Annotated in this window: 58 protein-coding genes, 3 tRNA genes and 2 pseudogenes (2 of these 63 cut by a window edge); 7 read left to right on the forward strand and 56 right to left on the reverse strand. The window is 45.1% G+C overall.

The window, feature by feature from the left end; translation table 11 throughout:
* The 15 genes from M3629_RS13155 to M3629_RS13220 form a co-directional block, all read right to left on the reverse strand.
* Positions 1 to 611: the 5' portion of a hypothetical protein gene (locus M3629_RS13155; protein WP_251506961.1), read on the reverse strand. 91 nt of this gene lie to the left of the window's left edge; the window shows 611 of its 702 coding nt (coding positions 1-611); its start codon is at positions 609 to 611; its stop codon lies beyond the left edge, outside the window.
* Positions 612 to 635: 24 nt separating this feature from the next.
* The gene (locus M3629_RS13160; RefSeq protein WP_251506964.1) at positions 636 to 1,073 is read right to left on the reverse strand and encodes a hypothetical protein; all 438 of its coding nucleotides are present in this window, start codon (positions 1,071 to 1,073) and stop codon (positions 636 to 638) included.
* 53 nt (positions 1,074 to 1,126) lie between these two features.
* The gene (locus tag M3629_RS13165) at positions 1,127 to 1,540 is read right to left on the reverse strand and encodes a DUF4279 domain-containing protein (protein WP_251506969.1); all 414 of its coding nucleotides are present in this window, start codon (positions 1,538 to 1,540) and stop codon (positions 1,127 to 1,129) included.
* Positions 1,541 to 2,111: 571 nt separating this feature from the next.
* A complete protein-coding gene (locus M3629_RS28835) occupies positions 2,112 to 2,240 on the reverse strand; it encodes a hypothetical protein (protein WP_435368220.1) in 129 nt (42 codons plus the stop codon).
* Between the two features lie 244 nt (positions 2,241 to 2,484).
* Positions 2,485 to 2,889 (reverse strand): hypothetical protein, encoded by a 405-nt coding sequence (locus M3629_RS13175; RefSeq protein WP_251506973.1) that lies wholly within the window; start codon positions 2,887 to 2,889, stop codon positions 2,485 to 2,487.
* A gap of 76 nt (positions 2,890 to 2,965) precedes the next feature.
* Positions 2,966 to 3,091, reverse strand: coding sequence for a polymorphic toxin-type HINT domain-containing protein (locus M3629_RS28665; protein WP_353056747.1), 126 nt, complete (start codon positions 3,089 to 3,091; stop codon positions 2,966 to 2,968).
* A 139-nt stretch (positions 3,092 to 3,230) separates the two neighbouring features.
* Positions 3,231 to 3,455: a hypothetical protein gene (locus M3629_RS13180; RefSeq protein ID WP_251506977.1), complete on the reverse strand. Its 225-nt coding sequence runs from the start codon at positions 3,453 to 3,455 to the stop codon at positions 3,231 to 3,233.
* Between the two features lie 62 nt (positions 3,456 to 3,517).
* On the reverse strand, positions 3,518 to 3,859 hold the full coding sequence (locus M3629_RS13185) for a hypothetical protein (RefSeq protein WP_251506981.1): 342 nt from the start codon (positions 3,857 to 3,859) through the stop codon (positions 3,518 to 3,520).
* 166 nt (positions 3,860 to 4,025) lie between these two features.
* Positions 4,026 to 4,361 carry a hypothetical protein gene (locus M3629_RS13190; protein ID WP_251506985.1) on the reverse strand — a complete coding sequence of 112 codons (336 nt, stop codon included), beginning with the start codon at positions 4,359 to 4,361 and terminating at the stop codon, positions 4,026 to 4,028.
* 33 nt (positions 4,362 to 4,394) lie between these two features.
* Complete coding sequence (locus M3629_RS13195; RefSeq protein WP_251506989.1) at positions 4,395 to 4,715, reverse strand: hypothetical protein; 321 nt, start codon at positions 4,713 to 4,715, stop codon at positions 4,395 to 4,397.
* Positions 4,716 to 4,932: 217 nt separating this feature from the next.
* Positions 4,933 to 5,385: a copper amine oxidase N-terminal domain-containing protein gene (locus M3629_RS13200; RefSeq protein ID WP_251506992.1), complete on the reverse strand. Its 453-nt coding sequence runs from the start codon at positions 5,383 to 5,385 to the stop codon at positions 4,933 to 4,935.
* 392 nt (positions 5,386 to 5,777) lie between these two features.
* Positions 5,778 to 7,493 carry an ABC transporter ATP-binding protein gene (locus M3629_RS13205; protein ID WP_154983167.1) on the reverse strand — a complete coding sequence of 572 codons (1,716 nt, stop codon included), beginning with the start codon at positions 7,491 to 7,493 and terminating at the stop codon, positions 5,778 to 5,780.
* A 53-nt stretch (positions 7,494 to 7,546) separates the two neighbouring features.
* Positions 7,547 to 8,578 carry a FecCD family ABC transporter permease gene (locus M3629_RS13210; RefSeq protein WP_154888231.1) on the reverse strand — a complete coding sequence of 344 codons (1,032 nt, stop codon included), beginning with the start codon at positions 8,576 to 8,578 and terminating at the stop codon, positions 7,547 to 7,549.
* 1 nt (position 8,579) lies between these two features.
* A complete protein-coding gene (locus tag M3629_RS13215) occupies positions 8,580 to 9,635 on the reverse strand; it encodes a FecCD family ABC transporter permease (protein WP_251506996.1) in 1,056 nt (351 codons plus the stop codon).
* A 292-nt stretch (positions 9,636 to 9,927) separates the two neighbouring features.
* Entirely contained in the window at positions 9,928 to 10,665 is a 738-nt protein-coding gene (locus M3629_RS13220) for a glycerophosphodiester phosphodiesterase (protein ID WP_251507000.1), read from the reverse strand.
* Between the two features lie 227 nt (positions 10,666 to 10,892).
* Here M3629_RS13220 and M3629_RS13225 point away from each other — a divergent pair, with 227 nt between their 5' ends.
* Entirely contained in the window at positions 10,893 to 11,243 is a 351-nt protein-coding gene (locus tag M3629_RS13225; protein WP_251507004.1) for a hypothetical protein, read from the forward strand.
* 172 nt (positions 11,244 to 11,415) lie between these two features.
* Here M3629_RS13225 and M3629_RS28400 read toward each other — a convergent pair whose 3' ends face one another.
* The 5 genes from M3629_RS28400 to M3629_RS13245 all read right to left on the reverse strand — a co-directional run bounded on the left by M3629_RS28400 (position 11,416) and on the right by M3629_RS13245 (position 15,165).
* Positions 11,416 to 11,544 (reverse strand): hypothetical protein, encoded by a 129-nt coding sequence (locus M3629_RS28400; RefSeq protein ID WP_260510917.1) that lies wholly within the window; start codon positions 11,542 to 11,544, stop codon positions 11,416 to 11,418.
* A gap of 123 nt (positions 11,545 to 11,667) precedes the next feature.
* A complete protein-coding gene (locus M3629_RS13230; RefSeq protein WP_251507009.1) occupies positions 11,668 to 12,252 on the reverse strand; it encodes a TIGR00730 family Rossman fold protein in 585 nt (194 codons plus the stop codon).
* Positions 12,253 to 12,510: 258 nt separating this feature from the next.
* The gene (locus M3629_RS13235; protein WP_251507013.1) at positions 12,511 to 12,930 is read right to left on the reverse strand and encodes a hypothetical protein; all 420 of its coding nucleotides are present in this window, start codon (positions 12,928 to 12,930) and stop codon (positions 12,511 to 12,513) included.
* Positions 12,931 to 12,950: 20 nt separating this feature from the next.
* Positions 12,951 to 13,652 (reverse strand): uracil-DNA glycosylase, encoded by a 702-nt coding sequence (ung, locus tag M3629_RS13240; protein WP_285888696.1) that lies wholly within the window; start codon positions 13,650 to 13,652, stop codon positions 12,951 to 12,953.
* A gap of 241 nt (positions 13,653 to 13,893) precedes the next feature.
* A complete protein-coding gene (locus M3629_RS13245; RefSeq protein ID WP_285888697.1) occupies positions 13,894 to 15,165 on the reverse strand; it encodes a MalY/PatB family protein in 1,272 nt (423 codons plus the stop codon).
* 263 nt (positions 15,166 to 15,428) lie between these two features.
* On the opposite strand from M3629_RS13245, the gene M3629_RS13250 reads away from it, so the two are divergent.
* Positions 15,429 to 16,136: a helix-turn-helix domain-containing protein gene (locus M3629_RS13250; protein WP_090923711.1), complete on the forward strand. Its 708-nt coding sequence runs from the start codon at positions 15,429 to 15,431 to the stop codon at positions 16,134 to 16,136.
* 150 nt (positions 16,137 to 16,286) lie between these two features.
* Here M3629_RS13250 and M3629_RS13255 read toward each other — a convergent pair whose 3' ends face one another.
* From M3629_RS13255 to M3629_RS28840, 3 genes and pseudogenes are all read right to left on the reverse strand, one after another.
* Positions 16,287 to 19,208 carry an insulinase family protein gene (locus M3629_RS13255; RefSeq protein ID WP_251507021.1) on the reverse strand — a complete coding sequence of 974 codons (2,922 nt, stop codon included), beginning with the start codon at positions 19,206 to 19,208 and terminating at the stop codon, positions 16,287 to 16,289.
* A 224-nt stretch (positions 19,209 to 19,432) separates the two neighbouring features.
* A pseudogene (locus tag M3629_RS13260) lies at positions 19,433 to 19,786 on the reverse strand (Kelch repeat-containing protein); the annotation flags it as partial.
* Positions 19,787 to 19,834: 48 nt separating this feature from the next.
* Positions 19,835 to 20,023 (reverse strand): annotated as a pseudogene (locus tag M3629_RS28840) (Kelch repeat-containing protein); the annotation flags it as partial.
* 146 nt (positions 20,024 to 20,169) lie between these two features.
* Here M3629_RS28840 and M3629_RS13265 point away from each other — a divergent pair.
* Positions 20,170 to 20,637, forward strand: a complete 468-nt coding sequence (locus tag M3629_RS13265; protein WP_251507024.1) for a hypothetical protein — start codon at positions 20,170 to 20,172, stop codon at positions 20,635 to 20,637.
* A 736-nt stretch (positions 20,638 to 21,373) separates the two neighbouring features.
* On the opposite strand, the gene M3629_RS13270 is transcribed toward M3629_RS13265, so the two are convergent.
* From M3629_RS13270 to M3629_RS13285, 4 genes are all read right to left on the reverse strand, one after another.
* Positions 21,374 to 21,715, reverse strand: a complete 342-nt coding sequence (locus tag M3629_RS13270) for a hypothetical protein (protein WP_251507027.1) — start codon at positions 21,713 to 21,715, stop codon at positions 21,374 to 21,376.
* A 15-nt stretch (positions 21,716 to 21,730) separates the two neighbouring features.
* A complete protein-coding gene (locus M3629_RS13275) occupies positions 21,731 to 22,882 on the reverse strand; it encodes a tail fiber protein (protein ID WP_251507032.1) in 1,152 nt (383 codons plus the stop codon).
* A 457-nt stretch (positions 22,883 to 23,339) separates the two neighbouring features.
* Positions 23,340 to 23,425: transfer RNA gene (locus tag M3629_RS13280), tRNA-Leu, on the reverse strand.
* A gap of 226 nt (positions 23,426 to 23,651) precedes the next feature.
* Positions 23,652 to 24,101 (reverse strand): general stress protein, encoded by a 450-nt coding sequence (locus M3629_RS13285; protein ID WP_154888174.1) that lies wholly within the window; start codon positions 24,099 to 24,101, stop codon positions 23,652 to 23,654.
* Between the two features lie 214 nt (positions 24,102 to 24,315).
* Between M3629_RS13285 and M3629_RS13290 the strand changes: the two genes are divergently transcribed.
* Complete coding sequence (locus M3629_RS13290) at positions 24,316 to 24,540, forward strand: hypothetical protein (RefSeq protein WP_251507035.1); 225 nt, start codon at positions 24,316 to 24,318, stop codon at positions 24,538 to 24,540.
* 175 nt (positions 24,541 to 24,715) lie between these two features.
* Here the strand turns inward: M3629_RS13290 and M3629_RS13295 are convergent, their stop codons facing one another.
* Complete coding sequence (locus tag M3629_RS13295; protein WP_251507039.1) at positions 24,716 to 25,198, reverse strand: NucA/NucB deoxyribonuclease domain-containing protein; 483 nt, start codon at positions 25,196 to 25,198, stop codon at positions 24,716 to 24,718.
* 132 nt (positions 25,199 to 25,330) lie between these two features.
* Complete coding sequence (locus tag M3629_RS13300) at positions 25,331 to 26,479, reverse strand: sensor histidine kinase (protein ID WP_251507042.1); 1,149 nt, start codon at positions 26,477 to 26,479, stop codon at positions 25,331 to 25,333.
* A gap of 276 nt (positions 26,480 to 26,755) precedes the next feature.
* Here M3629_RS13300 and M3629_RS13305 point away from each other — a divergent pair, with 276 nt between their 5' ends.
* Both M3629_RS13305 and M3629_RS13310 read left to right on the forward strand, forming a co-directional pair.
* Entirely contained in the window at positions 26,756 to 26,944 is a 189-nt protein-coding gene (locus M3629_RS13305; RefSeq protein ID WP_123062851.1) for a DUF6199 family natural product biosynthesis protein, read from the forward strand.
* 153 nt (positions 26,945 to 27,097) lie between these two features.
* Entirely contained in the window at positions 27,098 to 27,712 is a 615-nt protein-coding gene (locus M3629_RS13310) for a hypothetical protein (RefSeq protein WP_251507045.1), read from the forward strand.
* 120 nt (positions 27,713 to 27,832) lie between these two features.
* Here the strand turns inward: M3629_RS13310 and M3629_RS13315 are convergent, their stop codons facing one another.
* From M3629_RS13315 to pyrR, 20 genes are all read right to left on the reverse strand, one after another.
* A complete protein-coding gene (locus M3629_RS13315; protein WP_251507048.1) occupies positions 27,833 to 28,162 on the reverse strand; it encodes a DUF1904 family protein in 330 nt (109 codons plus the stop codon).
* A 158-nt stretch (positions 28,163 to 28,320) separates the two neighbouring features.
* On the reverse strand, positions 28,321 to 28,443 hold the full coding sequence (locus M3629_RS13320; RefSeq protein WP_090923721.1) for a sporulation protein YjcZ: 123 nt from the start codon (positions 28,441 to 28,443) through the stop codon (positions 28,321 to 28,323).
* Positions 28,444 to 28,663: 220 nt separating this feature from the next.
* Complete coding sequence (locus M3629_RS13325; RefSeq protein WP_251507050.1) at positions 28,664 to 28,843, reverse strand: hypothetical protein; 180 nt, start codon at positions 28,841 to 28,843, stop codon at positions 28,664 to 28,666.
* A gap of 96 nt (positions 28,844 to 28,939) precedes the next feature.
* The gene (locus M3629_RS13330; RefSeq protein WP_251507437.1) at positions 28,940 to 30,541 is read right to left on the reverse strand and encodes a tetratricopeptide repeat protein; all 1,602 of its coding nucleotides are present in this window, start codon (positions 30,539 to 30,541) and stop codon (positions 28,940 to 28,942) included.
* A 278-nt stretch (positions 30,542 to 30,819) separates the two neighbouring features.
* Positions 30,820 to 31,245, reverse strand: coding sequence for a hypothetical protein (locus M3629_RS13335; RefSeq protein WP_251507052.1), 426 nt, complete (start codon positions 31,243 to 31,245; stop codon positions 30,820 to 30,822).
* Positions 31,246 to 31,445: 200 nt separating this feature from the next.
* Positions 31,446 to 31,519 (reverse strand) — tRNA-Ile (locus M3629_RS13340).
* 59 nt (positions 31,520 to 31,578) lie between these two features.
* Positions 31,579 to 31,652, reverse strand: a tRNA-Met gene (locus M3629_RS13345).
* Between the two features lie 69 nt (positions 31,653 to 31,721).
* Positions 31,722 to 31,886, reverse strand: a complete 165-nt coding sequence (locus M3629_RS13350) for a hypothetical protein (protein WP_167375813.1) — start codon at positions 31,884 to 31,886, stop codon at positions 31,722 to 31,724.
* A gap of 120 nt (positions 31,887 to 32,006) precedes the next feature.
* On the reverse strand, positions 32,007 to 33,458 hold the full coding sequence (locus tag M3629_RS13355) for an ABC transporter substrate-binding protein (protein WP_251507055.1): 1,452 nt from the start codon (positions 33,456 to 33,458) through the stop codon (positions 32,007 to 32,009).
* A 21-nt stretch (positions 33,459 to 33,479) separates the two neighbouring features.
* The gene (locus tag M3629_RS13360) at positions 33,480 to 34,343 is read right to left on the reverse strand and encodes an ABC transporter ATP-binding protein (RefSeq protein WP_090923725.1); all 864 of its coding nucleotides are present in this window, start codon (positions 34,341 to 34,343) and stop codon (positions 33,480 to 33,482) included.
* Positions 34,344 to 34,345: 2 nt separating this feature from the next.
* A complete protein-coding gene (locus M3629_RS13365) occupies positions 34,346 to 37,255 on the reverse strand; it encodes an ABC transporter permease (protein WP_251507057.1) in 2,910 nt (969 codons plus the stop codon).
* The gene (locus M3629_RS13370) at positions 37,255 to 38,370 is read right to left on the reverse strand and encodes an efflux RND transporter periplasmic adaptor subunit (protein ID WP_251507059.1); all 1,116 of its coding nucleotides are present in this window, start codon (positions 38,368 to 38,370) and stop codon (positions 37,255 to 37,257) included. The genes M3629_RS13365 and M3629_RS13370 overlap by 1 nt, the downstream gene beginning before the upstream one ends.
* Positions 38,333 to 39,280, reverse strand: coding sequence for an ABC transporter ATP-binding protein (locus M3629_RS13375; protein ID WP_251507061.1), 948 nt, complete (start codon positions 39,278 to 39,280; stop codon positions 38,333 to 38,335). Before M3629_RS13375 ends, M3629_RS13370 begins: the two co-directional genes overlap by 38 nt.
* A gap of 273 nt (positions 39,281 to 39,553) precedes the next feature.
* Positions 39,554 to 40,195: an orotate phosphoribosyltransferase gene (gene pyrE, locus M3629_RS13380; RefSeq protein WP_251507063.1), complete on the reverse strand. Its 642-nt coding sequence runs from the start codon at positions 40,193 to 40,195 to the stop codon at positions 39,554 to 39,556.
* A complete protein-coding gene (gene pyrF / locus M3629_RS13385) occupies positions 40,192 to 40,932 on the reverse strand; it encodes an orotidine-5'-phosphate decarboxylase (RefSeq protein ID WP_285888701.1) in 741 nt (246 codons plus the stop codon). Before pyrF ends, pyrE begins: the two co-directional genes overlap by 4 nt.
* A 106-nt stretch (positions 40,933 to 41,038) precedes the next feature.
* The gene (carB, locus tag M3629_RS13390; RefSeq protein WP_251507065.1) at positions 41,039 to 44,254 is read right to left on the reverse strand and encodes a carbamoyl-phosphate synthase large subunit; all 3,216 of its coding nucleotides are present in this window, start codon (positions 44,252 to 44,254) and stop codon (positions 41,039 to 41,041) included.
* Between the two features lies 1 nt (position 44,255).
* Positions 44,256 to 45,398, reverse strand: coding sequence for a glutamine-hydrolyzing carbamoyl-phosphate synthase small subunit (gene carA / locus M3629_RS13395; RefSeq protein ID WP_251507067.1), 1,143 nt, complete (start codon positions 45,396 to 45,398; stop codon positions 44,256 to 44,258).
* Positions 45,399 to 45,793: 395 nt separating this feature from the next.
* Positions 45,794 to 47,098: a dihydroorotase gene (locus M3629_RS13400; RefSeq protein WP_251507069.1), complete on the reverse strand. Its 1,305-nt coding sequence runs from the start codon at positions 47,096 to 47,098 to the stop codon at positions 45,794 to 45,796.
* Positions 47,099 to 47,225: 127 nt separating this feature from the next.
* On the reverse strand, positions 47,226 to 48,137 hold the full coding sequence (locus M3629_RS13405) for an aspartate carbamoyltransferase catalytic subunit (RefSeq protein WP_435368226.1): 912 nt from the start codon (positions 48,135 to 48,137) through the stop codon (positions 47,226 to 47,228).
* Positions 48,137 to 48,700, reverse strand: coding sequence for a bifunctional pyr operon transcriptional regulator/uracil phosphoribosyltransferase PyrR (gene pyrR / locus M3629_RS13410; protein ID WP_251507073.1), 564 nt, complete (start codon positions 48,698 to 48,700; stop codon positions 48,137 to 48,139). The genes M3629_RS13405 and pyrR overlap by 1 nt, the downstream gene beginning before the upstream one ends.
* Positions 48,701 to 49,386: 686 nt before the next feature.
* On the opposite strand from pyrR, the gene M3629_RS13415 reads away from it, so the two are divergent.
* Positions 49,387 to 52,062, forward strand: coding sequence for a YhgE/Pip domain-containing protein (locus tag M3629_RS13415; RefSeq protein ID WP_251507075.1), 2,676 nt, complete (start codon positions 49,387 to 49,389; stop codon positions 52,060 to 52,062).
* Positions 52,063 to 52,205: 143 nt separating this feature from the next.
* On the opposite strand, the gene M3629_RS13420 is transcribed toward M3629_RS13415, so the two are convergent.
* The 7 genes from M3629_RS13420 to M3629_RS13450 form a co-directional block, all read right to left on the reverse strand.
* Positions 52,206 to 53,513 (reverse strand): DUF6080 domain-containing protein, encoded by a 1,308-nt coding sequence (locus M3629_RS13420; protein WP_251507077.1) that lies wholly within the window; start codon positions 53,511 to 53,513, stop codon positions 52,206 to 52,208.
* A gap of 50 nt (positions 53,514 to 53,563) precedes the next feature.
* Positions 53,564 to 53,884: an EamA family transporter gene (locus M3629_RS13425; protein ID WP_251507078.1), complete on the reverse strand. Its 321-nt coding sequence runs from the start codon at positions 53,882 to 53,884 to the stop codon at positions 53,564 to 53,566.
* A complete protein-coding gene (locus tag M3629_RS13430) occupies positions 53,871 to 54,161 on the reverse strand; it encodes an EamA family transporter (RefSeq protein WP_090923793.1) in 291 nt (96 codons plus the stop codon). Before M3629_RS13430 ends, M3629_RS13425 begins: the two co-directional genes overlap by 14 nt.
* Positions 54,162 to 54,187: 26 nt before the next feature.
* A complete protein-coding gene (locus M3629_RS13435) occupies positions 54,188 to 54,820 on the reverse strand; it encodes an HAD family hydrolase (RefSeq protein ID WP_251507081.1) in 633 nt (210 codons plus the stop codon).
* 33 nt (positions 54,821 to 54,853) lie between these two features.
* A complete protein-coding gene (locus M3629_RS13440) occupies positions 54,854 to 55,762 on the reverse strand; it encodes a decaprenyl-phosphate phosphoribosyltransferase (RefSeq protein WP_251507083.1) in 909 nt (302 codons plus the stop codon).
* Positions 55,763 to 55,942: 180 nt separating this feature from the next.
* On the reverse strand, positions 55,943 to 57,196 hold the full coding sequence (locus M3629_RS13445) for an LL-diaminopimelate aminotransferase (protein ID WP_090923739.1): 1,254 nt from the start codon (positions 57,194 to 57,196) through the stop codon (positions 55,943 to 55,945).
* A 110-nt stretch (positions 57,197 to 57,306) separates the two neighbouring features.
* Positions 57,307 to 57,671, reverse strand: the final stretch of a protein-coding gene (locus tag M3629_RS13450; protein ID WP_251507441.1) for an RluA family pseudouridine synthase. It continues 538 nt past the right edge of the window; only the last 365 of its 903 coding nucleotides appear in the window; its start codon lies beyond the right edge, outside the window; its stop codon occupies positions 57,307 to 57,309.

The following is a 57,671-nucleotide window of genomic DNA, read 5'->3' on the forward strand; positions in this document are numbered from 1 at the left end:
CAACGCTTAAACGCAGCAATACCACCAATGTTATCCATTCTCGGCCCTTTTTCTGCGTCATATCTCCATTGCCCACCGAATTGATTCCTGATTATTTCGCCAAAACAATAACTAACATAATAAATTTCATCTTGCACAAGTCCTTTTATAACAAGTTGATCCAATATCTCAACGCTCTCCGAGCTATGTAGATTAAGTTTGTTATTGTTCACAAAATTTTCAATTGGATTTCTCCAGTTTCCCTCTAAATAATTGGGCGCAGGAGGTGGAGTGAATTCTGTGTTTTTAGCAAACCATGGTAACGCAAATTGTTCTATAATTTTTAGAAAATGTTTAAAAATGCTTCTTAGTTCTTCTTTATCTTGATACATGTACCACTCATTTACTTGATGCCTCTCAAGCTTAGTACTACTTACAGATTTCGAGCCTGTTTGAAACGTACACCGGATTGCATTGGGTTCCCAATTGCTTTTATCAATCTCAATATATTCTTGTACATATCCTTCTCTGGATCTAACAAAAACCCAAGGATTAGAAGAACCTTCAAACTCAAACGAAAGTTCTTTTAGGCCATCCTGCAACTCTTTTAATAGTATCTTAGTAAGATTCATAACTTTCCTCGTTTCTCCAAGTGATCACATTATAATTCTGTATGCATTTAAAACAACTCTTAAAAACCGTTCCATCCCACAATTATTGTCTGAGATACAATTCATTTCGCATAGCTGTATTCCTGTATTGATCAAAAAACAATACTCTATTTCTGCATCATCAAGCCCTTTAGCTTTCATCATCTTTCGAGAAGATTCGGAATTAGATTTTTGAATAAAAATAAAACAACTCTCGGCATCATTGATAAAAATATCACTGAAAAAGTCAAAAAACTTGTCCTCATGGGCTAGATTATGGCACTTAAAAGTAATTTTCTCTCTTGCTTCAGATTGCGAAAGTGAACGACAATATACATCTAAAAGGGCCACGCGGAGCCCATCCATCGGAGAAGCATTTTCAATATCAAGACGTGAATACTTGTCTACAATTTTTAAGACATCATCTGCAGTTGCCCTGATCACACTATTTTCCTCCATACACTGCCGTATTCAAACAAGTGGAGAGGAGAATTCGACTATTCATCCCCTGTAATCACTCCACCATAAGATAAGATATGTATCTCAAGCCCAAGTCCTAAACCAACCATTTTTTTCATCGTCACATGTGAAATCTCCAGCCCCATTTGACCATAATCTGATCTTAAATACCCGCTTATGTTTACTTCCTTGTATTGTTTAATCAAACTATTTATTTGTTTGCAGTTCTGGTTCAACTTATCCAATAAATTATTCAGAGCCTCCTCGGGCTCGGCGCCTTTCGTTATTAACACATCAAATGACCAGATATCATATGGAGCCTGAAGTTCGCCCCCCTTCTTTATGGATTGTCCCCTTCTGGTAATCGATTCCGGTTTCATTCTTAATCTTTCACTGATATCATCAAAGTCCAAGACCTCATCACGTATGAGAAATGTAAACTTACCTTTCATTTTCCATTCCTTCCGAAGTGCATTTCGTTACTGTTGCACTCAATCTTCTTCATGTCTGCTTTAATAAATCGAGAAAAATTCATCGGAAAACTCACCGTCAATTGTATACTCAATATTATAGCCGCCCTTCCTCCATCATTTTATCCTACTTGATCTCCGGCTTAAAAGAACTATTTTAAAATATACGAAACATTATATTTGCTGATCCAATCTATAAAAATCTTCTCTTAACAACTGTGGGCGCACGATTTCAGCAAGAGAAATAAAATTTTTCTTAATATTGATTGTATTCTCTAAATACATACTGAACATCATCCCCCTCCCTTGACCTATCAACCGCTATTGTCGCGTCATTACAAGCTGTTTTGTGAGGCTTAAACCGGGCAATAGTGTACATGGAGAAAAGGCCATGTTCTTGCATGATTCGACAATACGACGTCTGGAGACGATGAATCCTCGTTCCTGAAGCTTGGCTCTTCCTTCGCTTCATAATAGAACGTGCTTTTGGCGATGTCGAGGACGGCGCACATTGCTGATATCGAGTAACTATCACGGTTATTCTGGATGATAGCTACTTTCGTCCCATGATCAGCGCGGCTTGCTTTAAAATATCATTCTCCATACGTAGACGCTGGAGCTCTTTACGCATAGCGATTAATTCGTTTTCTTCAGGCGAGCGGTGCTCATAATTTACATTCACACAATCCCCCCATTAAACCAAACAGTTACTCACTTTGGGATTCAGTACTAATTTGATAATCATGCGCGTTGTTTGCCACTATTTTAATTTTGTTCAACTGACTACCGTCTCCATATTTACCAATCGGGACGATCATCACGCCATCGCGAATGAATAAACTTAGCAACCCTTAGCCATGCCGATTTACTTGGCACTAATCGGGGAGAGAAAAACCTTGAGGGTGTTAATCCCCAAGGTTTTAGCGTTAGTTATCAATTTCAGCTTTCATTTTGTAAAATAAATCTAAGTGGTACTTTTCTCTCTCCATTAATCCGACATGATGGTCGAAATTAAACGCGATTTCTTTATAGCCAAGGATCGTTGAAATTTGTTCGCGATTTGGTTCACCTATAAAATTGAAGTACCAAGAATTTGGAATTTTTTGATCAATAACTTCGAACCATTCATACGGAAACCATACCGGGTCAAGATTTAAATCGGGGTCCTGATGATCAACTTTCAATAAGTAAAACATGTAATTATCCCAATGGCCGATCGAATACACATTAAATGTTGCCCCAATAATTAACGACTCACATTGATAATTTATTGGGTAACCTGCCTTAGTGGATAATGAATCGCTTTTATTAGATATACATTTTACTTTCATAAAGTACCTCTCTAGGAATTACCTATCCTTAAATTTGAAATCATCATACTGCCTAGTTTAATATTTTTCTACCCCATTAGCTGTCTATCTTGAGCGTATTCCCATGGCTCTGAACAAGCAAGTCTCCAACCTTGAGATCATTGACAAACGTCCATTCTTTACCTTTCACATAGAACGGATGAGTGAAGGTCGATTCAATCACTTGGTCGCCAATATGATCTCAAGTATCCGTTTATATTTACTGAAACTATTAATTGGTTTGCATTTCGGGGTCAAATATCCAAATAATTCCCAATAATTCATTAAAGTGCAAAACCTCATCTCATTATTTTCCACGGAGATCATTTGGTTACTTTCAAGGCTTGATTAATTTTGTCCATATCAAATACTTCCCTACCGTGGTCTGCCACAGCATATATTTTCAGCCAGAATGCATCTTCTTCAGCATAACTTTCGATCGCCTCTTGAATAATCTTTTCTGTTAATTCTTTAACTATAATATCGGGCTGCGCTGGAGGAATAAAGGAAACATCCTCTCTCTCCATAAATTCAATCACTTGATGCATAGCTGTTCGACTTACCTACAGTTCTTCCGTTACTTTTTTAGTAACATCCTTTGAAGAATGACTTAATAAACTAACTGTTCTTGCCCATCTATCACTAACAGGTCATCGTAAATCTCCCCTGACATCCTATAAAACAACTCATATCTGCCAATTTCCTTGCCGTCGTAAATGATGGGGACTAAGGCAATAATGTGAGAATATTCAGGTTCATTCCAATTTATTATGCAATAAACTTTTTCTAATTCTAGCATTAATTTTTCAGAGTAGTACTTTCCAAAAAACAGTTTCTCGTCTTCTGGAGACTCTGCCAAGTAGTTGTTTACGCACGATAAGCAATAATTTCGTGCTGTAGATTCTACATTATGGGACTTAGCCCAATCTACTATCACATTTTGATCAAACATTTTACCTCCACTAAAGCAAATTAAAATTAAACATATCCTTATTCGGAGTCACACCACTTTTTCAGTTCAATTAAACAGGTATCATCATGAATTGCAGGTTCATAACCAAATTTTACAGATTCAACATCATAACGTTCCATAAATAGATAAAAATATTTCAATAATCCTAGACTTTTTCTTTGTCAAAAATACGATCTTCGATTAGTTCTATCTCCGAAAAGTTAATCTCAACAGTTCCTGATTCTCCATCAAATGACAATAGAAGAAGGAGCTGTTCCAAAGTTATACCCAAACGAAGCTTATCTACAGTAATTGTACCCGTCCCCGGGATGGTAAAAAATTCAGAAAAGCTTGTTATGTCTTTAAACTCCTTATTTCTTTCTTCCTCTTTATCATAAAAATTCGAAGATATAATATTATCTGGAGTAAGCTTGAAATCATGAAAGAGCATATTATTCAAATATTCCGTTCTTAAGTCAAATACTACTTCAAGAGACTCCACATTTACACCTCTTATCATTTGAAAATCGATCCATTACTTCCTTTTCCCACGCCACCAATACCTTCCCCACACGCCCACCACACCACACAACAGTAGCGCACAGTATGCCCAGGCAAACAGCATCGCAAGTCCTAACCCGATGTTGGCATCCAAACGTTCATCGGTGATGTAGGTATACAATGCAAAAGTAAGCGGTACAGCGCCGACGACAAAAAGTCCCATAAACCAGCCAGCCAAGATTCGGGAACCTAAGCCTTTGTTAATCCCCATCAGATTACGAATCCCCAACAATAACAACGATAAAATTAAAAGAAAACCGAGACAGGTAAGTAGTATTTTAGTCAGATCTGACATGTCAATTGCCTCCTAGTAGATAGACTGTTTGTCAATAAACTTCACTGCTTCTCGTAAACATATTATACATTTCAGTCAAACTATACCTATCATTACCCAAAAGGAGGTTTCTTTTTGTGTTTAATGCTCCTATTTTTACTGTTCGTATCATTTTACTGGCCTCTCGGTCCTTTAATAACAAAAAAATACCCTGGTATACTATACCAAGATATATTCACTATTCTATCGAAGCTTCAGGAAGAACGATGTGAATTGAAAGTAATGGTTTATCAAAATTCACCGTTGCACCTATGGATTCACTGATAAATCTGAGGTTCACATATAATGTATTGCCTCCAAGGAAAGGTGCTTGTGATAAAGCAAATGATTTTCCATTCACAAATGCTGTCGTTTTATTCTCGCTTAGTTTTATAACTGTAGCACCGTCTTGACTGCTTGCCGTCACTGTTTTGTTCATATTGTCCCAACTTACTTTCATATCACATTTCTCGAATATTTCACGAAAAGGAACCATAGATACTCCTGAGTATGCAACAATCGCATCAAAATCCAGTTTCTCGTCGTTTATGTAGATAGTCGCCCGAAGTGCCTCTCCTGCTGCATAAATACTCGTTGAGCATACAGACATGATTAAAAGGATAAGACCAAACGTAAATAATTTCTTTTTCATATATTTCCCTCACTTTCTTCACAAATTTTCGTCAGCTATTATTGTAACGGTAGTATCACTACTTCTAGTAATAGAAGCATAATCTGTAAGAGGAGCATTGAAAGCGCTATTAGACGCTATAGGCACTGCAACATCATTGACTTCTATGTTAGAGGACGATGCTACGCCATATCACTTTGTTCTTCGTATTTCTCTTTGATCTAATTAATGTATTTTTATTGAATTTCCTGACAAAATGATAATACTACTTTTCTCCTTAATATCAATATGTACATATACAAAAAAACTCGAAACCGAAGTTATTACTTCGTCTCAAGCCTTTTGTATGATAATTGAATTGTTGCTGTCATTACTTACTATTCACGCAAACATTCTTAAATTCACACCCTGAGCTATGCACCAAACTGCGCATAGTGCAGGCGACTGTAGATGCCGCCCGAAGCAAGCAGTTCCTCATGACGTCCCTGCTCTGTGATGCCTTGCTCGGCCACGACTACAATGCGGTCTGCATTTTTGATCGTCGCCAGTCTATGAGCGATAACTAGTGTGGTGCGCCCTTCGGACAACTCAGCCAGTGATTGTTGAATCGCGGCTTCCGTCTCGGTATCAAGCGCAGACGTTGCCTCATCCAGAATCAGAATCGGTGGATTCTTCAGGAACATACGAGCGATAGACAAACGCTGCTTCTGTCCACCGGACAGCTTCACGCCGCGTTCTCCAATCAGTGTATCCAGTCCTTCCGGCATGGACAGAATCAAGGATTCCATCTGGGCCCGACGAGCCGCCATCCAGATTTCTTCTTCAGATGCATCCAGTTTGCCATACGCAATATTCTCCCGAATCGTACCATCGAAGAGGAATACATCCTGCTGCACGATCCCGATCTGACTGCGCAAGGAATCCAGTGTCATGTGCTGAATGTCCTGACCATCAATCGTGATGCGCCCTTCCAGCACATCATAGAATCGTGGCAGCAAACTGCAAAGTGTTGTTTTCCCCGCACCCGACGGACCGACCAGAGCTACAGTTTCACCGGCACGAACACTTAGATCGATACCCTGAATGACCGGCTCTTGATCCGAATAACCGAAAGTCACTTGCTCGTAACGAATGTCTCCACGTAGATGGGATACCGGAACAGCATTAGGGCGGTCCCTGACATCCGGCTCCATATCAAGCAAGTCCGTATACCGTTTGAAACCTGCAATGCCTTTAGGATAGGTCTCTATAACCGAATTAATCTTCTGAATGGGTGTCAGGAACACATTGGACAACATAATAAAGGCAATAAACTCCCCATAGGTCATGCTGCCGTTAATGACAAACCACGTTCCGCACACGAGCACAAACAACGATACCAGCTTCATCAGTACATAACTGATGGAAGAGTTCCACGCCATAATTTTGTATGCAACCAGCTTGGTTTGACGGAAACGACCGTTGTTTACAGCGAATTGTGCTTTTTCATACTCTTCATTGGCAAAAGCCTGAACCACGCGAATACCCGTAATGTTGTTTTCAACACGAGCATTGAAATCGGCAATATCCCCGAACATTCGGCTGAAGGCTTTGGACATTTTGTTCCCGAAATACAAAGAAAGATAGATAATCAGCGGCACAATGATAAACGTGAGAATCGCCAGATTCCCATTAATGCTCATCATGATACTGAAAGCACCGACCAATGTCATCACGGCAATAAATACATCCTCCGGACCATGATGGGCAATCTCTCCGATATCCATCAAATCATTCGTCATGCGGGATACCAGATGTCCGGTCTTTGTATTGTCAAAATATCGGAAGGATAACTTCTGCACATGGTTGAACAGACTTTTACGCATATCCGTCTCGATATTGATCCCCAGCTTATGTCCCCAATAGGTTACAACGTAATTCAGGAATGAGTTCAGCAAGTAAATGCCCAGCAGTCCTAGACACGCCCATAGAATCCAATCCCAGCGTCCACCTGGCAGCAGATCATCTACAACCCGGTTCACAGCTAGCGGAAAAGCCAGCTCCAGCAACGCAACCAGAATTGCACAGGTGAAGTCCAGAATGAACAGTTTTTTGTACGGCCTATAATAGGCAAAAAAACGACGAAGCATAAACCTAGTTCCCCCTTACGGCAATCCTCCGTCAACATGATGATGATTACCTTCTATTTCGTCCTGCTTAGAAGATACAGGAAGTATGGTGCACCCAGAATGGCAACGAGAATCCCGGCTGGAATCTCCGAAGGTTGCAAAATGACACGTCCCAGCGTATCCGCGACCAGAACGAGCAATGACCCAACCAGAGCAGATGCGGGTAGCAAAAACTGATGTTTTGGCCCAACGAGACGACGCGCCAGATGAGGCCCAATTAGGCCAACAAAACCGATACCGCCGCTTACAGACACACAGGCTCCTGCCAAAACAGCTGCTGCAGCAAGCAAAATCATACGTTCACGCTCTACAGGAGCACCGAGACCACTTGCTGTCTGATCCCCAAGATTCAATACATTCAGTACACGTGCCTTCGCCAGTACCAGCGGTACAAGCACCAGGATAAATGGCAACAGTGCCCAAACAAACTTCCAATTCGAGCCCCAAATGCTTCCTGCGAGCCAAGTGGCCACAAATTGATATTTCTCGGGACTAAGTCGCAACGTTAACACGATCATAGCTGAACTGATACCGGCTGCGATCCCGATTCCCGTGAGCAACATACGGGTTGGCAAGATGCCCTCCCCTTTTTTGTAGGAAAGGATATAGATTAGAAATGCTGCAAAGCTTGCGCCAATCAGTGCAAGGATCGGAAGCAGAAAGATCGGAGCTGCTGTCGTCGTTGGAAAAAAAGAAACAAATAGCATCACCATAAGCCCCGCTCCAGCATTAATACCTAGAATCCCAGGATCGGCGAGTGCGTTTCGCGATACCCCTTGCAGGATACAGCCCGACAACGCCAGACCCGCCCCGATTAGAACAGCAATCACAATACGAGGCAGTCTGAATTCAAACAGGATCAGCTCCTGTTTCGGTGTACCGCTGCCAAACAACGTCCGTAAAACCTCCAGCGGTGAAAGCTTGGTAAAGCCGGTATTCATACTGATAATAAAAGCGGTAATAATCAAAAGACCAAGCACAATAAGAACAACGATCCCTTTTGTTTTCTTTTTGCGCTCTGCACCAACCATAGTTGAGGAACCCATCTTACAGCGTCCTCCTTTCTTTCCGCGCCAGATACAGGAAGAACGGCACCCCGATGAGGGCAACCAATGCGCCAATCGGCGTTTCGTAAGGCGGGTTAATCATACGTGCTGCCAGATCCGAAAATACAAGCAAAAGGCTGCCCATCACGGCAGAACAAGGAATAATCCAGCGATAATCGACCCCAACCAGCTTCCGGGTAAGGTGGGGGATAATCAGACCGACAAATCCGACTGCACCCACGACAGATACTGCAGTACCTGCCAGGATTAGTACTACAATCAAACCGACCAGCTTGATCACACCGGTACGCTGTCCCAATCCAACCGCAATCTCCTCGCCAAGACTGAGTAACGTAATTGAACGAGAGATGATCATACCCACGATCAGTGCAGCGAGCACCCAAGGAAACATCACTTCAAGCTGAGACCACTTCGTTCCGGCCACCCCTCCGGCAGTCCAGAAGGCCAAGTCTTGTCCGATTCTGAAGTAGAGCGCAATCCCCTCACTCAGCGCAGACAACATAGCCGATACCGCGGCTCCAGCCAGCACGAGACGCAGCGGCGTCAGACCTGATCTGGATGCTGCACCGAAACCATACACAAGTAGTACACCAAGTCCTGCTCCCAGGAATGAGTACATAATAATGTACATATATGGCAGCCCCGGGAAAAAGGCAAAACAGATCGCCAGTGCAAAGCCGGCGCCAGCGTTCAGACCAAGCAGTCCCGAATCGGCGAGCGGATTCCGGGTCATGCCTTGCATAATCGCTCCGGCAACAGCAAAGCAAGCACCCACCATCGCTCCGCCAAGAATACGAGGCAACCGAATCTCCCATATGATCTGATGGGGTGTCAAGTCAGGGTTAAAGTTAAATACCGCCTGCCAGACCACGCCGAGTTGAATATCAGCAGCACCAAATGAAATGGACAACGCCATACCCAGAGCAAGTAGCAGAATACCGCCTGTTAGAATGAGAGTGGCTGCCCATGGGCGTGTATGGATTTTCGCTGTAGGTGACTCCTCATTTGAATGCGTGGAAGAACCGTTCAAGTTCATACTTGTCCACCCGTGTTATGAGTGAAGCTTATTAACCTTATGTACATAACAATCACCTCTCCAAAAATACCGCTTCTATTGATATTGATTCTCATTCCCATAGAATATTGTAAGGGAATCCTCCCAGTCTGGCAATGGACAAAAAGGACAACTTTCTTGCAGATATGAATATTTCCGCATGAATATGCACGAAAAAAGGCTATACAGCGCCTCAAAGCTCCTGTATGGCCTTTTCTTATTTTGTCTTGCATATGATATGTCTTGCATAATCTAATCCAATTATGACATTTGCTCAACGAGTCCGAAGGGTCATCAATGAAGCCAGCACATCCGGAAGATCGGTAATGATGCCTTGTACTCCCATATCCATCATCATCTCCATATCGCCGGGATCATTCACGGTGAAGGGATAGGTGACTATACCCTGAGCAAGAGCAGCACTTATTTCCTCTTTGGCCACAGCCAGCTTATACGGATGAAGGCCCGATGCCTCAAGTTTAGCCGCGTAATCATAAGGACGATACAACTTCTCCATATATAAAAGCGCAGTACGAATGTCCGGCGCGATGCGCTTACACTTCACAAGCGAGGCATGATTAAAGCTGGATAGAACAACCTGTTGCTCCATGTTCCACTCCCGAATAACTTGCATGACCTTTTCTTCCATCCCCTTGTATGGAACGATGCCATTTTTCAACTCTACATTAAGCAGAATTCTCTTGCCTTGCACCAGGTTAAATAACATTTCCAGTGAAGGAATAGACTCTCCGGCGAAATCCGAATGGAACCAAGAGCCTGCATCAAGAGTCCGCAATTTATCGTAGGTGCAATCTTTAACCCAGCCTTCGCTTCCCGCCGTCCGTTGTAAAGTTTCATCGTGGATTAACACCAACCGACCATCGGCTGACATCTGCACATCCGTCTCGATTCCTGTTGCCCCCAGTTCCAGAGCTCGCTCAAATGCAATCATCGTATTTTCCGGGCATACCGCAGATGCACCACGGTGGGCAATAATTTCGATTTTGTTCAATCCAGACCCTCCTGCATTCAAAGTGGATTCTATGAACTTTCACTATATACACCATTTGTCATACACGTATTAAGAGAGCGTTTAATTGTATACTGGCTTGTTCATTCAGCACGGGTCTAACATTTAAAGGGCTGGGGATTCACTCATTTTTGCGAACTCAATCTAAAAACCGACATAGTATAATATCAGTCGTAGACAACTGCACTCCGCTGTAAGGAGGTTGCCCTTTGAAACCGTTGAAATCACGAACAAGGAAGCACTCGATCCCTTCCAAATCTTACTCTGCCCAAAAGTGCTCACCGCACCATTCAGCGAAGAATAGATCAGAACCCGGATCGAAAATCAGCACGTCAAGACCTCCCGGATCACGACAAACGATTCCGCGAGCTTCTGTTCGAGGACTCTCTTTACCTGACAGAACAAGTAATCAGTCCGGCGTCATCGAACCCAAGCAAAATAAACTGGATAAACTGGCCTTTGTTGCGGCTATCCTTGCACTGATTGCTTCTGCTATTGGACTATACATTGCCTGGAAAACACTTATTCTACCCAGCGATACTACGGAAATCGTTGTATAGTTTCCAAGTAGATAGCTCTATCTCATTGCTTATGGGATGGAGGTCTTTTTCTAGGCACAAGCAAAAAAACCGTTCCCCTGAAACGCCGGCAGTTGCCGGCGTCTCTTTGGAAAGGCCATTTTCTTCGAATGATGCCGCGAGTCAGCATGCATCTGTTATAGAATGGTCTGCATTACAGTACGAACGTGCGGGAGATGATAACCAGCAAGATAAACAACACCAGGATTGCGCCTGTTGATGTCCATACACCACCACCGAAACCTCCACAGTAGCCGTAACCTGCTCCTTTGAGATCGCTCATGAGTGACACTCCCCTCTTCATCAAAGTACACTATAGACTATGTCCGCAAGCGTTATTTGCTTGGGCAGATGGGGAAGTTTTTCACTTGAAGCAGCAGGTTACGGCTTACCCTTTCTATAGCCTTTATTTTCCGCTGAGTTCAGACCATTTCTGAGTTAATTCCTTGGGGATGTAGGCGTCCATCTGAGCAAGCAATTCAGCCGGATCAGACTCAAGACTCCACAGACTGAGATGTGATGTGTTGGAGAATCCTTCATGAACACTGTGCTCCACCATTTTCATAAGTGGTTCATAATAACCGTTCACATTCAAGAGGCCTACAGGTTTGCGATGAATGCCGATCTGTGCCCAGCACAGTACCTCGAACAATTCTTCGAACGTGCCCATACCGCCCGGAAGTGCGATAAATCCATCGGATAGCTGTGCCATCGTCGCCTTCCGCTCATGCATCGTTCCCACTTCAATCAGTTGAGTAAGCCCGCCGTGAACCACCTCACCCCGGAATAAACCCGTGGGCATCACCCCAATCACTTCTCCGCCTGCCGCCAGAGCCGCATCCGCGACTGCCCCCATCAAACCCATACAAGAGCCACCGTAGACCAGCGCATATCCGCTGCTCGCAATCTGTTCCCCCAAAAGGGTAGCATGCTTAATATAATCGGGATGATTTCCCGGGTTAGACCCTGCAAAAACACATATCCGTTTCAAGTGGTTTCACTCCTTTTTAAGATCTATCTCCTTAGTATATAGCACAAATGTCATTGCTATGTTACAGCATGTTAACAGAACACATGCACAGCGTTATAAGAAGTTTATATAAGAGAAAAAAATACCCGGCCGTTTGCAGCCGGCCGGGTTCCCAAATCCATACACATTCATTTAGAAGGGGTTGTTACTACCTACTATAAGGTCGAAACATTAATGCCGTGTGATCGCAGTATGAAAACCATATTAAATTTCAACAGACTATCGTATGCCACGCCGCGAACGTACCACAAACATGTGCTTGTCCTTGCGAAGCAGACGGCCGTCTTCAAGCTCGACCTGATCTTCGTCATGTCTTACAATCGTGGTCGATAACGCTACAATTTTGGCTCGCCGCCAAATCATAATCTGTGACTTGAAATAGATCGCATTTTCAAACTGGATTGCTTTTTTCATCACATACCCGATCTTGTGGACTTCAGAACGCGCTTTTTTCAGAGGCAGGCTTTCGTCAGGAAGTGGTTTGATCATTGCAATATTGTCAAACGATACTTTAATCCGTTTCGGTCCGATTCGAACACATTCCGTCTCTTCATCCCACTCTACCAGCGTTCCCTTTAGAGGCTCGCGAATTCCTGTTGCCCGGTATACTGCTACTTTTCGTCCAATCCAATGTCGCAATGTGCTCGCCTCCAATCTATCTAGTTTTCAGGTATTGTCCAATCGATCGGTTTAATACCTTTGGAGACGAGAAATTCATTAGCTTTGGAAAAAGGCCGACTGCCAAGAAAGCCGCGATGTGCAGCTAAAGGGCTCGGATGTGTTGATTCCAGCACCAGATGTTTGTCTCTATTAATAAAAGCACCCTTCTTCTGAGCGTGACTTCCCCATAGCATGTACACCATAGGCTCATTGCGTTCATTCAGCTCACGAATGACGGCATCCGTGAACGTCTGCCAACCCAAAGCCTGATGAGAGTTCGGCTGGCTCTCCCGAACCGTCAGAACCGCATTGAGCAACAACACACCCTGCTCTGCCCAGTGAATAAGTGAACCATGCTTTGGAACAGGCACGCCCAGATCGGCCTGAAGTTCCTTATATATATTTTTCAGTGAAGGCGGTACGCGCACCCCCGGTCTGACCGAGAAACTTAATCCGTGAGCCTGACCCGCACCGTGATAAGGATCTTGACCAATTATAACGGCTTTCACCCGATGATACGGGGTCAGCTTCAAGGCAGAGAACAAATCTTCCTTGGGCGGGTAGACCGTCTGTGTTTTGTATTCCGCAGCGAGCGCATAACGAATTTTGTCAAAATACTCCGCTTCCGTCTCCTGCTTCAACACCTCGTCCCAATCATTTCCAAACATAATATATAGGCTCCTTTCCCTTGATGAATACATATCCGTGTAGCCCGTTTAGAAGAGCTCTTCCCTGCAAGAGTCACATGTCCAGCGACTCATAGACTATCCACCATTTTAACATAACCGTAGTCGACAGACCAGAAGTGTACGATGATGAGCAAGGAAACCGTCCAGATAAATAAAAGAAACAACTCAAAAAGGGACGAAACAGAATACGTTCTGCTCCGCCCTTTAATATTCAGTCTGTATATACCCGTGTTCATCGTAAAACTTACCGATGCTATACGTGTACGGGCAGCTCCGGCACCTGTTGTTGTTCCGTCTTGTGGCCCACCAATACCCGACTAATTCTGCTCAAGCCTTCCTTCAAGACAGAACGAGGGCAAGCCAGATTCAACCGAATGCAGCCTTCGCCGTTTGCCACAAACATTCCCCCGTCCTCCAGCAATACGCCTGCTTGTTCCGCAAAAAACAAAGGCAGGTTGACATTCTTCGGTGCATATGGCGTAATATCAATCCACGCAAGGTATGTGGCGTCAGGGATGTGAAAAACGGCAAGCGGCAGATTGGTTTTCATAAAATCATCAACATACGCAAAGTTATCATCCAGGTAAAGTTTTAACTGTTTCAGCCATTCATCGCCATGTTCATAAGCCGCTTGAGTTGCCGCAATACTTAGCGGATTTTTGAAGCCGTAATGACGTGCCTGCCAGGTCTCCCTTAGTGCTTTGTTCGGAATGATGACGTTCGAAAACATCAGACCTGCCATGTTGAACGTTTTGCTAGGAGACATACAAGTTATAATTCGGTCGGTATCCGGAAACAGTTTGGCGAGTGGAGTATGCGTTGTTCCCGTACGAAGCAGATCACAATGGATTTCATCCGAGATGATCCATATCTCATTATTCAAACAGATTTCGCCTACTCGCTTCAGTTCCTCCGTGCTCCAGACGCGTCCAGATGGATTATGCGGATTACAGAAAATGCAAACCCGTACTTTCTCGTCTCTCGCCTTCGCTTCAAAATCGTCAAAATCAATCGTATAATGCCCTTCTTCATTTAACATGTCCGAACACACCAGCTCAAGCTGGTTATGGTCTGCTGCCGCTTTGAAAAATCCATAGGACGGCGTCAGGATCAATACCTTTTCGTCCGGCTGGCAGATATACTCCACCAGTTCATAGAGCGCCGGAATAATCCCATTCGATGTCTCCAGATGCTCCTTCGGGAAAGACCAGTCATAATATCGTTTCATCCAGCTTGCTACCGCTTCGTAGTAACTCGGGTCAAAAACTTGCGAATACCCCATAATGCGGCGATCCAGGCGTTCTCTCACGGCATCCAAAATCTCGGGGGGTGTGGCAAACTCCATATCGGCAATCCACATGCGGATGAACTCCTCATCCTTAAACGGAAATTCCATCTCACTCGTTGCGTTGAAAATATATTGGCGGAAACCATCTGTATTCATCGCGTTGGTTCCGGTACGGTCAATGATCTCATCAAAATTATAGGATGTGTTCACCTTGTTCATCTTGGTCATCTTGGTCATGGGGATTAGCTCCTCTGTCTTCTCGTTTTAGCATTGTCGGTGCATTGCTTCTAACCCTATTGTTCCATGCCGCCCGAGTTGCATCAAACGCAAGAGAATCTACTCAAAAGAAACAAATCGCTTTCCATGTTTCCTCAGAATAGTCTTTTCACTGAAAAAGTGATATATTTCTGATAGGTCCTGGCTTTTAAGAAAGACTTTTAGCCTATTTGTCTATTCTCAGGAAACACTTCGGATCATTCAACTCGATAAGGAGCACCCCAATGAACAACATCAACCAGGAAGTGGGCAAAAAAATACGAAACTTCCGCAAATGGCGCGGGCTCACCGTACAACAACTGGCAGACCAGATTTTCAAGAGCAAAGGTACTCTTTCCAAATATGAGAGTGGTGATATTACGCTGGATCTCGTCACACTGCACCAGATTGCAGATGCGCTGAACATTCAGGTCGAGCAGCTGCTTTACCAAGAACCGAGGCATGCGTCTCCGCTGATGAACACGGTCCAGTCCAGTTTTTTCAAAAACTCCACCCGCTTCTATTCGTACTTCTACGACGGCAGGAACAACAGTCTCATCCGCTGCGTGATCGACATGATGGCTCAGTCGGATGCCAACCGCTATCGGACGGTGATGTATATGAATGTGAAGGATTTTGACAATTATCAGGAATGTGAAAATATGTACTGGGGTCACACCGAGCATTATGATACGCTGACTACACTCATTTTGAAAAATCAGGCTACGCCACTGGAGAATCTGTATATTAATATTTTGGCATCCTTCCAGGAATCGGAGAAAAAATGGGGACTTATGGCTGGTGTTTCATTCAGGCCGTTTATGCCCATTGCACTGAAAATGCTTTTCTCCCGAACACCGTTGCCGGAAACACCCGAGCTATACAATGAACTGAAAATATCCAAAGAGGATCTGCGCACACTTAAAATTTATAACATGCTTGCGGTAACTTAAACGGGGACCCGAATAAAATAAAAAAGACACTTGCCCAAGCTGTTTTACTTACCAGCCCAAGCAATTGTCTTTTCTTGTTATCTAGAGATGTTTTTTCTACAGATGTTTATTGAATCCTTCTTTTCACAACCGCACCCGGGTTACTGCACCTTAATGTTTAATCAGATCCAACGTTTCATCAAACTGTTGTTTCTGCTCCTCAATCTTATGCTCATTTCCAATAACACACCGATGCTGTTGCTCCAGAATGGCAGAGACAAATCCGGCAAACCCGATAATATCGCTCTCTTTCGTCCCAAGCACCTCATCGCGCTCCTGCTGCAGATCAGCTTCGGTCACATTGGACAGATAACATTCCAGCGAGAATGCCCCTTCACCGTAAGGCGTTCTTGGCGCATCCAGATCCTGAATCGCACCGATGATATAACGGGTCATCTCCCGTTCGTCGGCACGGAAATCGTTCAGATATTGCGGAATCTCCTCGTATACTTTATAGGTTTTATCCAGATTCGGGTCGCGGTAGGAAGCCAGATAACTGTCCCCATTCCGTCTAAACCCGGACATACAGCCGTAAGCGCCACCTTTGGCACGGATATTGTTCCACAGATAGTCCAGTGACAAGATACCCTGTAATACACGCAATGAGCCTGTATAAGCATACCCTTTTTCAATATAATTCCCGGTTTGCACCACATACTGAACTTCGGACGGAGAACGGAAACCTTCGTTATGTGTTGCAGGCGTAAACGCAAAAGCTTCCTTCGCCACTTCATGTGTGAACAACTTGGCTTTCAGAGCGGACACCTGCTCTTCCAGACCTTCGTATCCTTTATCGTCTGCCGTGTAGCTGACAAGCAGGTTCTCCGGTCTGAAAATGTAACCCATCAGCTCTTGCAGGCTAGAGGACAGCTCTTCTTTTTTCGCATCAAAGTTCGCCTGTAGATCCTCAAGCCACTGATAATAAGCAATCCCGCTAACCGCCTCACGGAAATCAGCAACGGCTGAATGTTTCGAGGACGATCTGGCAATCCCTGCGGAATGACCGCTGTTGATCAGACTGCGCTGCAAATTACCTTTCACCTGAGAAATGATCTCGAAAAGTCGCTTGGAGTTGTCAAAACGGGACGTAAACACGATTTCCTTGATCATATCAAAAGCAAATCCCAGTTTGTCATACAGTACTTTTGCATTGAACTCATAGGTTGCTTTGAAATCGTGAAGCTGATGCGCATTCGCATACGACCCAACCCCGCTGTTGATTCCGCCGGAATGGATATGAATTTCATTTGATAACTCGTTAAACAAGTAGTTTTGAGTGTCCACGTAACCAAGTACGTTTTTGAGCAATCCCACATAAGGCAACAAGCGGCGCGGTACTTCCTTGATATCAAACAACAGTCTCAGATAACCGATGCCATTCGTATACAAGTTATGGTGCAAAATCGTTGTGCCGTCCACGTTGTTCAGCGTTTGGTACAGTTTAGACGCCTTCGTATCGATATCCTCAATAGACAACGTCGGGATCACCTGCTGCTGTTCCTTGGTGGAAGGGGTGTTCTGGTACTCGGCAAGCGCTTCGGTGCGCTTAATCATATCCTGCACCTCTTCTGGACGAAGTCCGGCCTGCACCGATTTCAACCGCTCCTTCAGCGCCTCTTCCTTACGTGCGTTCAAGCCTTTGTCCGGTGTGTGCGCAACAAAAGATGTATGTGTATTTTGTAATAGATACTTCTCAATCAGTTGTTCGAAATAGCCGTCTTTCATTTTGGACCGAAGTTCTGCAAATACATCATTCGCTTCAAAATACGTGAAAGGCGCTTCCTTATCATACAGCCAGCTTTGGAGGGAGGAAAGTCCGTAGATCAGGCCTTTCGGCATGCGGCCAAAATCTGCTTCCCGGTGGTTAAACTCATAAGAATTGATGCCGGCGAGCAAAGCTTTCGGGTCAAAGCCTTCTTTTACAACACGCTCCAGCACTTCCTTGATTGTACCGAGAAATTCGTCCTTGCTGGACAAGTTGCTCTTCTTCAGTCCCACCGTGAACACGGGCTGATACAAGCTATCATCATAAGAGCCGTAGACATCCTTCGCGATGCCTTTATCCAGCAAGGCTTGCTTCAGAACAGCTCCCGGTGCGTTAAGCAGTGCGTATAACAAAATCTGAAACGCAATGTTCAATTCCTTATCCAGACTTGTGCCAATCACCGCATTATAGGTCAAAAAGCTATTGTCTACTTCGGATTCCGTGCTTCCCGCAGAGTAGGACTTCACCGTATCCACCCGTTTTGGGAAGGCAGACTGCAGTTTAATCTCGGAGTCAATCTCGATCCGATCATAGTTGCTCAGGTAATGTTCATCCAGCCATTGCAGTTTCTCTTCCATATCCATATCCCCGTACAGATAGATGTAACTGTTGGACGGATGATAGTACCGTTTATGGAAAGCAAGCAATCCTTCATAAGTGAGATCCAGAATCGCCTCCGGGAAGCCTCCAGACTCGCAGGAGTACGTCGTATCCGGGAAAAGAGAATTCAGCACCTCTCGTCGAACCAACCTTTCCGGCGAAGAAAAGGCACCCTTCATTTCGTTATATACCACACCGTTGTATGTCAGTTCGTCTTCTGCAGAAGTCAGGTTGTAATTCCAACCTTCCTGCAAAAATATTTTTTCGTTCTCATAAATATTCGTATTTAGTACCGCATCCAGATACACATCCATCAAGTTATGGAAGTCATGATCGTTCCGACTCGCAACGGGGTAGACGGTTTTGTCAGGATACGTCATCGCGTTGAGGAATGTATTGAGTGAACCCTTAAGCAGCTCCACAAAAGAATCTTTGGCCGGGAATTTTTTCGAGCCGCAGAGCACGGAGTGTTCCAGAATATGCGCTACCCCTGTATCATCTTCGGGAGGTGTGCGAAAACCGATGTTGAACACCTTGTTATCATCACTATTGGACAACAGTACGATATGAGCACCCGATTTTTGATGTTCCAGCAGGTACGCATCGGATTTCAGTTCTTCGATTCTACGCTCCTGTAATACCTTATATGGCTTAAGCTGTTTCAACATAAACTTTGAGTCCTCCGTCCATAGATTGTTGTGTTGGTTGATGGGAAAGGTAATATATGCCTATCGACTAGTATACACCATTGTGACCTCACTTCATAAAGAGACGCCCAAATCCACTTTCTGATATGTATTATGTGGAGGTTGTATTTATGAACCACGGGGAAAAGAGAAAGGTTGGGCTCCAAAAAACACCCCATCAACATAAGCCGATGGAGCATCCTCTTTTAATATTCACTCACTTCAAACGTCAGTACACGATCAAATAGAATGTAATCCTTGCGGCTTTTAAATGGGCCTTTGTTGTTGTCGTGCTTATCCATAGCGCATGATGCATTTCCGCTTCCTGCTTGTTTCGTTTCATACCAATTGATGAAGCTGTTGACTTCTTGCATACTCAGATCGAATTCTTTTTCAAGTCCGCTAGTCATAGTTACTACAAGTATGGCCCGGTTACCAGATGGCTGTTCTGGTTCCACTGGATCTTCACTTTTTAATGAAAGCTTCTCGACTGTATTCAGAGTGGCACTTCCATTATTTCCACCAATAATAAATATTTCTCCATTAACACTCACTGCTGTACTTTGACCTCTAGCAAACGTTAAAGCTGTAAATGACCTAACTTCATTTGTTTCAAGATTGTATACTTCTACTCGTGATTGAGAGGTAGTGTATTGAAGAGAGGTAGTATTTGCAAGTCCCCCAAGCACATAAATTTCCCCATTGTAGACGGCTGTAGCTGAACCAGCAGTAGCTGTTTGAAAATTGTTCTTTTGTATCAAAGTGTTGTTAGCTACACCCAAAATTTTACAATGCAAACGTTTACAAACATATAATTAATATGGTATATTTATCCATGGTTGGCCAACCTAATTATATGATAGTTCTTCGATATCTTTAATTTCAAATAATAACTAATACTGAATCTAACTTTGTTGTTTTAGTATATTTAGGAGGTTTGAATATGAAAAGATTAAGAAAATTCTCTATTTCTGTTATGGCAACTGCTTGTTTATTAGCATTCGGTTCAGGTTCTGCATTAGCTAAAACGGGTTGGGCTGATACCTTTGAGACAGCAGAAGTGATGTACTCAAGTGTTAGTCAGAATTCCGGATTCAGTGCAACACAGTATTTAGATAGCATGAGCGATAATGATTATTATGTTGTGGACAACACAAACGGTTCTTCTGTTATCACATTTGGCGTTATCGCTACTCCACCACCTAATTTCGATATTGTTATGGGTGTTATTAAAATGGATGCAAGTGGTTCGATACTGTCCATTCAAATGGATAACTGGAATGGACCTGGGTATGCAGAGTCCATTGGTATGAGTGCTAAACCTGGTGAGAAAGTTTACTTCAGAATTATGGACAACGGCATCAACAACTACAACCAGCCTTATACAATTCAATTTACAAAATACAACTAAGCAATATTATGGTTCAAATCAAAAAAGACTCCCTACTTCAATCAGGGAGTCTTTTTCATTCTAATAATTTAAATAACTCGCCATCTCATGAATACCATGAGTGATAAGGCATATGTATGCGGGCATAAGGTTTCTAAAACAGCCATTATTTGTCCCAGTTGTGGCGAAAGTTTGGGTAGATACAGCACATCATCAATCACTGGATCAATTTTTGCTAGGGTTATTCTTAGGCGTTTTTAGTAGTGCAGTGAGTGTGTATCTTATAATAAATATGTTTGAATCTATACAAAAATATTCACTAGTAAATAGAAGCCGTGAGTTTCCTCCCTTCTCGGGATCGGCTTAGGGACTGAATAACATAAAATTGGCTACGCTCATCTTAACCTGGCCTTTGAATTTTATTTCCCCGGCTAACTCGTAATCACTTTTAATTGTCTTCTCCGTTGATTACATGGTTTGAATGGGCCAGCGAATACCAAAGAACCCCACGTGTTATCGTCTACCTTTTGCAACTGCACCAAATTCAACATCCATCATAGCCAGTTTCGTAATCTCTCGAATATAATCCGCCCTGGTATCGACATACGCTGTGTGATGAAGAACATAACTATCATGGTATTACCTCCTTCCAAACGTAGAAGCATTCACAAGAATAGACGCTATTCATCTTTATACCTCTATGGCTATTTAGCGATAACATCATCAGTGAACGCAGTCTGCGCCTTGCTCTAGGCTTTCAAGAACGTGTTGTTCTGCGCCAAAAATTCCACTTGTTTACTGAACGCTGGACGGGTTCCAGCGGCGTCTTTATTTCTGTTTGTTTAGAATAAGTAACTAGCGGTTCCAATGTGTCCAAATCAATCCGAGTTATGACCCCGCCCTCTGCATAATCTGCTGTGAATTCCCCGTATTTAAACTGAATCATACCAACCGTTTCTGGTGCATGTTCCTTCAAAATAAAATATGTGGCGACATCTTGCTCCTCTGTTGTCGGTATGACATCTCCAGTTCGTTCACCTGTGTTTACTATTACATTTCCTGTTTGTTTTTCGTAGTAAATCTTCATTCCGATCTGCATAATTATCACCTCCGCTTATACTTTAAAAGCTTCCCAACTTACATTTGCCGAACCGCTGAATACGGGTAGTCTAAAGGAATTTTCTGTCATAGCAAACCCAGTAGAGGGTAGCGTTGTTCCACTGAACTCCTGGACACGAACGAAACCTCGGTTGGGCACTTCATTTACTTCTGCACCTAAAATAATATAATTGGAATTTGTACCACCAATTGTTGGTGCACCATTCTTAGTTGTGTAATCATAAGTTCCCATGGAAACATAATTGAAATCTCCTGAACCGTAAAAGGATCTAAGTATAACGCGATTAGGTCTAAACCCTAAACCTGTTACAGTAATATAAAAATAAGCATCTTGAAATCCAGTTGTAGGAAACATCCGCGAAGAAGATATGGTAGAATTTCCAGAAGCGTATGAAGCACCTGCTGAAAAAGTTATTGGATAATCATATATACCAGGATTTAATTTTTGTGCTGCTCCGTTCGGGGCGATGATTGTAGGCGAAGTATCCCTTGTTATCAGCATCCCGGCTAATAAACCCGCATCCGTCCCGATTGTCTTGATTGATCTGACATCCCCCGCTACTGCTGTTCCATACTCCCCCCCTTCACCCTGCAAGATAAAAGCCGTTCCGTTGTATATAAGCGAATATATAGAGTTAATCCGTAGTGCATTGGCAGTCATGGCACTACCATTTGATTTAAGGACACTTTTAGCACTAAGTCCGTTTACAATAATTGTTACTGCACCAGTATTAGTAGCGTTAATTTTGACCGTGATTCTTAGTCCATCTACATATGCTGTAGGAGCTGGACTTAGAGTAACGGAATATAAGTTTCCGCTATTAGTAGTCGTACCGTATCCATCTCGATTATTGATGGTCGCTTGCGCTGATTGAGTAGCAGCCATAACCTCTCCAAGCGCCTTTTCAGTTGGCACTTCGGATTCGGATGTTCCATTTGTTTTATTTGATAACTGCACTTTACCTTTTTGTGTCAGCGAAGCATCTGGAACATCGATTTCGCTAACCAACTGACGAAGTTCTTCCAAATCTTCCTGTGTTGCAACACCCTCATCGATCTTTTCAAAGATCGTATTAATTCCTATACGACTCACATTCTCATTCCCTAAAGGTAAGGGAAGCTTCAATCGATTCGTTTCAATTGGCATGATTAATTCCTCCATTTTGTTGTTATTAGGTCTATACGATGCAGATCAAAAGTTGTTAAATGGTCTGAGATTAAAATTAAAAATAGCGCTCCAATGTAGGAACGCCTTGTTAAACAATATTATTGTTTAATGCATATCACAATTAGATTACAGCGGCTACTTTATCTCAACTGGCTGATGGTACTCACTCCAGACTTTCGAGTAAGCTGAATCCAATGAACTTATTAAACCTTTTAAAGAACGACACTCGCTAAAACTCTGTTTCATCGGAGAGATAATTGGGAGCATCTAGTCGCGAAGAGTTAATTCCTTTAGATGAAGTTGATTATACTTTCAAAATAGTCAGTTGCTCATTGACGAGAAGTTTAAATTCCTGAGACTCCAATTTTTATCTTTAAAACAAAAAAAGATCACACTCAACTTGTTTAACAAGTCAAATGTGATCTTTTCTGTAAGATGCCGAGGACCGGGATCGAACCGGTACGGTAGTCACCTACCGCAGGATTTTAAGTCCTGTGCGTCTGCCAATTCCGCCACCCCGGCGTATGTAATATTTTCTTGGCGACAAGAAATATCTTACCATGAATAAATTAATAATGCAACCCTTTTTCCTAAAAAAATGAAACAGGCACTGCAAGCGCCAGCTCACAGTGCCTAGAAAGTCCGAGTTGCGGTCCCGGACTTTCGATAAACCATCTATATTAAGGGAGGTGTGAGATAAGAATACCTCTCCAACATTAAAGGAACCTAAAATCAGCATTAAATTAAACTAAAAAAGCAAAATAGGCTTCACACGCTCCACCTGCTCCTCACTACACTCTACAAAAATTAGCATATGACCTTGCAATAGCCAGTCCTCGTAATGACGTGCGTCAACTTCCGGAATGCCTGCTTCTGTCAGCGTTAAGACCAGATCATCCGTCTCACTTCCAATCTCATTGCCCGCTAATCTTCGCACTGCCTTCCCGATGGATGCGGTCTGATCCATTCGTTTTCCGAGCCCTGCTAATATGCCCTTCAACGCTCCAAACGCTCCGTCCGTTCCAGCACCTTTTAGTGGTTTGGGTAACCCTGTCCTCTCACTGATCATCTCCAAATCCAGCTGTTCCTTGCCTACAGCCCCCAAATATTGATCTTGGATGCCTTCCTTCTTTAAGGCATTCAACATAATAATTGCTTCGTGCTCCGAACGAGCAAGCCCAACAAACAGTTTCGTCATGCGGTTCCCCTCCTCTTCCTGATACCTTATATAACCCTGTAGTTTATGTTTAGTAACGTATCTTCACTTGCTAAGTCAATTCACCTACATCAGCTTAATCATTTCTCTACTGGAAATCTATACCTAGTTCTGATAGACTAGATAAAGAAGACAAATTAACCATTGAAAATATCGACATATCGATAAACATCTTATAAATCAGGAGCAATGACTTATGAAAAAAGAGGTAGAAATTGCCATTCGGCGCAATCAACAGATTATGGTTCGGAATACAATCGGCCAGACCGTAACCGGTTTTCCGGAACGCTCAGCAGACAGCTCCATTCTCTCCTTACGAACTGTACAGGGAAATGTGTGGATTCCGTTTGATGAAGTCGAACAAATCACTCGCCTGTTAACCCTTCGCTCTCACCATCTGGGTACAATGCAGCTTGTGTAGACACTTTGTCATCATGCTTATTCAATTCAGTTGCTCTCAACAGAGAATTTAAACATACGCTAATAGATAAAGATAAAATGTAGTCGAGAATCCTCGATGTTCTACTACAGCCACCTTATATTAAAAAAACCAGACGCCTCTAACGTCTGGTTTTTCTTATGATGACTGATAATAATTACTTCACAACAAATTTAACACGCGTACCATCCGGATATGTACTTAGTTGATTGCCCACCCATGAGCCTGCACCGCGATTATCCTTTGGCGTAATGTACTGGATATCTGCATCTTTACCACCCTCCGCACACATCGCCATAGGCCACTCATCCCGATCCTTGCCTTTTTTGACCGGTACACCTTTCAGTGACAGTTCCCTGTTTCCTTCAGCACCTTTCCGGTCAATGGTACAGACATCGGAATGCCCCGCTTGAATCGCCTTTCGGATATGGTTTGCTGTTTCGGGATACCGCTCTGCCGGAAAAGTAATCGTATGATCTACACTCTTGTCGGTTGTTTTGAACGGAGACGGAATGTCCAGCGGCCACTCTCCTCCATACAAGGCGTACAGAGCGATCACGATCATGCCCACTAACGTCAGTAGTTTGCTTTTGAATCCCCGGCTTGCTCTCTTGCCTCTTCTGCTGCGTTTCTTACTCATGATGTGCCTCCCCCATGTAACACTAACATCCCTAGCATTATAACAGAACACCAGTTCGTAAAACAATCCATTTCACAACAATATTTAACATAACAAAAACAGCCGGATTCATCCGGCCGCTCTCTGCATATCTTATCCTGTGTTATATATACTCTGTGCACTTCGAAAAGGCACGGTCACTTGAAACTCGGTTCCTTTTCCTTGAGCACTATCTACCGTAATACTGCCGTTCATTAATTCCAACAGCTCTTTGCAGATGGTTAAGCCAAGGCCACTTCCCCCGAACCTTCTAGCATGGGAGATATCGGATTGGGTAAAAGCATCGAATAATTGGCTGATCTGATGAGAAGGAATTCCGATCCCCGTATCCCGTACAGAGAAAGTCAACATTGTCTCCTCATGTAATTGTTGCTTTACGTCCACGAGTAGCTGCACTTCTCCTTGCTCCGTAAACTTAATGGCATTGCTAAGCAAATTATCCAGCACCTGTCTTAGCCTCAACGGGTCGCCCCACAGCACATCAGGAATATTCAAATCAGCATGGCATACTAAACGGATTTGCTTATTCATGGCTGCCAGCTCATGGGTCTTCACGATTTGCTGAATCAGCTTCAATGGCTGGAATTCGATATGTTCCACTCCCATTTTGCCTCTGCCAAGCTTCGCCATATCCAGGCTGTTGTTTACGATGTTCAGGAGTGCCTCTCCGGATTGACGTGCCAGATCCAGGTATTCTTTTTGTTCTTCGGTAACATTACCCATTCCCGCAAGCTCGATCATGCCCATAATACCGTTTAGCGGTGTACGAAGCTCATGATTCAACTTGCCGATGAATTCCAGCTGGCCCCTACTTGTTTTCTCAGCCATAGACGCTGCCGTCTTCAGCTGTTGCTCCGCATATTTCCGTTCAGAGATATCATATTGAATACCGACAAAATAAATACACTCCCCGGATTCATTGAAAATAGGATCAATATTCAGCTCATTCCAAAATTTTTGACCACTTTTGGTATAGTTTAAAATATCTACCTTAATGGATTGTTGTTTATTTATTGCTTCCCGAATACGTGAAACGGTTTCGGGATCTGTATCTGTCCCCTGTAAAAATCGGCAATTCCGTCCGATCGACTCTTCGTACGCATAGCCGGTTAATCGGGTAAAATGGTCGTTAACATACATGAGCGGAAGCTCAGGCGAGGTAGCGTCAACTACCGTAACGGAGGATTTTAATTTCGAGATAATAAATTCCCATTGCATGGGAAGTTGATTATATAAACTCATGCCTGTGTCTCCTCCATCTCACATCCTTAACTCCAGATGGTATGTGTTGATATTAAACAATCTATTTTATTGTACCACAGTTATTCAAACAATGTAGTTCTTGGGTAATAGTTCTTAATCATATCAATCTTTATCCATTCACATGACCTGCCTACGCTCAGAATTACACAGATAAAGTTTATTCATCATCGTCAGTATGTTGATTGTCTACATTTTTTCCAGGCGCAGACCTTAAAGGCGGGGCCGTTAATGGTTGACGAGGAAGGAAGATCGACGATGAAAACTCTCTTTTTTATATTTATGGTGTTGTGTATCATCAATCTGTGTTTCCCCAAGTTTGGCTGGTATCTTCGCTATGGTTGGATTGTACAAGGTGAGACGGAACCCAGCAAATCTTACATGACTATGGTGCGAATGTCTAGTTTGTTTATGTTGCTTACTGCTTTTACTCTTGCGATGGCATAAAAAATAAACTTGTAGAAAGACCAGTTACCTCCTGCGTAGCTGGTCTTTCGTATTGCACTGACGGGAATATGACAACTTTATTTGTGGTGTTACTGCCGCATGCACCGTAAGATAAATGATAGATATGTATCGTTGCAGAAAGGAAAAATTGGTATGAACATCGCATTTTATCCATTCTGGGCTGCCAGAACCTTACTCTCACTTATACAAGTGATCTTGATCACAACCTTGACCTGCCTAATATACACACAAACGGAGTGGATTGGCTATGCAATGCTTCTCCTATGCTTCTACCTGCTAGCCCATGTAGCAGCAAAACTTATATTCCCTATGATGATGAAACGCTGTACATTTTCGAAACTCCTGATTGGTATTCCTTTGACCAAAGCATTGTTGCTCATCGGGATCGCATCCTCTTTGCCTCACCTGAGATTACATAGTACGCCTATCTTTATCAGTGCTGTCGTTCTTTCGGTAGCGATCCGCTGGGAAGCACTGGTTCTAGAGGAGCTACAGCCAGGACTCCTGGAAGGTGAAGATATATCCAAAGCGAGCAGCTTGCTCTCATTTTCAAATTATACGGTAGCTGGTATTGGACTCATCATGACGATCATCGCGATCCTATATTTAGGGCAAACCCATGTACTATGGGCAGCTGTGGCCCTTTCACTAGCTACATTGGCCCTGATTTTGACCGTTTATCACTTAACGCATAGACTTTCCAGTACTTCAATAAGTCTGGATACCAGACGACCCTTGCATAAATAAAAAAAGACGGGCAAGGTCAAAACTGCTCGTCTTTAGCTGATCGGCTGCTTCTTTTCAAGCAGCTTTTTCGCTCTTCTTTTTCGAAATGTATCCTGGATCTTCTCGTATCTTCCCCGTCACCTAATCCAATCGGTAATCTGTTAGCGGCTTGCCTTTCTTATAATACAAATGGGGCGATAATATATTGAAAAAAATGTGCACATCCGGCAAATCAGCCTTCTCTAAAATAGACTGCATGGACGATGCAATTCGATCATGTATCTCCTGATCACGCTGAAACATCAAAATCTCTATTGACGCCGGGGATGGTGTTAAGGCTTGTACATCATGACGCTCTGCTTTCATTCGTTCCTGCGGAATATGAGTAATTAAGGCCATTTGTTCGGTAATTTGAGGCACAACTTCCTCCAGCTTAGAACCCGTAAATCCTTTGAATCGTATAAACGGCATTGCAATCCCTTCAATCTCTGTTAGTAGTCTCCTTATGTGATTTTAAGCACATTGTTTTCAGTTGTCAAATGTCATTCATGTCATATTGGACTGTAAAACAAGAGCAAAGCCCCACCAAAGTCTTGGTGGAGCTGATGCATGAGCGTCTGACCGTTATCTTACAGCCAGAAAGATTTGGTGATGATGACGAGCAAAATGAAGAGAACGAGAATTGCGCTAGTCGAAGTCCACGCTCCGCCAAATCCACCAACATTGCCACAACCGTATCCAACATGACTCATTTGATTGGCCTCCTTTGAATTTCAAGGTATGCCATAACATATGCGTATTTCCCTCAAGTGACCGGGCGAATGTCCAAGTCTCATGGCCCAATCCTTGGGAGTGTATCATCTTCAATGATAAGGGCTTTCCTGTCGGGCCTGTACGTTGAATCTAGAATAAAAGCAGAATCCCCACTAGTTCAGGTATGACTTGAACTATGGTGCTTATCGTCTTATGTAACTAACCTCTAATTCCTTCGATCTGATCAAAAATGGCTTGTCCATCATCACTAGAATCCCGGTCAAAATCTTTTTCAAGTGAGATCAGATCGCTCATACTGTTGCTATTTCCACTGAGAATGCTAAGAGCCCCTACAAGCCATAACAACGGAATTAACAAAATTGACAGGACTTTTTTCATCGCTCTCCCTCCTCCCTCTCATCATTACTTAAATTTGGAATTAATACCTTTTAGTAATACGTAAAAAAATGGAGCAGGGTTTCATTTTAACGTCATTCAATTAATGTGCTGGTTATGATCCGGAGATCTCTCTAAACCGTTCCGAAGTGCCGCGGCCTCTTCATGGTTCGGATCTATTTCAAGTATAAGGCGAGCGTAGTCAAGAGCCTCCTGTTCCATTTCCAACTCATAACAACACACGGCCAGATCATACAATACCGTTATCTGTTGTGCGTCAGATTCAGCAGTTAGCACGTCCGGGTTACCAGTCGGTAGTTCCTCTAAGAATATTTTGGCCTCTTCGTACATGAACATCTCCAACAATAACTGTCCTGATATGAGCGCAACCTGATTCCGGTGTTCCATTGCATAATAGGACGACCACATCCGTTTGATGCCAAATTGAAGGTCGAACATCTCCTCATCGCTCGCATCGTCCAAAAGCTCCTTGAACCGGGGGAATGAAACCATCAGAAACTCGGCATCGTACCCACCCAATCGCCAGAAAGCCAGAAGTTGTCTGAGATTCATCTGTTCCACTTTAAGGTCTGCCCATTCTTTTAGACTAAAGAAATCATCTGGACCAAATCGTTCAACAAAGCGATGATAAGCCAGCCTTGTATTCACATAACGGTTTGGCTCCTCCAGCATTAAAATCATCCCAACGTTCAGATCCTTATAATGATGTGCCGTAAAATACGTAGAAGCACCCTGCTGTTCCATTACGGCCTTTATCGCATGATAATTAGCTGAGAGCGAGAAGCTGCCATGTAACGCGAATTCAGGCGGCTCTGCATATTTCCAGTAATCCAGCCGATGATCCCCTTTATCCGCCGTAATTAACACATAACCTGACCGGGAAAGCTTGCTTAATCGTTCGAGACAGCCTAGACCAGCGGAGGGAATCAGAATATGCGAATCCTCCAGCTCGGCTCGGTACAGCGAAATCAGTTCGGAGTATGGGTAAGTCTCTTCCGTATAATCGGGTGCGGGACGATAGTTATATTGAAGTGTCATTTTTTCCAGGATCTCGGCAGGTTTCTGTTCCGCTGCATGCTGTGGAAGTTCAACAAGTAGATCACACTCGAACACTTGCCCCTCCCCGATGTAGATCAAATCCTGCGGAATACTATCAAAGAAATAATTGGCGATGAGCAGCAGTGGTTGCTGCAAGTCTCCTTGTGTTACCGTTTTTTCCGAAATAATCAGATTCAACTCTGTATCGCGTATCGCATCAAAACGCGCAAAATCCAGTATCCCCTGCTCTATGTATGCTTGCATCGACGGATGCTCTTTCCACCCCGTTACATTCTCCATAGCCAGGTCTGTCATCACATAACGGAAAGGCGGTAGGTCCATGCCCGCAATTTCCTTCAACGCACTCAGCTTATTTAGCACCTGATGAGCCAGCCGACCTGCTCCTGCACCAAGTTCAATGATGGTAACCATCTCATGCTGTCCACCTTGGATCGCCAGATCCTGTAAAAAGCTAAAAATCATTTCAGCATAGGCTGTTGCAATGAATGGATTGCTCGTAATATACTGTGGCACCTGGTGATTCTCCCAAGCTTCCAATCCCATCTGTTCATAATAAGCTCTCTGCCAATCCCAAACCGGCGCTTCACTAAACCGGACATACCGGCCTTCGTTCTTCATCATCACTTATATCAAACTCGCTTTCTATCTATTGATTAGGACCAAGTCATCTGATTCTATGAAAAAAACAATTATATCATATCCTTCTTATTTTACTTTCTATACTCTATTTATTCTTCCCCGAATACAGCGCGTCATTCCTTTCTACCCTCTCTACAAAAAAAGCCTGCTCCGCATGGAAACAGGCACAACGCCAAATAAAATTGAAATACATAAACTTCGTAGCAAATCAAAAAAAAAAGATTGGATTCGCATTTATATTTCTTATAAGCGAGTAACCATTAGTCAGAGTATAAGACACCGTCAAAGTTCTCTGGACCTACACGAACAGTACCCAGCAAGTTCGTGCTAATAAAAGCAGTATACGTTAATTGTGGTGTAATTGGCGGATTGAAATCGTCGGCAGAGAAGGTAATAACCTGTGGTGCCAGAACACTCAAGTTAAATGTGGATGTTGCGGAGTAAATGACCGGATCTGTTGAGACAGTTCCCCGAACTACTGTAATCGTGACACCAACGAGTGCCAAAGGAAGTTGCAACGAAACAGTTCCTTTGAATTGAACCCGTGGATTCGCGCCGATACCGGCTGTTGTCACCAAACCAATCTGTCCAAACAACTGGGGAGTGTTAATAACAAGAATTGGTATGGCGATGGAGTTAGCCAAACTCGCATTTTGCGAGGTTCTTGCATCAATTAATTGAGTCATGAAATCTACCTCCTATAGGTGGAATTGAGATAGTATATGCGAGAATCATCATCTGGCATGGACATCCATCCCCTTACTTGAAAAAAGTTAAAGTCCACTAGGTGAAAGGTAGAGACACTCCGCCTCTGCCCGTAATATAAACTATAGATTAATGCTATAAAAACAGAAAAAAACCCTTGCATCGCAAGGGTTCTAAAATATGGGCCCTACAGGACTCGAACCTGTGACCAATCGGTTATGAGCCGACCGCTCTAACCAACTGAGCTAAGGGCCCTAGACAAAATAATATATAACAGTGCAGATGGTCGCTGTAAACCACCAAGTAAAGCTATATTGCGGGGGCAGGATTTGAACCTGCGGCCTTCGGGTTATGAGCCCGACGAGCTACCGGGCTGCTCCACCCCGCGTCGTTAAAATTAATAAACAGCGACTTAATTAATATACACCATTACTCCATTACAAGTCAAGGGGTAATCTCAGGGAATAAATCGTACACCATACCGACCTTTACGTGAACGATATACTTCAACTTCTTCGGGCTCATTGTGTCCGTAAATCCAGCCATCCTGCTCCAGTCTTTTTGCCAGGCAGCCTGCTTGAAATTTCGTTGCATACAGCTTGCTGAAATATATCCATTTCATCCTGCTCGTCCTTTCCAAAGGAATCATATACTGCTGTTACTTGTAGAATACCCCAAATTCGTAAAAATAGCCGCCAGAGATGAGAAAATCTCCAGCGGCCTCATTATTGATGATAATAACTTATTGGAATGTTGCTTTAGGGTCTTTTTTCAACTTCGCAAGCATCTCGTTCCCTTTGGCTGCCCATTCACCCAGTGCTTCTTTTGGTGTCTTTTTATTTTCTAACACTTGATTAAAGTACTCCATACCTTTGTCGCTTACCTGCCACAGTCCAGGCATCTTCTGATACATTTTATCGAGATTGGTGCTCGTTGGCGGCACCGGCTTCAACGTGTAGAACGCCTGAATATTGTAATCCAAACCGTCTTTTGGTTTAATGAAGCTTTTCCGGGATACCAATTCATAGCTGCTACGTGCCTTGATCTTCGCCCAATCCTCGCTATTCATATACTTGATCAGTTCCCAGGCATCATCCGGGTTCTGAGCAGAGCTGTTGATCGCCATCAAGCTGCTCAGATAGATGTTCCCTCCGACCTCAGGAGCCTCTGGATGAACGGGTGGGGTAACAACGTCCCAATCTATTTTCGTAAAATCTTTCATTTTATCTGCATTTTTATTGGCATCAATTAACTGATTGATGTAATTATAATCCCCGATCGCCATCGCTGTTTTGCCACTAAGGAACAAGTCACCCTGAACCGGATCGTAACGTCCTTCTGTTTGCTGATTCTGTGGTTCGTCGCCTTTCGGGATCACTTTGTCAATCGCCAGCTTGCTGACCGTACTCCACACTTTCTCCCATTGCGGAGAATCTACGGTCATTTTCTCTGCCTTATCGTCAAAAACCTTCAACTGCAACGAATTATAATACTGCTGCATAGAATAATACGGAGAACCTCCGTTATATGTGCTGAACGACATTCCGAAGATATGGTCTTTCCCTTCGCCTTTAGTAAGGCGAGTCGCCAGATTAAAGATATCGTCCCAGGTCATGTTGTCCGTTGGCGGTTCGACACCCGCTTTTTCAAACATTCCCTTGTTATAGAACAAAGCAGAAGAAGAGAACGTCGGTGTCAGCGCATAGATGTTCTGGTCACCCAGATCTTTGATCCCCTCAAGCACACTTGGCACAATATCGCTGGTGTCAAATTTGTCTTCCTGCATTAACGGATCAAGCTGCTTAACCATATTCTCCTGAATTAATGACTTAATCGTAGCCGTATCCGCTACAACGACATCCACCGGATTATCTCCCGTCATAATTTTCTTCAAGCTCTCCATGGTATCTGGCATTTCGTTAGGTTGTTCGGAATTTCCAAAGCCATACATGCTGCCCTGATCAACCGCAGGCACGATTTCAACCGTGACATTTTTGTGCGTAAGCTCAAAAGCATCCGTAAATTGCTGACGGAAGTAGCTATCATCCTGTCCTCCCCAGAGTGTCGCTACGCGCAGCACGCGCTGTTCATTATCCGTATTCTCACTTGCTGTACATCCTGCGATAAGCGGCAAAGCCAGTGTTGCTGTTGCCATGATGGCCAGCACACGTTTTCCCCACAACCTGTTTTTCATCTCCCAGTTCCCCCTCTTAAATTATCTTGGCGGTGTAATAACAATACGTTCACCGTCAAACTCCAATGTCGCCCGGCTATCAATGGACAAGGCTTCCAGATACTCTTTTGGCACCTGAAGCCGCCCCGCACGATCAATAATGACAAAAGCTTCATGAACGTCAGGCGCGCCTGCTTCAGACAGCCCCTGATCGTCATCCAGATTCGGATTGCGTTTCACAAATTCAGTACTGGTCAGGCCGTCCCGAATCGCAACGATCCGATCAACCTTACCAGCAAGCGTCAAGTCATGGGTAACAATGACAATGGTGACGCCGAGTTCCTTATTCATTTTCCGAAAAATGTTCATGATCGTATCACACGTCTCGGAATCCACAGAACCTGTAGGCTCATCCGCCAGCAAAATCTTTGGCCGATTGGACAAGGAAATCGCAATGGCTACACGCTGCTGCTCCCCGCCCGACAGTTGATGCAGTTTGTTATGCATTCGATCCTTCAGACCAACCCATTCGAGTAGCTGCATGGCGTACTTACGATCACGTTTGCCACCCAGAATCATCGGTGTTTCTACATTTTCCAGTGCGGTGAGATAAGGCAGCAGATTGCGACCGTTATTTTGCCAGATAAATCCAACCGTGTGACGTTTGTATTCCACCAGTTGAGCATCCGTCATTTTAAGCAGATCCCAATCCCCAACCACCGCCGTGCCAGCGGTAGGGCGGTCCAAGCCGCCAAGGATGTTAAGCAGCGTTGATTTACCACTACCGCTGTTGCCGATGATCGCCATCATTTCGCCTTGATTGACGGTCAGATTGAGACCTTGAAGGGCAACGACTTCCACATCGCTGGATTTAAAAATTTTGACAAGTCCTTCGCATTGGATCACGTTTACCTCTCCTCTCCCATTTTGACCGCCTGATGAACTCTGAGCCTGCGAATCTGCCAGAGCAACATCGATGCTCCGATGATCAACATAACTACGGTTACGCCGTACAGTTGCAACATATCCTGCTGTTCAAAGACGATGCGGAATGGCGGAACTTGCGCAGACACGTTATCGGTCGTTTGCAAGAACGGCAGGAAGAGCCTGCTTGAAACCTGACCGATACTAATCCCCAGCAAGATCGAAAGCCCAGCGGTGAACACCTGCTCCAGCAATAACATACCGCTAAGTTGTGCTCTGGATAGACCCATAGCCCGCAGGACACCGAACTGTACCACGCGTCCCGAGAGGTTAAAGAACCAATACAGCACGTAACCGATTAACGAAATGATCACCGATACAAGGAATCCCAGACTCAGAATGCCGAATACTCCGCCTCTGGATGGATGTTTTCCCTGAGTAACCAGTTCAGTCCGCACATCACGGACAGAGGATAGCTCAATGCCTTCTGCCGCAAGCTTCTCCATTAATGGAGCCACCTTGGCATCCGGTTTCATTTTTAACCATACCTCGTAGGGCATTAGCGGAACCTGATCATAAATATAATCCAGATTAGCCACGAAGAATGGCATCTGATCCGGGTATTGTGAAGGCCAGTATGGAATAATGCCAAAAACAACAAATTCGATTGCTTGACCTTGTATCCCCATGGAGACCATGTCTCCCGTTTTGAGCTTGAACTTGTCAGCAAATTTCGAAGAGATCAGTACAGCCCCTTCATATTTACCAAGCAAATCAAGATATTTGTAAGGATGTGCAGGGAATAGATCGTTACGGAACCAAGCTACTTTGGCAAAGTCAACATTATCAATACCGACGAGCATCCCTTGTCCGCCAGATTTACCCGAGACAATAATGTTGCCCTTCGTCTGCAGTACCCGTGCAGCATGCTCCACACCGTTTAGTTGGCGGAACACTTCAAATGGTGGCTCGGAGTATATGATTTTGGTTGGCTGCGATGAACCGCCACCGCCACCTCCTCCACCAGGAGCTCCGCCACCACCATTTCCTCCACCGGCCCCTCCGTTGCCTCCACCTTGCTGCCCGCCGCCTGACCCGCCGCCCTGTCCAGAACCTCCTGGCTTCACCTCGGGGGTTCCTTCCCATACCGTTTGCATAATAACATCCGAGCCATAACGGTAAAGCGTGCGCTCCGTCGAATTCAAATCAATGGTTCGCGCTGCGGCCGAGTTATATACTCCAAGACCGAGCGTCAGCACTAATAGAATCATGAGCGGATAGTAGGATGAAGATGAACGGGATAACTGTGTCAACGTCAGATACATTGGAACTGGCAATAACTTGCGTCCGATCAACTGTATCAGTTTCAAAATCCATGGGAACAAACGCAGGAAAAACAGTCCAAGCGCAAAGATCGCTAGCGCAGGTACAAAGAACAGAAACGGCTGCACCTGTAACTGATCCGTCGTCATCCCCGTTTGGAACGTCAGCATCTGACGTTCATAAAACAGATAATACCCGTATCCCGCCAGACCGAGCAGTACCACATCAAGGAACCAGCGTTGCCAAAGCGGCGCACGATCGGTACGTGCCTGGCGTCTTTTGGCGGATACAATGGTTGCCCGTGCGTACGTAATCGCTGGAATCAGTGATGCAATAATGGCTACAAGTACCGCTACCATCCCAAGCAAAATCGCTTCTTTGGAGACCCCAATCGGAATAGATTTGCGATCCACAAAGGATAAGAATCCACTTGCCGAGCCGATACTCTTCGCCATGAACCATCCCAAAAACGGACCAACCACCAACGCAATCGCGCCCAAGAAAATACCTTCAAGCAGATAGAGCGAAAAGATTTGACGAGCCGAAGCTCCGCGGCTGCGAAGCACAGCAATGTCACTTTCCTGTTTTTGCAAGGATTGTCTGGCATTCATCGCGATAAAATAAAAGACCATTGCAATCATTGGCGCAGCGAGCGTAAACAACATCGTCTGCAGCTGCAGACTCTGGCTACGGAATTGTTTGAGCAGATCACCGAAGGTAATATCGACCTTGGTATCTTTCAGCCGCTGATAGAGATCAATATCCAGCCGTTCCAACACTGAGCTTAGGCCAGATAACTGACTGGTTTGAACATCTTTCAGATCAAATGCATAATACCAGCGTGAATTCTGCAGTGGAATACCCTTTTCTTTGAGTAATACGTCGTTAAAAACCGATTCATTCACATAAAGTCCATTCATCATACCGTCGAAGCCTTGAACCCAATAGGGACTATTCGGATTGTCGGCCTTGAAGGAACCCGTAATTTTCACACGCAACGTGATATTCAGACCACTGTATATCGGGTATTCCAAAATATCACCCACATGCAGATCATTCCGGTACATCCCTTCTTCCAGCATCACAGCTTCGATAATGTCGTCTTTAACCTGATTCCCTGGTTTGACACCAGCCGAGTAATTCACCTGATCATCCAGCCCACTCATCGTACCCAGAGTCATACTCCGCACGCGGCTTGCATCCACTTTGGTCGGATCTTCAGGATTGACTTCTGTACTGCGAATGGATCTCGAATTCACATACGTATGAAATGGAAATCCAATATCGCGAGGAACATCCTCACGAATGTAGCGATCCACCTCATCCAGTCCTCTGGTATCGGTTTTTGCACCCCCAGGTGCCTGATAACTCATCAACAGCGATCCTGCTGGCAAACCTTCACTGTTATCCTGCAGCGTCTGTGCGACAACCCGTTTCAACGCACCATCGGCATACATTGGAATACTGACGGTGAACGCTACCGCCACAATCAAACCGATTAATGTGCTGAAGGTCATCCAGCGTGTGTTCCACATTTTGCGGAACAGCAGCCGAAGCAATGGCAGCCCCATTAGCGTCCCACAACTTTCTGACCAACCGTCAGACCCTTCAGAATCTCGACATCAGTTGATGTCTGCTGTCCAACCTCAACATCCACTTCACGCTTGCTTCCATCATTCTCGATCACCTGTACATAGGTTCTGGAACCGATGGAGCGCAGAGCAGATACAGGAATGACAATTGCGTTCTCGGTGCGCTGAGTTACGATCGAAACCGTTAAAGGCGTACCGCGTTCTACATTTTTAGGCATCTTCGCCAAGGTAACAAGGACATATTGATCCAGCGTTTCCTTCGCCGGAGGTGAGCCTCCTTCGCCCTGACCTGATCCATTGCCATTATTGTTACTTGAAGCATCCGCCGTAGGCATTGCTTTGATTTTGCCAGCCACTTTGCCAGCACCGTTGATGTCAACTTCAGCCTTCATGCCAGACGTAAATTTCTCTAGATCCTCCTTGGCAAATGTAGCTGCCACAACCAGGTTGGACGTATCCGCAATGGTCGCAATAGGATCATACGCTTTGACCGATGCGCCCTTCTCCACTTGAACCGCAATCACGGTACCTCCAAAGGGAGCCGTCAACGTGGATTGTCCCAGCTTTTCTTCCAGATCGGCAAGCTCCTGACGAAGTTCTTCAAAAGCAATAGTCGCTTCTTCAAACTCCACCGGGTCCATCTCGTCCTTCTTGCGCAGCGTTTCCTTCATCTGTACTTCCGATTTGCGAATCTGAAGCCGCTTGCCGCGAATCTCCTTCTCCACACTTGTTACGTCTAGGACAGCGAGAACCTGTCCTTTCTTCACTTTATCTCCTGTTTTTACATTCAATTCCTTAATGTGCATACCATCCAGCGTAAAATATACTTTTTCTTCACGCTGACTCATCATCTTTCCACTACCGCTCACCTTTTTCTCCAGCGTCTCCGTACGGACTTCATATTCCGGCTTTTTGGAGATCGTTGGCGGTGTTATTGGTGGAAGCACCTCTTCCTCCGATTCAGATGGCAGCAATGAACAGCCTGACATCGTTGCAGCGAGTATTGCACCAAGTACAATAAGCGCTGTGCGTTTCCCCCTCTTCGGAACGGCACCTTTACGTGAGAAATCTGCCGTCCGCCATTTCATAAACATGGTCCGCAACCTCCAAAATTGTAGGATCGTGTGTAGTCATACATATCGTTACTTGCTCTACTTCAATGATATTGCGGAACACAGCCATAACCTGTGCACCCATTTTGGAATCCAGCTCCGCCGTTGGTTCATCCGCAAGCAACAACCGAGGCCTGTGTGCAATCGCTTTAGCGATGGCCACCCGTTGCTGCTCCCCCCCGGACATTTCAAAAGGTCGGTGCTTCACCCGTTTGCTCAGTCCAACCAAGTCCAGACAGTGACCTACTCTGTCCTTCCATTCCGATCGCGGTACATCCGCCATACGGAGCGAAAGCTCTACATTTTCCCAAGCAGATAATAAAGGCATAAGTGCATACGCTTGAAAAATAAATCCGATCTCTCTGCGCCGCAAAGCTGTTCGCCGTTGATCTCCCCAATCCTGAAGAGGCTGTCCGGAGAATAAAATCTCTCCGCTCGAAGGCTGGTCAAGTCCGCCAAGCATATTCAGCAATGTTGTTTTACCTGAGCCAGACCGTCCTTTCAGCATAACAAGCTGTTGCGGCTTTACTTCCATATCAATGCCTTTGAGCACATGAATGATACGACTGCCTGTCTGAAAGCTACGATGAACATTGCGTACCTCCAACACGGGTCCATCATACGGAGGCAACAGTTCCTTTCTCGGCTTCGCTTTGGTCTTCTGCGGTGTTTCCTCTATGGCTATAGCCGTTGCAGACTCTTCCATAGCAGACACCTCATCTGACGTGAGCGCTTCCTTGCTTAGAGGCTCGGGCTCCGTTATGTACGAAGATTCTTCCGATGTAGCCCTTTGCTCCAGCATAGATTGTGCCTGTTCGCGTTCTTCACTCGATTGGCTCTTGGCAGTTCTTTTCCTTGAAAATAACTTTTTCATGCCAGCAATCACGCTCATCCTCTCTTGTTATACCGCGCATTTCCTTCATGCGCCCTAAATCTAGAAATCTGTTCCATGCTACACTGAATTATAAACGACTGCTCTCCACTAAAAGTTACAAGCTTTTTACAACGTCAGTGTGAAAAAGTTAATATTTTGATGAACATAACAAAAAAGCACCCCAAGTTACGGGATGCCTCTTGATTATTCGATTGTTTTCCCGTCATTACGGGAATCATTACAATTTTGATACCGTTTGCTCAGTAGCAGTCTATTGTTGATGCGATGATATTATTTTCCAAATGAAGAAGGATCTTCGCGCCACGATTGAAGCAGTGCAAAATCACTCTCTTGAATGGTTCCTTGAGCCAACGCAACATCCATCAGCGCTGTATAATTGGACAGCGTTTGTAGCGGTATACCGGCTTCCTCGAATGCTTTCACACCTTTGTCCAGCTGGTAGCTGAAAATGGCAAGAACCACGAGTGGTGTCGCCCCTGCAAGCCGTACAGCTTCTGCCGCTTTAATCGAACTACCTCCGGTTGAAATTAAATCCTCGATCACAACTACTTTCTGCCCTTCGCTGATGAGACCTTCAATCAGGTTTTCCTTACCGTGGCCTTTCGCCTTATCTCGAATATAAGCCATCGGCAGATTAAGCTTCTGAGCTACCCATGCAGCGTGCGGAATGCCTGCCGTTGCTGTACCTGCGATTACTTCTGCATCTGGATACTGGTCACGAATGATCGCGGCAAATGCCTCGGCAATATCGTTACGGATCTCAGGATAAGACATCGTCAGCCGATTATCACAATAAATTGGTGATTTGATGCCGGATGTCCATGTGAATGGCTGCTGTGGACGCAGTGCCACCGCTTTAATTTTTAGCAACTGGGAAGCAATATGGTTTGGAATTTGGCTAAGTTCGATCATACGTTCAACATCTCCTTCAAAATGGTCTCTGCCGCTTCACGCGGGTTTCGTGCACCAGTAATGGGTCTGCCCACAACGATGTAATGACTGCCTCTGCTAATGGCCTCACCTGGTGTCAGGACACGTGTCTGGTCGCCTAGGCCGCTGCCTGCTGGGCGAATGCCGGGGGTCACTGTGCGAAAATCACCGCCACATGCTGCCCGAATCGCTGGCACTTCGAGCGGAGAAGCCACCACACCATCGAGCCCGGCTTCCTGCGCCAGTCCGGCATAACGAACGACCGCTTGCTCCACACTCCCAAGGATACCGATCTCGTTATTCATCGTCTCTAGGCTCGTGCTGGTCAATTGCGTCACAGCGATAATCTCAGGTCTTGTTAGCGAAGGATTAGCAGCGAGTGCCGATTCCGCGCCTTCACGTGCTGCACGCATCATGCTGGTCCCGCCCGCCGCATGTACATTAAACATATCCACTCCAAGACGTGTGATGCTTTCGGCTCCCCCACGCACGGTGTTCGGAATATCATGCATTTTCACGTCAAGAAACACGGAGTAGCCTCTCGCTTTCAACTCCCGGATGAAGTCCGGACCCGCTGCATAGAAAAGCTGCATACCGACCTTGAGATAACAGGGAATTCCCTCAAGAGCTTGTACCAGTTTCTGTGCCTCATCTGCCCCCGGATAATCGAGTGCAACCATCAGACGTCCAGCCATTTCATTGAAATTCGGGTGATTCATATCCCAGCGCCCCTTCCGCGTGCTCATTTTTTCCGTTTTTGCCCGATATAAAGGACATCCCGCCAGCCCGCGGGCTGACTGATGTCCTTCATCAAGTGACTATTCATTATACAAAGGCCGGCATAGCCTCCGAGGAGAAGTTGATCGTTTGCAGCATGATCAGCAGCGCACGAATGGTATCCAGGGAAGTCATACATACCACACCATTCTCCACCGCTTCACGGCGGATACGGAATCCATCACGCTGTGGTGTTTTACCTTTAGTCAAGGTATTGAACACAAAGTTCGCTTCACCACTGCGGATCATATCGAGAATGTTAGGTGAGCCTTCGCTCAATTTGTTCACAACGGTTACCGGAATGTTAGCCGCTTGAAGCGAAGCTGCCGTTCCGCCAGTTGCCATGATTTTGTAACCCAGTCTGTAGAAACCTTCAAGCAATGGTACTGCTTCGTCCTTGTCTTTGTCAGCGACAGTAACCACAATGGCTCCAGTAGCTGGGATTTTCATTCCCGCACCGATAAGACCTTTGAACAGGGCTTTCGCATAGTTCGGGTCACGTCCCATAACCTCGCCTGTTGATTTCATCTCAGGTCCGAGCGTTGGTTCAACACGGCGCAGCTTCGCGAAGGAGAACACAGGTACTTTGACCGATACGTGATCCGTTTCTGGCCACAGACCATCCACATAACCGAGGTCTTTCAGTTTTACGCCCAAGATCGCTTGTGTTGCCAGGTTCGCCATTGGAATGTTGGTTACCTTACTCAGGAAAGGAACCGTCCGGGAAGAACGCGGGTTAACCTCGATAACATAAACCTGACCCTCGTGGATAACAAACTGGATGTTTACCAAACCGACTGTTTTCAGTTCTTTTGCTATTTTAATCGTAATCTCTACAATTTTTTCTTTTAGGTCTGCAGACAGATGCTGTGGCGGATATACCGCGATGGAGTCACCGGAGTGTACCCCTGCGCGTTCGATATGCTCCATGATACCTGGAACCAAGACCGTCTCACCGTCACAGATGGCGTCTACTTCTACTTCTTTACCTAACATGTAACGGTCGATCAGAACCGGATGCTCCGGATTGATTTTTACCGCTTGCTCCATGTAAGTCAAGAGCTCCGCATCGGAGTATACAATCTCCATCGCACGACCGCCCAAAACATACGAAGGACGAACGAGTACAGGGTATCCAAGGGATTGAGCTGTTTCCACAGCATCGTCAACGGAAGTGACCGTTTTACCTTTCGGTTGTGCAATCTCCAGACGGGAGAGCAGACGCTCGAACTTCTTGCGATCCTCTGCTTCATCAATGCTTTCCAGATCCGTTCCGAGGATCGTTACTCCTGCATTGCGCAGCGGTGCTGCCAGGTTGATCGCTGTTTGCCCGCCGAACTGCACGATAACGCCTACCGGTTGCTCTTGTTCAATGACGTTCATCACATCCTCGAAGAACAACGGTTCGAAGTACAAGCGGTCAGAGGTGTTAAAGTCTGTGGATACAGTCTCCGGGTTATTATTGATAATAACCGCCTCGTATCCTGCTTTCTGCAATGCCCATACCGCATGTACTGTGGAGTAGTCGAACTCAATACCTTGACCGATCCGGATCGGACCCGACCCAAGTACAACCACTTTTTTCTTGTCCGAGGGCAATACTTCATTTTCTGTCTCATACGTCGAGTAGTAGTAAGGTGTTGTCGCTTCGAACTCGGCCGCACAGGTATCTACCATTTTGTAAACTGGACGAAGGTTCTCCTCTTCACGGCGTGCTCTGACTTCTGCTTCCGTCGTCAATGTACCTCCAGGTTGACCTTCGGCACGTAATTCAGCGATAGCACGGTCCGTAAAACCAAGTCGTTTCGCTTGGTACAGCGTTTCGGAAGTCAATTCCGATTCTGCGCGAACGCGGTCTTCGAACTTAATGAGCCCTTCAATTTTATCCAGGAACCACCAATCGATCTTGGTCAGATCCTGCAGTTGTTGCAACGTATACCCTCTGCGGAAAGCTTCCGCGATCAGGAACATACGCTCATCGTCTGCTTTCATCAGACGTTCGTTCAGCGTAGTTTCATCCAGTGTCTCTGCACCTTTCAGGTACAGACGGTGTACACCAATCTCCAGGGAACGAACCGCTTTGTGAATGGACTCTTCGAACGTACGTCCAATCGCCATTACTTCGCCTGTTGCTTTCATCTGTGTACCCAGTTTGCGGTTCGCGGATGTAAACTTGTCGAACGGCCAGCGTGGAATTTTGCTTACGATATAGTCAAGTGTCGGCTCAAAACAAGCGTAGGTTTGGCCTGTAACCGGGTTAACAATCTCATCCAGCGTGTAACCCATCGCGATTTTGGCAGCCATTTTCGCAATCGGGTACCCTGTAGCTTTGGAAGCTAGTGCGGATGAACGGCTTACACGCGGGTTAACCTCGATAACATAATATTGGAAGCTATGTGGATCAAGTGCGAACTGTACGTTACATCCTCCCTCGATGTTCAGGGCACGAATGATTTTCAGGGAAGCGGAACGAAGCATTTGGTACTCACGGTCAGAGAGCGTTTGGCTCGGCGCCACAACGATACTGTCCCCTGTATGAACACCTACCGGGTCAAAGTTTTCCATGTTGCAGACTACGATGCAGTTATCGTTTTTGTCACGCATAACCTCGTACTCGACTTCTTTCATGCCAGCGATGCTTTTCTCTACCAGACATTGACCAATCGGGCTGTAACGAAGTCCTGCTGCTACGGTTTCGCGCAACTCTTCTTCGTTTGCACAGATTCCGCCGCCTGTTCCGCCAAGCGTGTAGGCCGGACGCACGATGATTGGATAACCGATCTCACCCGCGAATTGCAGGGATTCTTCCAGCGTTGTAACGATAACACTCTCAGGTACGGGCTGTTCCAACTCACGCATCAAATCACGGAACAGATCACGGTCTTCCGCTTTTTCGATGGAAGTCAGTTGTGTTCCGAGCAATTTTACGTTTTCGCGTTCAAGTACTCCCGCACGTGCGAGTTCTACGGCCATGTTCAGACCTGTTTGGCCGCCCAGTGTTGGCAACAAACCGTCCGGACGTTCCTGACGAATGATTTGGGTTACAAAATCCAGCGTAATTGGCTCAATGTACACTTTGTCAGCCATATTGGTGTCCGTCATGATTGTTGCAGGGTTACTGTTAATGAGTACAACTTCCACGCCTTCTTCTTTCAGAGCCTGGCAAGCTTGCGTACCGGCATAGTCGAACTCGGCTGCTTGACCGATGACGATTGGACCGGAACCAATCACCAGGATTTTTTTGAGATCTTTGTTAATCGGCATGTTATTGCGCTCCTTTCACTGCGGCTGCCAATACGGCTTGACGCGGCTTTTGCGGGTTAGTGATCTTGTGCTCACGAATCATCTCGATGAAACGATCAAACAGGTAGCTGTTATCATAAGGTCCTGGCGCTGCCTCCGGGTGATATTGTACGGAGAAGGCAGGATATGTTTTATGTTTCAGACCTTCGATGGTCTTGTCATTATTGTTGATATGTGTAACTTCAAGATCTGTGCTTTTCACAGATTCTTCGTTTACCGTGTAACCGTGGTTTTGGGATGTGATGAAGCAACGGCCACTCTCCAGTTCTTTAACCGGGTGATTGCCTCCGCGGTGTCCAAACTTGAGTTTTTCCGTGTCTGCGCCTGCTGCCAGGGCGAACAACTGGTGACCCAGGCAGATACCGAAGATCGGATATTCACCAAGCAACTCGCTGATCATGTTCACGGCATGAGGTACGTCTTTCGGGTCCCCAGGGCCGTTGGACAATTGAATGCCATCCGGGTTCAGGCGACGAATCTCGTCAGTAGTTACGTCATGAGGCACGACGACAACGTCACAGTTACGTTTGCTGAGTTCACGCAAAATCCCTGTTTTTGCGCCGTAGTCGACCAGTACGATACGTTCTGCTGTTCCCGGGCTATTGTACACATGCTCTGTTGATGTCATAGGCACCTGGTTACGCAATTGCTCAATCGTAGTGTCCCCCATCATCTCCAACAGTTCTTCGACAGGTTTCGATCCTGTTGTGAGAATTCCCTTCATTGTACCGTGGTGACGAATCCGGCGAGTCAACATCCGTGTATCAATCTCGCTGATCCCTACGATGCCGTATTCTTTCAGCAGATTATCCACGCTGTACTCTGCACGCCAGTTGCTCGGCGTTGGCTCATGGCGTCGTACCACGAAACCGTGCACGTATGGACGAATCGACTCAAAGTCATCCCGGGTAATTCCGTAGTTACCGATCAATGGATACGTCATCGTTACGATCTGGCCACAGTATGAAGGATCTGAAAGTACCTCTTGATAGCCTGTAATTCCCGTATTAAAAACGACCTCTCCTGTCGTTTCACCTTCCGCACCAAATGCTTTTCCGGTGAACAGCGTGCCGTCTTCCAACAATAATCTTGCCTGTCCCTGCATCCCATTTCACTCCCTCTGTGTTTATCCAAGTTGAATTCTTGGAGTTGAACATAAGTGATGTACGTTAGCTGTAGCTTCATGGTCAGAAAACCTTGCGATCGCTGTTATCCCCGAATTACTTTAATTCCATTTTTCAAATGGAGTAATTCGTTGATAAAGGCGAGCGCTTCGCTTCTTCGGGTTCTTTCTGCCCACTCCGCAGTTACGTCCCGCGTCTATGTTCAAAAGCAGGATTCAACTTTTCTTTGTTGCGTCTATTTTGACTCAAGGCTTGACTTGCCTTGAGTTTGTTCATAAAAAGTGTTTACTGATCAAGCTTTTAGTTCGTTAAAAAATAGTTGTTATGAGTGCCATTGTATCTTTTTAACAATGTATTACGTCAGCATAGTGCTGTTTTATTGCTCTAACGTGTTATTCCACACACTTTTGCCATCCACCCATGTGTGTACCGGCCAGCCTTTCAGCTTCCAGCCTGTGAACGGTGTGTTTCTGCCTTTTGTTGCGAACGTTGCCGGGTCAACCGCCTTCTCCTGATTCAGATCAATCATCGTCAGGTCGGCAGGTGCTCCCACTTCCAGCTTGCCCGTATCGAGTCTGAATACACGAGCCGGATCAGCCGTCATACGTTTGACCAGGAAGTCCAACGTCCACAAGCCCGTTTCAACAAACTTGGTGTATAGCAGCGGGAAGGCCGTTTCGAATCCAACAATTCCGAACGGCGCGAGCTCCATGCCTTTGGCCTTCTCTTCTTCGCTATGCGGTGCATGGTCAGTCACGATCATGTCGAGCGTTCCATCCACCAAACCTTCGATACAAGCCTGCACATCACGTGGTGAGCGCAGCGGCGGGTTCATTTTCCAATTGGCATCCATGCCCGGGATATCTTCATCGGATAGAACGAGGTGGTGCGGACATACCTCGGCGGTCACCTTGATGCCGATCGATTTCGCCAGACGAATCAGACGAACCGATTGTTCTGTACTGACATGGCACACATGATAGTGTACCCCTGTTGCTTCTGCTAGCAGGATGTCGCGGCCTACGTGAATGGCTTCGGACTCGTTCGGGATGCCTTTGATGCCATGGCGCTTGGAGAATTCACCTTCAGTAACGTATCCGCCAACCACTAGCGAATCATCCTCACAGTGTGCAATCACTGGCATATCCATGCTTGCTGCGAGGCTCATCGCATCCTTCATCATCTGCGCGTTCTGCACACCTACACCGTCGTCCGTGAAGCCGATCGCACCCGCTGCTTTTAATGCGGCAAAGTCGGTCAGTTCGCGGCCCAATTCGTTTTTGGTGATCGCTGCATAGGGTAGCACCTTAACCAGCTCTGCTTCCTTCGCTTTATTCAACACCAGTTCCACAACCTCGGGCGTATCCGTCACCGGTCTTGTATTTGGCATGCAGGCAATGGTTGTAAACCCGCCTTGCGCAGCGGAGCGAGCTCCTGTTTCGATTGTCTCTTTATGTTCGAATCCAGGCTCGCGTAGATGCACATGCATATCGATTAATCCAGGGATCACCAGCTTGCCTGATGCATCGGTTACCTGCTCTGCTGACTTCTCGGCGTTCCGTACGATTTCATCTTCCGGGCCAGCGATCGTTTTAATTTTACCTTCTTCTATAAGAATGGTTTTCCGTTCAAGTTCCCCTTGTTGATTCAAGACGTTTGCGTTTTTTATCACCTGTACCATAATTGCCCTCCGCTTCGGTTCTGTCCAGCAGGTTAGATCCGCTAGATGAATGTTTTATCGTCTACTCTCTCTTCATTGGTGTGCAAGAACATCGTCTCGCCAGCCTATGACTCTATGCTAGGCCCTGTTACAGCTTCATCGCACGTTCCATAACCGCCATGCGGATCGGAACTCCGTTTGCCATCTGTGGGAAAATTCGTGAAGCTTCACTCTCTACTACCGCATCATCGACTTCAACGTTACGGTTCACAGGAGCAGGGTGCATAATAATCGTACTTGGCTTCAGGCGTGACGCCCGTTCTTCCGTCAATCCGTAGTGTTCGCGATAATCCTCAGCTGAAGTGATCAGGCCATGTTGATGACGTTCCAGTTGAACCCTGAGCATCATGACTACATCAGCATCCAGCGCTTCTTCAAGACCTACATAAGGTGCGTGCTCTGCAAGCTCCGGCGCTTGCATCGTTTGCGGTGCGCAGAAACGTACATCTGCACCAAACTTCTGCAGTGCCCACAAGTTAGAGCGTGCTACCCGGCTATGCATGATATCTCCGATGATTGAGACACGTAAACCTTTCAGTTCACCAAATGCCTTCCGCATCGTGTAGAGATCAAGGAGCGCCTGCGTCGGATGCTCATTATTGCCATCTCCCGCATTCACTAGCGGCACACTGACCTTCTGAGCCAGTTGTTGCAAGACACCAGCCGGTTTCAAGCGAATCACCCCTGCATCAATCCCCATGGATTCGAGTGTTCGAACCGTGTCATAGATCGACTCTCCCTTTTCTACACTTGATGCAGCTGCTGTGAAATTCAATACCTGAGCTCCCAGTCGCTTCTCTGCCATTTCAAATGAAAATCGGGTGCGGGTACTGTTCTCAAAGAACATGTTCGCTACAAAGCGGGACTCCAGGATCGGCACGAGTTTTTCCTTCTGTGCTTCCCAGTAGGCTGCACGGTTCAGAATGGACTCGATCTCGTCACGGCTAATGTCTTTTAATCCAAGCAAGCTCCGGTCTTTCAATGCTGTCTGTGTAATCATCATGCCTGCTCCCCTCGGTTCTGTATGATTTTGACCTCATCCTGTCCGTCTGTCTCCATGAGTGCAACCTCGATCTCTTCTGATTTGGATGTCGGCACGTTTTTGCCAATAAAATCAGGTCTGATCGGTAGTTCCCGGTGCCCACGGTCTGCAAGTACTGCCAGCTGTATGTTCTGTGGCCTTCCACAGTCCATGAGCGCATCCATCGCAGCTCGTATTGTGCGTCCGGTGTACAGCACATCATCGAACAAAATCACTTTTTTGTTATGAATGGAAAGTGATTCAGGTGTCATAATCAACAGTTCCTTGCGATTCGTCTGGTTATCATCCAGTCGGTCATCACGATAGAGGGTTACATCAAGTTCTCCCCAGGGAACTTTGGCGCCTTCAATCTCTTCGATCTTGGCGGCGATTCGTTCGGCCAGATACACTCCGCGGGTGCGGATTCCAACCAGCACGCAATTATCGATGCCTTTGTTCTTCTCCAATATTTCATGGGCAATCCTTGTCAATGCGCGGCGGATCGCCGTTTCATCCATAATGACATGTGTCTCTGTGCTCATGCGTTCAGCCTCCTCAGGATTTTCCTTCGAAACCATGGCCCCGTGACGAGGAGAACAAAAAAGACTCCTTGCCGTGTTTATTGGCAAGGAGTCTCCGAACTTCAGACGTCGCTGAAGAAAGTTTACTCTCGGGATGCATCATTATATCTGCCGCAGCAAATAAACGATGAATCGTTCACGTTACCTTGCCAGTCTCACGGGACTGATTTAAAGGTGCTATTCATGTCGTGCATATGAGGAACCTCACAGAGTTCTATCTCCATATGCCCGTTTGTCTTCATGAATTATGACAGAAAGACAACCCTCTGTCAACACCTCACCATCGCAGGTGCAAATCCTCTGCTTCGTCTTATTAGAATCAGCATTTAGGCGACAAAACATCCATGTCACATCACATGTCATTCGTCATTTATAATTATACAACAAACCTGCATATTTATCCATAGACAATTACAACCTGTTTCTAATCCAAATAACACCACCTGTCCCCTATTTTCAAACACTTCTCCTGAATCTATGAAGCCGATGAATCAGTCTCCTTTCAATTGGGGAAGTTTATACACACGTTCATTTATTAAATCTGCCTTTTTTCCGATATACATATAGCTTAGGGAGTAACAACGTAAGGAAGGTGACCTTATCCCTTCACTGTTATAGCTCCCTTCATTATTTTGAAGGAGGACACCATGCGTCACATATGGCAAATTTACAAGACAGACTGGCTACATATTTTCAAAGTACCCACAGGTGTATTTCTGATCGTCGCAATCATATTACTGCCAGGTGTATACGACTGGGTAAATGTCAAATCCGTTTGGGACCCGTACAGTAATACACAAGGCATCAAAATCGCCGTAACTAGTGAAGACAAGGGTGCCACGGTTACGGGTACTGCCATTAATATTGGCGATGAGTTAATGAATAGTTTAAGTCACAACCACAAGCTGGGATGGACATTTGTGAATAAAGCCGAAGCTAACCGAGGTGTTCAGACCGGTGAGTATTATGCCAGCCTGCTCATTCCTGCTGATTTTTCATCACGGATCACGGGCATTGTGGATGGAAAACTGGATCGACCGGAAGTCATATACACAGTCAATGAAAAGGTTAATGCCATCGCTCCCAAAATAACCGGTTCGGGCGTATCCGCCATTACAACGCAGATTAATGAGAATTTTACCGAAGCCGTCAGTGAAGCAGTGCTTACCAAGCTGAAGGAAGCTGGCGTAGAGATTAATGCACAGTTGCCAACGCTACGCAAAATGGAAAGTGGCATCTTTTTGCTGGAGAAAAATCTGCCTGAAATCCAGACAGCTGGTCAGAAAGTGCTCGAAGTTGACCAAGCCATGCCGGAGATTGTAAAACAGGCTCAAAAAATTGTTGAATTAGAGAAAAGACTGCCTGAAATTAATGAAGCTGCTGAATATGTACTAAAAGTACAGCAATATTGGCCTCAGATTAAAGCGGCTGCTTCAGAGGTGGTAGCCTTACAAGATCGAATACCGGAAATAGAGCAAGCCGTCGCCCGCATTCAAGAGGTTGATGCCAACTTCGGACAAGTTTCTGGAGTGATTCAAACCGCCCTGGATAAGACCAATCAAGCTCTTGCTATCGTTTCTGATGCTGAGCAGGATTTGGATAAGGTGTCCGAAATTTCTGATAACGCAGTGCAGTTTGCTAATGGATTAAATCAATTTGCAAGTTCCAGTCAGGAAGCTTTCCAATCGATTACGCCAACGATTCGGCAAAATCTGATGTTCGTGCAGCAAATAACAAACGTAGCTGGCGATATGTTCGAACAATTAAAAGGAACCGATTGGAGTAAGTTGCCAAGCGCTGATGACATCGACCGTCTTACTTCTCGTCTAGGCACTGCAGTAAAAATCATGGATAGTATGTCTGATCTGTTAGGCAAAATCGATGCTCTATTGCCCTCTCATCCACTGGCAACAAGGATACAGCAATTACAAACGATATCCGAACAACTTCAGCAACAAATAAAACTGGCCGGGATCATCAGTACAGCCTTGCGTGAGAATACAATCCCTCCCGCAGATGTTGTTGCCCGATTAAATGAAATGAATAGAAACATTAACACCGGGATCAATCGCTTCCTAAGCACCTTTGATAGCCAGATTGTTCCTGCGCTTACGGATGCAACCGATCAGCTAAAGTCTGTTCTCTCTACGTCAGCTAATACGTTGCAAGCAGCAAAGGAGCGTCTTCCCGACATTGCAGCAATTCTCGCTACAGCGAAGGAAGGCATTCAATTTGGTCAAACGGAGCTGGAAAAAATTCAGGGTGATCTACCCGACATTCAGGCTAAGGTGCATGAGATTTCACAAACCGTTGGCACTAAGAGTGAATCCTTTATCCGTGCTTGGAATGTGGTGTCTTCCCTTATTCAACGTGATCTGCCCAAGCTGGAGGATAAATTAAATGCGGCTGCCGATTTTGTTCGTAATGATCTGCCTCAGACGGAGAAGCAAATTAGCAAAGCGTCCAGCTTTGTGCAGCATCAACTGCTCGATGTGCAACGAGGAGTACATCGCGTAGCTACTCTTGTTCGTAAGGACTTGCCAGAGCTGGAAAGTGCAATCCGCAAGGCTGCCGAGAAATTAAGAGAAGTCGAGGGCAATAATCAATTTGCCGAGCTCGCCAAATTGTTGCGGGGGGATATTGAAGAGGAAAGTGCATTCCTCGCGAGTCCAGTACAGATTAAGGAACAAAACCTGTACCCCATTCCGAATTACGGTTCAGCCATGTCACCATTCTATGCCGTATTATCACTATGGGTAGGTTCAACATTGTTAATATCCCTGCTGCGTGCGGAAGCAGAAAACCCGGAGGGCACATACCGCGGATATGAACTGTATCTCGGTCGCCTAGCTACTTTCTTAACCGTTGGTTTATTGCAGGCGATATGCGTTACAGCGGGAGACATCTGGATTCTGGGGACGTATGTCGCAGATCAATGGTTTTTCATTGTATTTGCCATGCTAGTGAGTGCAGTGTTTGTCACGATCACATATACGCTTTTATCTGTATTCGGTAATATTGGCAAAGGCATCGCTATTATCTTCATGGTGTTTCAGTTCTCCAGTTCGGGTGGTACTTTCCCAATCAGCATGACTTCGCCCTTTTTTCAAGCGTTAAATCCGTTCATGCCGTTCACTTATGCGATCAGTCTGCTACGTGAAGCTGTCGGTGGTATACTATGGTCAACAGCCATAAAGGACATCCTATGGTTATGTCTGTTCATAGCGCTTAGTCTTATTCTTGCTCTCTTGTTAAAACGACCATTAAGCAGCTTAACGAAACGTTCTGCTGAAAATGCGAAAAAAACGAAAATCATTGCTTGATTTGTGTATTTAGCAGTACCTGAGTTTCGCAAAAGAGGCCTCTTGAACGTAAGTTCAAGAAGCCTTTTTCTTTTTGTATTACTACACAGGATATCATCATGTGCTGTGCCACGCTTTTCATTCAATTCTTTTTACAGATCCGCTCATCGCTGTGTAGAGCGTTGCTGTTCCAGCTGTTCATAGGATTGTTTAATCGTCGACAGGGTTTCAAAATGACGATAGATGTTGTTCCCCGCCGTGACAAGCAGGGACGCTACGAGCAGTCCAATCAGTACTTTTTTACCCAACCCGGAGCGCAGACTGCTGATAAACATACCACCAAGCAGATAAAAAGCAAACAAATAATGTCCGGCGTACAGGTACATATCATACTGGTACACAGCCAGCCCGAATCCCACAACAAGGTGAAGCAGGAAAGCGAATATAATGTACGGAATTAACGTCCACACACTGCGCTCCCGTATACCACAAATGAAACCTGCCAGCGCGAGGAGCAAAAGAAGTATACCTGTCATCTGAACATAAAGCGGATTAGAACGGGTAAGGTCTGTGACAAATGCGACCATACCCGGATCAAGCAGATGCACTTGGGGGGATAACATCGGATTGATCGTCAGCAATACTAACGCTTTATAATGTGCCGCCCACTGGAAAGGTGTCGCGTAACTCGTGCCCCCATTTTGAATGCCTAACAGCCAGTTGCTTATCCAGCTTCGGCCGCCAAATGCAACATACTGAATGGCTGTTAACACTACAATCATTAGCACGGCGAGTGACATGATGCCGATATATTTTTTCCAACCTGCCTTGCTACGCCATACTTGCATATTAAAGAAGAGAGCCCCGGCAAATGGCACGATATTGGTTGAGGTCAATCCGAAGTTAATCGTCGCAAATAACGCATTCGGGACATAACGGACGTGCTTCTGTGCACGCGAATACTGCAAGTATAGAACAGACAGAAGAATAACAAACTGCACATACGGATACGAGTCCGGGATAAAAGCTGTAAACATAAGGTACGAACTGAACCCAAACAGCATCCCGAACAACAACGGTGTATGTGAGGATTTCGTTTCATTTTGGCTTAGAAAAACAAAGACCAGTACAACTGAACCTGCATTCACAAGGGATTGTAATATCAGAAAAAACCAATTGCCCCCCAGCAGCTTGGAAATAGCTCCGAGCGTAACCGCCAAATAAGATATTAAGGGGTGAATAACCGAAGAACTGTTATCTCCGTAATACATCGAAGGATCAAAATTAAACAGGTTAAGTGGAAATACCGCTGTATTAAACGGTGTATATTTTCCCAGCATCTCTGCGTTTTGACTGATATACATAATATAAGAACCATTCATCAAACCATAAAAAAGAGCAAAACCGGCGAACAAAACAAAAGCAGTCCAAGTCACTCTACGGTCATAAAATATGTAATCTAAAAATTTCATGCGTTCACATCCAATAGTTAATGATAAAGATTAGAAATATAAAATCCGGTCTAGAGTACCAGCAAGCATAGTCCGCCCATTATACAGATAACGCCGATCCATCTCATTGGTCCTACCGTCTCCTTAAAAGCCCATCTTGCAATAATAAGGGTCCAAACGTAAGTTAAAGCGTTCGCAGGCAGCACTACAGTTAGAGGCAGAAACTTCAGTAACACAATGTTAAGTAGTGCACCCGTTCCATAAAAACCAAGTCCGATCAGCACATGCAGTCGTTTACGACTCGTTGCGTAAAATTTCAACCCAGCCCCGCCCATCGCTCCGCATAGGGTCATCATGATTAACACAGCAATCATCCAACTATCGATCCACACTGGTTAATGTCACCCCGATTCCCAGGAGCACAACAGCCGCAAGCTTTTGTACCGTAATTTCTTCACCAAGCAAAAAATATCCGTAGATTAGAGCAAAAACATAACTGGCACACATCAGCGGATAAGCTACCGAGAGCTTTTCGCGTGCGAATGCCTTAATCATCAAAATGGCTCCCATGCCGTAACATAGAAAACCCACACCCATGTAGATCCACTCCGTCAATCCCCACTTCCAGAACAATTGCCCTGTCGCCGTCAGGAAAGCAGAAGCCAGCATCAACCATTTGCCGGTGTGACGTGAACCTATTTCCCCCACGTTAACGCCTCCATCTCAGGAACACGTTTATTTACAAAATACCGCTGACGCACAAGCTGCATGACGGGAAGATCAGATAAAGAATCGGAGTAGGAGCAGGATTGCTCATAATCAATTTCCATGTTTTTCTCGGCCAAATAAGCTTGAATCCGGCGTACCTTTTCTTCTCCCTTACAATTGGCACCTTCAATGATGCAGGTATAACCATTCTCATGTCGAACAAGTTCGGTTCCGATCACATGATCGACCCAAGGGAAATTTTTGAAATACTTCATATACGCATACGGAGAAGCCGTTACGAGCAACACGTGATATCCAGCTTCCTTCCGATGTTGCATCTCTACACTCGCCTCCGTAAATATGGAAGTTCGGAGGTGGGTATCGAAAAAATGCTCCAGGTCTTTTTCAGACATACGTTTGATTTCTTGAAAATAGGAACGTTTAACTCGTTCAACCGTCATAATACCCGCTTTGAATAGGAAGGTATGGAATGCAATGACAGGCAGACGCCATACTTGCCAAGGATAACGTCGCACACTATAAAATACAAATTGAAACATGGAGTCACTGCGTATAATCGTTTTATCGATATCAAAGATCGCAACCTTCGTTCGTTTCACCCTGATCCCCCTCTATACTAAATCTCTCTATGATCATTCGAAAATGGCAAAAATCGTAATCACACTCACTACATACAAAATAACCGTAATCAGGATAGGCTTGTCCTCAAATAAAACCCGGTCCGGTGATCCGCCCTGATTTTTCATATGGATCAGATACAAATACCGGAACATGCCATAAATCACCAGTGGAATGGTCCACATCAGATGAATAGTGCGATCTGACGTAAAGGTGAACAGTGAATAACTGATGATGGTTGCTGTCGTGACGATCGTGTTGAACTGATCCAGTAACGTTATCGAGTAATTATCCAGCACTTTACGATGTGATCCTGTGTTGCCTTCGAGCAATGTAAGTTCATTTCTCCGTTTACCAATCGCAAGGAACAGCGATAACAACATCGTGCAAATCAGAAACCAAGGGGTGAACGGCACATGAATCAATACACCACCAGCAATTGCACGAAGCACAAAGCCTGCCGCAATGGTCATCATATCCAGAATAACGAGATGTTTCAGTACAAAAGAATAAGATACGTTCAGTAGGAAATACACAATGCACAATACACCGAACAACGGATTCATCACAAAAGCAGCTCCCAAGGAAAACACAAGGAGAGCCATTCCGAATACTATTGCATGTGTAGGATTAACCTGCCCTGAAGCGATTGGACGGAATTGCTTAGTCGGATGTTGCCTATCCCGTTCCCGATCTACATAGTCGTTCAGTATATACACACATCCTGCAACAAGGCTAAATAACAGAAAGCCAATCACTGTTGAAACAATGGTCTCCGTTCGGATTTCCTCAAATGAAAATAACAATGCTGCAAATAACAACAAATTTTTAGTCCACTGTTTAGGCCTTAGCAATTTAAACAAACCAGAAACGGTTCCAGCATTACCTACAGCAGAAGACGCGTCTTGCCGTGATGAAAACAATAGCAATAACTCCCTTCAACAACAATTCTAACGGATTAGTCTATACAAATAACGTAAAGACTTAATCATAAGTTGCTTGGTTATTTTTGTAAAGAGGATAAACGATATATTTTGACATAAAAAAGAGACCGGTACCGGTCTCTTTTTACCCATTATGGTTCATATTAACGCATGTTTGAATTAAAATTCAAACTCTACATCACTCAGACGACGTTTGATTTCAGCAATAACACGTTTCTCTTCTTCTTCGCCACTCGCAATGAATGTAACAGAGAAACGAACAAAGTTACCTGCATCATCCCAAGGTACGGATGAAATCAGCTTCTCACGAATTAAGAATTGGGAGAAGTCTTCTCCTGACTCGAAACGACGTCCACCGACCACACCTTTTGGTGCTTCAACATAAAGGAAGAAAGAACCTTTTGGTTTCTCTGCTTGGAAGCCCAGCTCGTTGAGTGCTGCAACCAGCATATCGTGACGGCGGGAATACTTTTCTGCAATTTTCTCCGTAATTTCAGGATGATTCAATCCGTAAGCCGCTGCCTTCTGAATCGCGATGAATTGACCGGAATCGTTGTTGTCCTTCACATCACTGAATGCTTTGACAACGAGAGGATTACCGGCTACAAAGCCAATTCTCCAACCTGTCATGTTGTAAGATTTGGAGAGAGAGTGCAGTTCTACACCTACATCTTTGGCTCCTGGTACAGAAAGGAAACTGAAAGGCTTTTTGCCATCATACGTCAATGCTGCATATGGAGCATCGTGAACAACAACGACATTGTATTTTTTCGCCCATTCAACGACCTCTGTAAAGAATTCCACTGTTGCACTTGCACCAGTCGGGTTATTTGGATAGTTCAGATAAAGCAATTTTGCACGTTTAGCGATATCTTCAGGAATAGCTGTCAGATCAGGCAAGAAGTTGTTCTCTTTGGTCAATTGAATATTGAATACTTCTCCACCCAAATATTTCGTGTGTGTGCCCATTACAGGATAACCAGGCACAGTCATAATCGTTACATCACCTGGATTAATGAAGCAAGAAGGTAACATTGCCAAAGCCGGTTTGGAACCGATGGAATGTACGATTTCTGTATCCGCATCAATACCATCCACGTTAAATACGTTTTTCAGGTAAGCAGCTGCGGCTGTTTTGAATTCAGGAATACCATTATCGGCGTACCCACGGTTCTCTGGTTTAGCCGCTTCTGCAGCAAGTGCAGCAACGATGCCTGCGTCAGCCATCTCGTCGGGTTCACCAACCCCAAGGTCAATCAGTTCGACATCGGGAAAGTCTTTTTTGGCCGAAGCTTTCGCGCGTTTGATTTTTTCGAATTTATAGATGTTCGTGTCTTTACCATAGTTGGAGCCGCCGATACGGTCGGCAAAATTAGTTTGGATATACGTTTCCTGATATTTATCGATACTCATAATGTGTTCATCTCCTCATTTTGACGCAAATTTCTCATGTTTTAATATGAAGCATTTGAGCATTCAACACCATGGACAAAATATCCGAACATTTGTACTTTCTTCAAAGGTCAGCGGCTTCTCAGCGAAGCGAGTACATCTTCCATATCCTGCGGAATCGGTGCACTGAATTCCATGTATTCTCCTGTGGAAGGATGCACAAAACCAAGTGTTGCCGCATGCAGAGCCTGTCCATTCATTTTGATGCCTTTGTTCCGCCCGTACGTCGGATCACCAACAAGAGGATGACCGATAAATTTCATATGCACCCGGATCTGATGGGTACGCCCTGTTTCGAGCTTTAACTCGAGCAAGGTATAATCGTTGATGCGCTCCGTCACTGTAAAATGAGTCACTGCATGTTTGCTGTTACGTTCGGTGACTGTGTACATTTTACGATCATTCGTGTCCCTTCCGATCGGTGCATCTATGGTAC

The organism is Paenibacillus polysaccharolyticus, assembly GCF_023714295.1.
Classification (GTDB): domain Bacteria; phylum Bacillota; class Bacilli; order Paenibacillales; family Paenibacillaceae; genus Paenibacillus; species Paenibacillus polysaccharolyticus_A.

What these genes read in the sequence shown, in the direction of transcription:
- M3629_RS13165 (WP_251506969.1), bottom strand. Translation starts at nt 1,540, where the DNA reads ATGAAAGGTAAGTTTACATTTCTCATACGTGATGAGGTCTTGGACTTT.
- M3629_RS13175 (WP_251506973.1), bottom strand. Translation starts at nt 2,889, where the DNA reads ATGAAAGTAAAATGTATATCTAATAAAAGCGATTCATTATCCACTAAG.
- M3629_RS13180 (WP_251506977.1), bottom strand. Translation starts at nt 3,455, where the DNA reads ATGCATCAAGTGATTGAATTTATGGAGAGAGAGGATGTTTCCTTTATT.
- M3629_RS13185 (WP_251506981.1), bottom strand. Translation starts at nt 3,859, where the DNA reads ATGTTTGATCAAAATGTGATAGTAGATTGGGCTAAGTCCCATAATGTA.
- M3629_RS13195 (WP_251506989.1), bottom strand. Translation starts at nt 4,715, where the DNA reads ATGTCAGATCTGACTAAAATACTACTTACCTGTCTCGGTTTTCTTTTA.
- M3629_RS13200 (WP_251506992.1), bottom strand. Translation starts at nt 5,385, where the DNA reads ATGAAAAAGAAATTATTTACGTTTGGTCTTATCCTTTTAATCATGTCT.
- M3629_RS13205 (WP_154983167.1), bottom strand. Translation starts at nt 7,493, where the DNA reads ATGCTTCGTCGTTTTTTTGCCTATTATAGGCCGTACAAAAAACTGTTC.
- M3629_RS13210 (WP_154888231.1), bottom strand. Translation starts at nt 8,578, where the DNA reads ATGGGTTCCTCAACTATGGTTGGTGCAGAGCGCAAAAAGAAAACAAAA.
- M3629_RS13215 (WP_251506996.1), bottom strand. Translation starts at nt 9,635, where the DNA reads ATGAACTTGAACGGTTCTTCCACGCATTCAAATGAGGAGTCACCTACA.
- M3629_RS28400 (WP_260510917.1), bottom strand. Translation starts at nt 11,544, where the DNA reads ATGAGCGATCTCAAAGGAGCAGGTTACGGCTACTGTGGAGGTTTCGGT.
- ung (WP_285888696.1), bottom strand. Translation starts at nt 13,652, where the DNA reads ATGTATTCATCAAGGGAAAGGAGCCTATATATTATGTTTGGAAATGAT.
- M3629_RS13245 (WP_285888697.1), bottom strand. Translation starts at nt 15,165, where the DNA reads ATGACCAAGATGACCAAGATGAACAAGGTGAACACATCCTATAATTTT.
- M3629_RS13250 (WP_090923711.1), top strand. Translation starts at nt 15,429, where the DNA reads ATGAACAACATCAACCAGGAAGTGGGCAAAAAAATACGAAACTTCCGC.
- M3629_RS13255 (WP_251507021.1), bottom strand. Translation starts at nt 19,208, where the DNA reads ATGTTGAAACAGCTTAAGCCATATAAGGTATTACAGGAGCGTAGAATC.
- M3629_RS13265 (WP_251507024.1), top strand. Translation starts at nt 20,170, where the DNA reads ATGAAAAGATTAAGAAAATTCTCTATTTCTGTTATGGCAACTGCTTGT.
- M3629_RS13270 (WP_251507027.1), bottom strand. Translation starts at nt 21,715, where the DNA reads ATGCAGATCGGAATGAAGATTTACTACGAAAAACAAACAGGAAATGTA.
- M3629_RS13275 (WP_251507032.1), bottom strand. Translation starts at nt 22,882, where the DNA reads ATGCCAATTGAAACGAATCGATTGAAGCTTCCCTTACCTTTAGGGAAT.
- M3629_RS13285 (WP_154888174.1), bottom strand. Translation starts at nt 24,101, where the DNA reads ATGACGAAACTGTTTGTTGGGCTTGCTCGTTCGGAGCACGAAGCAATT.
- M3629_RS13290 (WP_251507035.1), top strand. Translation starts at nt 24,316, where the DNA reads ATGAAAAAAGAGGTAGAAATTGCCATTCGGCGCAATCAACAGATTATG.
- M3629_RS13295 (WP_251507039.1), bottom strand. Translation starts at nt 25,198, where the DNA reads ATGAGTAAGAAACGCAGCAGAAGAGGCAAGAGAGCAAGCCGGGGATTC.
- M3629_RS13300 (WP_251507042.1), bottom strand. Translation starts at nt 26,479, where the DNA reads ATGAGTTTATATAATCAACTTCCCATGCAATGGGAATTTATTATCTCG.
- M3629_RS13305 (WP_123062851.1), top strand. Translation starts at nt 26,756, where the DNA reads ATGAAAACTCTCTTTTTTATATTTATGGTGTTGTGTATCATCAATCTG.
- M3629_RS13310 (WP_251507045.1), top strand. Translation starts at nt 27,098, where the DNA reads ATGAACATCGCATTTTATCCATTCTGGGCTGCCAGAACCTTACTCTCA.
- M3629_RS13315 (WP_251507048.1), bottom strand. Translation starts at nt 28,162, where the DNA reads ATGCCGTTTATACGATTCAAAGGATTTACGGGTTCTAAGCTGGAGGAA.
- M3629_RS13320 (WP_090923721.1), bottom strand. Translation starts at nt 28,443, where the DNA reads ATGAGTCATGTTGGATACGGTTGTGGCAATGTTGGTGGATTTGGCGGA.
- M3629_RS13325 (WP_251507050.1), bottom strand. Translation starts at nt 28,843, where the DNA reads ATGAAAAAAGTCCTGTCAATTTTGTTAATTCCGTTGTTATGGCTTGTA.
- M3629_RS13330 (WP_251507437.1), bottom strand. Translation starts at nt 30,541, where the DNA reads ATGATGAAGAACGAAGGCCGGTATGTCCGGTTTAGTGAAGCGCCGGTT.
- M3629_RS13335 (WP_251507052.1), bottom strand. Translation starts at nt 31,245, where the DNA reads ATGACTCAATTAATTGATGCAAGAACCTCGCAAAATGCGAGTTTGGCT.
- M3629_RS13350 (WP_167375813.1), bottom strand. Translation starts at nt 31,886, where the DNA reads ATGAAATGGATATATTTCAGCAAGCTGTATGCAACGAAATTTCAAGCA.
- M3629_RS13355 (WP_251507055.1), bottom strand. Translation starts at nt 33,458, where the DNA reads ATGAAAAACAGGTTGTGGGGAAAACGTGTGCTGGCCATCATGGCAACA.
- M3629_RS13365 (WP_251507057.1), bottom strand. Translation starts at nt 37,255, where the DNA reads ATGGGGCTGCCATTGCTTCGGCTGCTGTTCCGCAAAATGTGGAACACA.
- M3629_RS13370 (WP_251507059.1), bottom strand. Translation starts at nt 38,370, where the DNA reads ATGTTTATGAAATGGCGGACGGCAGATTTCTCACGTAAAGGTGCCGTT.
- M3629_RS13375 (WP_251507061.1), bottom strand. Translation starts at nt 39,280, where the DNA reads ATGAGCGTGATTGCTGGCATGAAAAAGTTATTTTCAAGGAAAAGAACT.
- pyrE (WP_251507063.1), bottom strand. Translation starts at nt 40,195, where the DNA reads ATGATCGAACTTAGCCAAATTCCAAACCATATTGCTTCCCAGTTGCTA.
- pyrF (WP_285888701.1), bottom strand. Translation starts at nt 40,932, where the DNA reads ATGAATCACCCGAATTTCAATGAAATGGCTGGACGTCTGATGGTTGCA.
- carB (WP_251507065.1), bottom strand. Translation starts at nt 44,254, where the DNA reads ATGCCGATTAACAAAGATCTCAAAAAAATCCTGGTGATTGGTTCCGGT.
- carA (WP_251507067.1), bottom strand. Translation starts at nt 45,398, where the DNA reads ATGCAGGGACAGGCAAGATTATTGTTGGAAGACGGCACGCTGTTCACC.
- M3629_RS13400 (WP_251507069.1), bottom strand. Translation starts at nt 47,098, where the DNA reads ATGGTACAGGTGATAAAAAACGCAAACGTCTTGAATCAACAAGGGGAA.
- M3629_RS13405 (WP_435368226.1), bottom strand. Translation starts at nt 48,137, where the DNA reads ATGATTACACAGACAGCATTGAAAGACCGGAGCTTGCTTGGATTAAAA.
- pyrR (WP_251507073.1), bottom strand. Translation starts at nt 48,700, where the DNA reads ATGAGCACAGAGACACATGTCATTATGGATGAAACGGCGATCCGCCGC.
- M3629_RS13415 (WP_251507075.1), top strand. Translation starts at nt 49,387, where the DNA reads ATGCGTCACATATGGCAAATTTACAAGACAGACTGGCTACATATTTTC.
- M3629_RS13420 (WP_251507077.1), bottom strand. Translation starts at nt 53,513, where the DNA reads ATGAAATTTTTAGATTACATATTTTATGACCGTAGAGTGACTTGGACT.
- M3629_RS13430 (WP_090923793.1), bottom strand. Translation starts at nt 54,161, where the DNA reads ATGCTGGCTTCTGCTTTCCTGACGGCGACAGGGCAATTGTTCTGGAAG.
- M3629_RS13445 (WP_090923739.1), bottom strand. Translation starts at nt 57,196, where the DNA reads ATGAGTATCGATAAATATCAGGAAACGTATATCCAAACTAATTTTGCC.